This window comes from Nocardioides pini (assembly GCF_026712185.1).
In the GTDB taxonomy this organism is placed as follows: domain Bacteria; phylum Actinomycetota; class Actinomycetes; order Propionibacteriales; family Nocardioidaceae; genus Nocardioides; species Nocardioides pini.
On the sequence record NZ_JAPPUX010000008.1, the window covers coordinates 1 to 55,712 of the forward strand.

Genomic DNA, 55,712 nt, shown 5'->3' on the forward strand with positions numbered 1-55,712 from the left:
GATCTCGGTGTCGTGGCAGCAGATCTGTCTGGGCAAGGCCGCCGCCGGGACCAGCGTCGATGTCCACGTCACCGACCGGGTGATCCAGGTCTGGGACGGCAACCAGCTGCTCAAGACCGTGGCGCGAGAGTCCCGCGGGGAGGTGAGGAAGAAGAAGGCCTCGATCCCGAGGCCGGCACAGGTCTAGATTCCGTTTCAGGGTGTCAAGCAGGTGCCGAACACCTCAGGTCAAGCAGGAACCGGAACTCTTCAGGCCTACCTCAGCCGGGTCCCCGGGCCGGGCGCGCACCGATCTGACAGGTTTGGCGCGGACCGGGAGAATGGCTCCGCACGCCCGCCCCTGCACGACCGGAGTCACATGTCCGCGCCCTCTCCTGCAGCCCTCGACGCATCGACCAGGAGCGACGGCACGGGGCGCCGCCCCTACACGTTCCTGGTGGCCAACGCCGCCCTCATCGGGGCCGTCACGTTCGTCGCGAGCTGGCTGCTCGACCGGCCGGTCGCCGACCCCGAGGGCAGCTTCCTCGGCCCGTCGTGGGTGCGGCTGCCGGTGCTCTGCGCGACGGCGATCGTGCTCGACCTGCTCCCCCGCGCGCTGTGGCAGGGACGGCTCGACCCGGTCCGCACGGTCGCCGCGGTCCGCCACCGCGTCCGTACCCACTGGACCCGAGCACGCCTGCAGCTCGTGGTCGTCGGGATCTCCGGCTTCTACGTGGTCTACGTCGCCTACCGCAACCTCAAGTCGCTGCTGCCGCTGGTGCGCGAGACGAAGTACGACAGCGAGCTCCGCGTGCTGGACCGCCTGCTGCTGCTCGGGCACGACCCCGCGACCCTCACCCAGGACCTCTTCGGCACCGGGTGGTCGGCGCACGTGCTGTCGGCGGTCTACCTCGCCTACATCCCGCTCGTGGCGATCCTCGTGACGGCGTGGGTGGTCTGGTCGCGCAACATCGGCCACGGCTGGTGGTTCGTCACCGCGCAGGGGATCGCGTGGACGCTCGGCACGGTGTCCTACTACCTGCTCCCGACGCTCGGCCCGGGGATCATGTACCCCTGGCTGACCAGCGACCTCGACCCCAACGCCACCTCCGACCTGATGGACTCGCTGGTCTACTCACGCCACGGCTTCCTCTGGGGCGAGGGCGACTACCAGGGCGTCGCCGGCTTCGCCAGCCTGCACACCGCCATCGCCCTGCTGTGGGCCCTCATGGCCCAGGCCACGGTCCGCAGCCAGCTGATCCGCACCGTCTTCTGGGTCAACTTCGCCCTGACCGTCGTCGCCACGCTCTACTTCGGGTGGCACTACATCGCCGACGACCTCGCGGGCGCGGCGATCGCGATCATCGCCTTCAGGGTCGCCGCCCGGGTCACGGGGCACCGGCTCCCCCGCAGCCGCACGCCGGCGGTCGCCTGAGGCGGACGGCGGACGGCGTCAGGCGCCGCCGACGCGCTCGGCCGGAACGCCGCGCGCACCGGAGTCGGTGAGCTCGGCCTCGTGGGCCGCGGCCGCCTCCAGCTCCTGGCGGCGGGTCTCCTCCATCATCGCGCGGGTGGCGTCGTAGATCCCCGGGTCGGACACCAGGTCGGCGGCACCGCCGCGGAGCCGCGCGAGAGCCGCACGGGCGAAGATCTGCTGCTCCGTGGTGGTGCGCTCGGAGCGGTTGTTGCTGACGAAGGTGATCGCCCAGCGCATCAGCGCGGAGACCTGGTTCTTGAAGCCGGTGAGGTAGACGAGGTGGACGCCGAGCCACATCAGCCAGGCGACGACGCCGGTGAGCCGGAGCTTGCCGACCATCGCGACCGCGCGGAAGCGGCTGATGATCGCCATCGAGCCCTTGTCGAAGTACTTGAAGGGCGGCTGCGGCGCCTTGCCCTCGACCCGGTTGCGGATCTCCTTCGCGGCGTACTTGGCGCCCTGGATTGCGACCTGCGCGACACCCGGGAGGTTGTCGAGGGCGATCATGTCGCCGACGACGAACACCTCGGGGTGCCCCGGGAGGGTGAGGTCGGGGTTGACGCCGATGCGGCCGGCGCGGTCGAGCGGGGCGCCGGTCTGCTCGGCGAGCGTCTTGCCGAGCGGGTTGGCCTGCACGCCGGCCGCCCAGATCTTGGCGACGGAGTCGATCCGCTCGACGCGGCCGTCCTTGAACTTCACGTCGAGGCCGCGCTCGTCGACGTCGGTCACCATCGCACCGAGCATCACCTCGACGCCGAGCTTCTCGAGCTCCTTCTTGGCCTTCTCGCCCAGCTTGCTGCCGAAGGGCGGCAGCACCTGGCCGGCGGCGTCGACGAGGACGACGCGGGCGTGGCGGGTGTTGATCGCGCGGAAGTCCTTGCGCAGCGTGTTGTGGGCGAGCTCGGCGATCTGCCCGGCCATCTCGACGCCGGTGGGGCCGGCGCCGACCACGACGAAGGTCAGCAGGTGGTCGACGTCGTCGCCCCGGGTGGCGCCGAGCTCGGCCATCTCGAAGGCGCCGAAGATGCGGCCGCGCAGCTCGAGGGCGTCGTCGATGCTCTTCATGCCGGGAGCGAACTCGGCGAAGTGGTCGTTGCCGAAGTAGGACTGGCTGGCGCCCGCGGCCACCAGCAGGGAGTCGTACGCCGTCACGGTGTCGCGACCCAGGACGCGCGAGGTGACCGTCTTGGCGGCGAGGTCGATCTCGGTGACCTCGCCGAGGATCACCCGGGCGTTGTCCTGCCCGGCGAGCACCTCGCGCGTGGGCGGGGCGATCTCGCCCTCCGACAGGATGCCGGTCGCGACCTGGTAGAGCAGGGGCTGGAAGAGGTGGTGGGTCGTCTTCGCGATGACCGTGACGTCGACGTCCGCGTGCCGGAGCGCCTTGGTGCCGAAGAGGCCGCCGAAGCCCGACCCGATCACGACCACCTTGTGTCGGGAGGACTGAGTCTCGGGCGAGGTCATGGAAGCTCCTGGGGTCGAAGGTGCGTTCGTGCCGTCCACTGCCACGTCGATTCTCCTCCTCGGGCGGGCGCGGGGCGAAACGCCGGGCGCGTCGGCTTGCTCACACCACTACCCAGACTCGCGAAGAACTATGGTGACGGTCGAGGTTTGAACCACCTGCTCCTGGGCAATCATGGCTCCACTGGACTGTCCACCCCCGGCCTCCCTGTTGAAAAGAGTCCCAGTGCCGCTGAGCTCCGAGTTGACGCTGGCGTCCTCGCCGCGCGCCGCGGCCGACGCGCGTCGCTGGGTGGGCGACGTGTGCGAGCGGCTCGAGCGGCCCGACCTCGTGGAGTGCGCCGAGCTGGGCGTCTCCGAGCTGGTGGCCAACGCCATCCTGCACGCGGCGGCCCCCTACAAGGTCCGCGTCCGTGGCACCGCCTCCCACCCGCGCATCGAGGTGGTCGACGGCTCGCCCCGGCCCCCCGTTCCGCCCGTCCCCGCCGAGGGTGACGACCTCGACCTCCTGCTCACCTTCGGCCGCGGGTTGTCGATGGTCGCCCAGTGCGCCGTCGCCTGGGGCGCGACGATCGAGTCCGACGGCAAGATCGTCTGGTTCGAGCCCGCGCCCGAGATGACCGACGCCGGGTCGGTCGAGTGGGTCATCGACCATCATGACCACCACGCGCCCGAGCCGACCAGCGAGGGCGCGGTCGACGTACGCCTGCTCGGGGTCGACGTCCCGCTCTACTCCTCGCTCAAGCGGCAGTACCACGAGCTGCGCCGCGAGCTGCGGCTGCTGTCGCTCTCCCATCAGTCCGACTACCCGCTGGCCGGCGACCTCACGTCGATGTTCGCGAACTTCGAGCGCCAGTTCCCCGACTCCTTCCGCCAGCAGGTCATCGAGGCGGAGGCCCGCGGGCTGCCCCGGGCGGACCTCGCGTTCCCCATGGTCCGCGAGGCCGGCCCGATCTTCGTGACCATGACCGAGATGTTCGACGTCGCCGACGCGTTCTGCCGGGCCGAGCGCCTGCTGTCGATGGCGCGCACGCCGCGGCAGCGGGCCCTGCACAACTGGCTGCTCACCGAGCTCATCCACCAGCTCGACGGGGCGCCCGCCCAGCCGTGGGACGGCAGCCAGAGCCCCTCGTCGTCGTCCACGAGCCGGGTCGGGTGACCCACCCGCCGATCCGGGCCGTCGACATCCTGCTCGTCGCTGCGGGCGGAGCCGTCGGCGCCGTGCTGCGCCACCTCGTCGACGTCGCAGCACCCGACACGCTGTTCCCGTGGCCCACGCTGGCCGTCAACGTCGTCGGAGCCTTCGTGCTCGGCGTGCTGCCCGTCCTCGCCGTCGTACGCCGGTCGCGCCGGGTCGCGGCGGCCCTCGGTCCGGGCGTCCTGGGCGGCTTCACCACGGTGTCGGCCTGGGCCGGGCAGACCCGCGACCTCGCGGCCGGTGGCCACGTCGTCGTCGCCGGCGCCTACCTCGCGCTCACCCTCGCCGCCGGGCTGTCCGCCGCCGCGCTCGGCCAGCACCTGTCCCGCCGCCCCGAGCCGGAAGAAGCGCTCGGATGACCACCCTCCTCGTCGCGATCGGCGCCGCGGTGGGCGCGCCGCTGCGCTACGTCATCGCCCGGCGCGACGGCTACGTCCCGCGCGGGATGCTCGCGGTCAACACCGTCGGCTCCGCGCTGTTCGGACTCTTCGCCGCCCTGTCGCTCGACGAGGCCGCGTGGGCGCTGCTCGGGACGGGCTTCTGCGGGGGCTTCACGTCGTTCTCGACGTTCGCCGTGCAGGCGGTCGAGCGTCCGGCGCGGGCGACCGCGGGCTACGTCGTCGCCACGACCGTGCTCGCGGTCGCGGCCTGCGCCCTCGGCTGGGCGGTCGGCGCCGTCCTGTCCTGACCCGCTAGCCCCAGCCGAGCTCGTGGAGGCGGCGGTCGTCGAGCCCGAAGTGGTGCGCGACCTCGTGGACGACGGTGATGCGCACCTCCTCCTCGAGGTCCTCGACCGTGTCGGCCATGTCGAGCAGCGGGCCGCGGAACAGCAGGATCCGGTCGGGCAGCATGCCGGCGTGGTTGGCCGGTCGCTCGGTGAGCGCCAGCCCGTCGTAGAGCCCCAGCAGGTCGGGGTCGTCCGCGGGCGCCTCCGGCTCGACGAGCACCACGACGTTGTCCACGAGGCGGGCCAGGTCGTCCGGGAGGCCGTCGAGGGCCCGCTCCACCATGGCGTCGAACGCGGCGGGCTCGAGGTCGATCGGCATGGCGCCAGCCTAGGAGCGCCGTCGAAACGGCCGGCGGCTCGTCGTGCCCGGAAATGACCGGAAGGGTGAGCCTGGTGGCTCACCCTTCCGGTCATGCGTTGGCGACCCCGACGGGACTCGAACCCGCGGCCTCCGCCGTGACAGGGCGGCGCGCTAACCAACTGCGCTACGGGGCCAGGATGGTGCTGCTCCTCCGGTCGTGCTGGCGAAGCGGTGGAACTCTAACCCATGCTCTTCGGTGACACCCAATCGGCGTCGACACCCGGCCGGATCGCACCCCCAACCGGATTCGAACCGGCGCTACCGCCGTGAAAGGGCGGGGTCCTGGGCCGCTAGACGATGGGGGCCAGCTCGCCCGGGACGGACCCGATCGAGCAGCGCCCAGCATAGGGGCAGCGGCCATCGGCGTCCCAACCTCCGGTCCATCCCGGGGCCGGCGCGACGCCGTTCACTGACCGACCAGCGAACAAGTTTCCGCAGACGCCCCACGACTTGCCAGACGTTTGACTAATCTTGACTCGTGAGCAACGAGCGGCAGCTGCGTTTCCTCGTGGTCGATGACAACGAGGACATTCGCGACGTCTTCTGCCGCCTGGTCGAGCGGGCCGGTCACGTCGCGTCGACGGCGTACGACGGCCAGGACGCGGTGGAGACCCTGGAGCGCGAGCGCTTCGACGTCATGCTGCTCGACCTGACCATGCCTCGGATGACGGGCGTGGAGGTCGTGCGCTGGCTGCGCGACCGCCCCGAGGTGGCGCCAGCGCTGCGCATCGTCGTCATCTCCGCCTGGGCCGGCGAGAACCGCGCGGTCCTCCAAGAACTCGGCATCACCACAGTCATGCAGAAGCCATTGCGCATCCAGCAGCTGACCGACCTGATCGCCGAGACACTGCGCGACCTGGAGTCCTGACCCCGACCCCTGGAAGCACCACGGGAGACGGATTCCGCGTAGTGACCCTGTACGCCACCCGGCGTGCACACCCCACCCCACCCTGGAGAAACATCATGATGAACCGCATCCGCACCGCCATCGAGCGCAAGCGCACCGTCAACCACATGCCCTACACCTGGCGTCCGGCGCCCCCGCGTCGCTGACGACGGGACCCATCACAGTCCTGTGATGCACATGGACGGTGTCGAGTCGGCCGGTGGCCAGCTCGGCGCGGTCCTCTCGGCACCACGGTCCGCCGCGGCCGCGCTCGGCCCCGGCGGACCGTGGCTCGCCACCAGCCTCGACCAGGCCAAGCAGGTGCTCACCGACCCGGAGGCCTTCGACTTCCCCGGCAACGTGAACCGCACCGGCGACCTGTCCGGCAGCCGCGGGGACACCCGCTCCGGCCACACCCTCTTCGCACCGGTCGGGCCCGAGCACGTGGCTCGCGGGGTCGAGACCTTCCGACGCGAGTGGCTCGCGGCCCTCGCCGAGCACGACCGTTCGCACCCCGGGGAGCCCTACGACGCCATGCGCCTGCTGCGGCGCCCGGTCGCCCGGTCCACCACGACCGCCGTCCTCCCCTCGGCGGACGACGCGACGCGTGACCGTGTGGGCGACCACGTCCTGGCGTGGATCGACGCCCTCGCCCCGGTCATCGCCGCTCACCGCCCTCCGTGGCGGTGGGGTCGCGTCCGACGCGCGGAGGCCGACACGCGCGTCGCGCTCGAGGACGCCTTGGCGGACGCGCTCGCCGCGGAGCCGGACGTCGACCTCTCCCCGCAGCAGGCAGCCACGATGCTCGCCGCCGGCATCCAGGTGCCCATCGCCGCCGGGGCCTTCCTGATCGCGTGGCTCGCGCAGCAGACGCAGGCCGTCGAGCCCACCAGCGCCGCCTGGGAGACGTTGCGCCTGACCCCGCCCACCTGGCTGACCGCGCGCGTCACGACGAGAGAGGTGGACCTCGGAGGAGTGACCGTCCCGCAGGGGAGGGTCGTCTTCGTGAGCCCGCTCCTCCTGGGTCGTCTGTCCGACCTCGTCCCCGGAGACCCCGACGGTCTGGACCGCTTCGACGCCGGCCGGTGGCAGGACGGGGCTCGCCGGCCAGGCGCCTGGCTGCCATTCGGGGCCGGACCTCATGCATGCCCGGGGCGCAACCTCGGAATGGGGATCCTGGTCGCCCTGGCGGGATGGGGTGCGCGACACGAATTGGTCTTGAGCGAGGATGTACGGATCGACCAGAGTCGGGGCATCTCACCCGAACCGTGCCGGTTTACTGCTACTCCGCGATCGGAGCTTATTTCGTGATCGAGCACCCCGCCCTTCAGGACACGTCGGCCCCTGGGCCGGCCTCGTCCGAGGCGGCCGATCTCGCGATCCTGATCATGTCGGGCGTCACGAGCGCGGACGAGGCAATCGACCTCGGCGCGCGCCACCTTCTGAAGTACGACCGTGTTGAGGTCATCGTGTCCGCGCTCACGCGGTTGCGACCCGATGACCCCAGGGGTTGGAAGGGTCTTGGCGGCCGCGCTTGGATCCGTGAATGGACAGCCCCAGAGTCAAGGTTGTCGGTCCTCCCGCCGCCCGATGCGGGTCCCGAAGCGGCCCTCACGATGCCTTGGTTGTCCGGGCTCGCCCGCTCGGGCGACGTGGTTGTGATGACTGACCGGCGATTGCTGCCCCCCGAAGGAGCTCAGGACCGTGACGAGCTCGGACGTGCAGGAGTACGGGGGGTAATCGCGTCGTCGCTCCTGTCGAACGGCGAGATGTTCGGGAGCTTGGCTGCCGCGAGCGGCAGCTCGGGTGCATGGCCCGATCGACTGGTGGCGGACTTCAAGCTCTTGCATGCCGCGATCGTTTCTCGCCTCACCCTCGAGCAGTCGCGCCGCTCGCTGGCCGAGGCGATCGAGGCGGGAGCGGAGGCGCAGCTGGCCTCCCAGCAGCTCTTCGGCGCGGTGGGGCACGAGCTGCGTACGCCGCTCTCCGCGATCCTCGGCTACACCGAGGGCCTCCTCGACGACGCCGAGCACGGGACGGCCGACGACGTCGCGACGGGGATGAAGCGCGACGGCCCGGTGATCGTCCGCTCCTGCGAGCGGCTGCTCTCCATCGTCGACAACCTCCTCGGTGCGGGACGCGCCATGTCGGCCGACGACCAGCGTCAGGAGATCTCCGTGGCCGACGCGGTCGCCGACGTCATGCACTGGCACCGGACCCCCGCGCGCACCGCGGGCGTCGACATGCAGGCGGTGGTCGACCCGTCCCTCGCCGCGTGGGGCCACCCGTCCGCGGTCCGTCAGGTCCTCGCCAACCTCCTGGGCAACGCGATCGCCCACCACCACCCCACCGGCGGCACCGTGCACCTCACCGCCGAGGCGCTGGTGGGTGAGAGCGCGAAGCCGATGGTGCGCGTCGTCGTGCGGGACGACGGCCCCGGCCTCACACCCGACCAGCTCGAGCACGCCTTCGAGCCGTTCGTCCGCTTCGCCGCGCCGACCACCCAGGGCAGCGGGCTCGGGCTGTCGCTGTCGCGCACCATCGCCGAGCGCGAGGGCGGCGCCGTACGCGGTGAGTCGACGCCGGGCGCCGGGTCCTCGTTCTGGCTGGAGGTCCCTGCCTACGTCCCACGGAGCAGCTGAGCCGATTGCCATCCGCCCGTGGGGCTCATGTATTCTCGTCCCCGCTTGGGCAGGTAGCTCAGTTGGTACGAGCGATCGCCTGAAAAGTGATAGGTCGGCGGTTCGACCCCGCCCCTGCCCACAAGCACAGAAGGGCCCCGGTCACGTCCCGACCGGGGCCCTTCTGCGTGACCCGCCGCTGCGGTCTGGTCCGGGCGGGACGGATCGGCGCGCGACACCTACCGTGGAGGGGTGCCGCAGGTCGAGGAAGGCACGTTCAGCAACGGAGTGCCCTACCTGAGGACCGGCCGCGGGCCGGTCCTCCTGGTCGCGGCCGGGCTCACGCCCGAGCACGCCTCCCCGAAGGGGCTCGCCCGACGGGCCTCCCTCACCTGGGCGGAGCCGTTCGCGCACCACTTCACCGTCTACCTCGTCAACCGCCGCCCCGGCCTCCCCGCCGGGACGTCGATGGCCGACCTGGCCGCGGACTACGCGGCGGTCATCGAGGACGACCTCGGTGAGCCGGTGCTCCTGCACGGGACGTCGACCGGCGGGTCGGTCGCGCTCCAGCTCGCAGTGGACCGCCCCACACTCGTACGACGCCTCGTGCTCGCCGCCGCCGCGTGCCGGCTCTCAGCGCAGGGTCGGTCGGTGATGGCGGAGGTGGCCCGGCTGACCGAGGCGGGTGACGTCCGCGCCGCGACCGCTGCGATCATCGCCGCCGGCACGCCTCCCCGGCTGCGGGTCCTGGCCCGCCCGGCCGGATGGGTGATGGGCCAGCTCGCGGCCAAGGACCAGCGCGACATGCTCGTGGTCATCGCGGCCGAGGACTTCTTCGACGTCGAGGCGCGCCTCGACCGGGTGACGGCTCCGACGCTGGTGCTGGGCGGGTCGGCCGACGGGTTCTACACCCGCGACCTCTTCGAACGGACCGCCGCCGGCGTCCCGCAGGGCCGGTCCGTCGTGTGGGACGGCGGGTCGCACGTCGGCGTGGCGGGCGGCAAGGTGCCGGCCGCGGTGGCACTGGGCTACCTGCTGGCCGACTGAGGCCGGAGCGGGGTCCGGCAGGATGTCGGGGTGCTCCCCCGCCTCGAGATCGTCCGCCGGCTGCGCCCGGTCGACCTGGTCGCACCCGGTGCCGTTCACGTCGACACGGACGCGGCAGGCGAGGTCGCGATGCCGGCCGTGGCGCCCTACGTCGCGGCGATCACCACCGGTCTCGACGGACCGGTGGCGCTGCACCTCGGCGGGCGACGCTTCGCGGCCTGCCTGGCCGACGGCTCGGTGTCCCTCGACGTCCCCGGTGCCGGGACGCTGCGGAGCCGGCGGTTCCACCGCGCCGAGGACCCGACCGCGCTCGGGGTGACGCTGACCGGCACCCACGTCACCGCCTGGAGTCGGGAGGCCTCGGGGTGGGTCGCCCGGGCGCGGCACGACCTCCGCGAGACGTTCGACACCCGCGACGAGGAGACTCTCGCAGGGCTGCGCGTCGAGCTCCCCGAGGGCGGCGGCACCGCCGGTCGCTTCGGCCAGCTGGGCCTGCGCGACACCCGCTTCGTCACCGGCGAGGACGGCCGCCCGATCCGCGACGACGGGGCGTTCTGGCTCACGGCGACGTCGGCAGGCCCGGGGTTCTTCGACACCGCCCACACCAGCGTGTGGCGCCTCGACCCCGACGCCCTCGCCCTCACGCACACCGCCGACCTGTTCTTCCGCCGGCCCGACCGGCCGGGGGTCTTCGGTGACCACGCCACCCACCTCGTCCGGACCGACGGCGGCTGGCTGGTGGCGACCAGCACGTGGGGCGACTTCGAGGCCCCGACGACCCGCGCCGGACGGCGTACGCCGGTGGGCTTGCGGGTCACGCTCGCCGAGTCGGGCAGCGACCTCCTGCGAGGCGCGCACGTCCTCGACACCCGTGAGCTCCCGCTGCCCGTGGACGGGCTCGCGTCGATCGCGACGTGGGACCCCCACCTCGTGCGGCGCGACGGTGGGTGGCTGGTCGGCTTCGTCAGCGCCCGCCGCTTCTTCGACTTCCACCCCGCGCTCGCGGCCGGGCCGGCCCTGGACGAGCTGCGCCTGCTCGGCGCGGCGACGGACCGCACGGCGACCGAGGGCACGACGCTGGTCGAGGTCGACGGCCGGGTGACGGTCCTGGCGAGCGACGGGCGCGACTCCCGACGAGGTCAGCGCGCCCGCTTCCCGGCGTACGACCTCACGATGGCCGAGACGGGGACGCTGGACGCGCCCTACCCGACCAACCTGCCGTGGCCGACGCTCGCGCAGGTCGACGACGGGTGGCTGATGGTCACCTTCAACGGGCGGCCCGAGGGCGGCAAGCTCCTCGGCTACGGCACCCACGGGGACCTCGTCGTGATGCGGTCGCGGTGATGCGGCCAGCGCGATCTCGCACGACTATTCTGGAGGTGACGGCGGTCACCACCCCTCGACCGCGCTGACCAGGTCCGCACACCCCGCGGCCGCACCCACCAGAAAAGGACCATGAGCATGTCTGGAGTACCCAGTTCCGGCGTCGACGTCTTCGAGCTCGGTAGCGAGCACGAGCAGGTCGTCTTCTGCAACGACCGCGCGACCGGCCTTAAGGCCATCATCGCCATCCACTCCACTGCCCTGGGCCCGGCCCTGGGCGGGACGCGGTTCTACCCCTACGCCAGCACCGACGACGCGATCGTCGACGTCCTCAACCTCTCGCGCGGCATGTCCTACAAGAACGCGCTCGCCGGCCTCGACCTCGGTGGTGGCAAGGCCGTCATCATCGGCGACCCCGCGGAGCTGAAGACCGAGGCCCTGCTGCGCGCCTACGGCCGCTTCGTGCAGTCGCTCGACGGTCGCTACTTCACCGCGTGCGACGTGGGCACCTTCAGCGAGGACATGGACCACATCGCCCGCGAGTGCGACTTCGTCACCGGCCGCACCGTCGCCCACGGCGGCGCGGGCGACAGCTCCGTGCTCACGGCCTTCGGCACGTTCCAGGGCATGCGGGCCGCCGCCGAGCAGGTGTGGGGCGAGCCCACCCTCGCCGGCCGCACCGTCGGCGTCGCGGGCGTCGGCAAGGTCGGTCGCCACCTGGTCCGCCACCTCATCGAGGACGGCGCCAGCGTCGTCGTCACCGACGTGCACGCGCCGTCGGTCGAGGCCATCCGCGAGCAGTTCCCGCAGGTCACCGCGGTCGCCACGACCGAGGAGCTCGTCGCGAGCGAGATCGACGTCTACGCGCCCTGCGCCATGGGCGGCGCGATCAGCGACGAGGTGCTCGACGTGCTGCGCGCCTCGATCATCTGCGGCGCGGCCAACAACCAGCTCGCGCACCCGGGCATCGAGAAGCAGGTCGAGGAGCGCGGCGTCCTCTACGCCCCCGACTACTGCGTGAACTCCGGCGGCGTCATCCAGGTCGCCGACGAGCTCGAGGGCTTCTCCTTCGAGCGCGCGCACCAGCGTGCGACCGGCATCTTCGAGACCACCCGCAAGGTGTTCGAGCTCGCCAAGAGCGACAGGGTCACCACGGCCGAGGCCGCGGACCGGCTCGCCGAGCGTCGCATGCGCGAGGTCGGTCGCCTGCGCGGCATCCACCTCGGCTGACCAGGCGCCACCTCACGCATCAGCACGCCGACCGGGCGCTTCCCCGCGGACCCACCGCGAGGAAGCGCCCGGTCGCTGCGTTCAAGCGAGACGACGCGCCCGGTCACGTCGCTCATGGGGCACGAGGTGCCCGGTCACCTGCACGGAGGCGCACTCGTACGCCCCACCACCCGGTCGCCCGGGAGCCGTGATCAGGTGCGATCAGTCAGTCTGCGCGACGACGCGGGTCGGCATAGTCCGCCCACTCGTCGTCATCGGTATCGACCTCACTCGTGGAGTGAGTGTCTTCTCCGTGCAGCTCCTTCGCCAGCGCGCCGAAGTCCGTCTCGTGAGTCCGGTACTTCAGGTCGCGGGCAACCTTCGTCTGCTTCGCCTTCGCTCGGCCGCGCCCCATAGGGTCGACCCCCTCGCACACTTGGCCGGGGCTGTCGGAGAGCTGCCCGACGCGCCCGGTCTGATCGGTTACATATCGTGGGGACAACGCTACCTGAGCGGTGGGTGTTCCCGCACACCAAGACCACGGTTTTCGTGCTCGAAGTGCCGAATCTCATCCCCAGCCGGGGTGCTGGCCCTCCAGCAGGACCCGCCCGCCGTCGACGGCGTCGGCGCGCACCTCGCCGGCGACCCAGGCGCGGACGCCGTGGCCGGCCAGCACGGAGATGGCCGTGTCGACCGACTCCGGGGCGGTCAGCGAGACCATGCCGACGCCGCAGTTGAGGGTCGCCTCGAGGTCGGCCTGGGGCACCTCGCCCACCCGGCGTACGACGTCGAAGACCGGATGCGGGGTCCACGTCGAGCGGTCGATGCGCACCGACAGCTCCTCGGGGAGCACCCGCTCGAGGTTGGCGGCGAGCCCGCCGCCGGTCACGTGCGACATGGCGTGCGTCTCGGTGCGCTCGGCGAGATCGAGGCAGGCCTTGGCGTAGATGCGGGTGGGCTCGAGCAGCTCCTCGCCGAGCGTGCGGCCGAAGTCGTCGACCTGCCGCTCGACGGTCCAGCCGGCCTTCTCCAGCAGCACGTGGCGAACGAGGGAGTAGCCGTTGGAGTGCAGGCCGCTGGCCTCCATCGCGATCACCACGTCGCCGGGGCGGACGCGACCGGGGCCGAGGAGCTTGCTGGCCTCCACGACACCGGTGGTGGCGCCGGCGACGTCGTAGTCGTCCGGGTCGAGCAGGCCGGGGTGCTCGGCGGTCTCGCCGCCGATGAGCGCGCAGCCGGCGACGACGCAGGCCTCGGCGATGCCCTTGACGATCGCCGCGATGCGCTCGGGCACGACCCGGCCGCAGGCGATGTAGTCGGTCATGAACAGCGGCTCGGCGCCGCAGACGACGAGGTCGTCGACGACCATGCCCACGAGGTCGAAGCCGATGGTGTCGTGGACGTCCATCAGCTGCGCGATGGCGACCTTGGTCCCGACACCGTCGGTCGAGGTCGCGAGCAGGGGCCGCTCGTAGCGGGTCAGCGCCGAGGCGTCGAAGAGGCCCGCGAAGCCACCGAGGCCGCCGATCATCTCCGGACGCCGGGCCTTCTCCACCCAGCCCTTCATCAGGTCGATCGCCCGGTCGGCCGCCTCGATCGAGACGCCGGCGGCGGCGTAGGCCCCAGAGGCGGTGTCAGTGGGCTGGTCGGTCACACGGAGCTCCTCGGGTGGCGGCGTGCGGATCGGGTGCGGGTCAGGGGTTGTTGAGGACCGGCAGGGCCCGACCCATCGTGGGCGAGTTGAGCGTCGCCTCGAGCAGGTGCTTGCCGAGCAGGCTCTCATCGGGCAGCTCGATCGGGTACTCCCCAGTGAAGCAGGCCTGGCACAGGCGCTCGGCCGGCTGGCCGGTCGCCTCGATCATCCCCTCGAGCGAGATGTAGCCGAGGCTGTCGGCGCCGACGCTGGCGGCGATCTCGTCGACGTCGAGGCCGTTGGCGATGAGCTCGGCGCGGGTGGCGAAGTCGATGCCGTAGAAGCACGGCCACGTCACCGGCGGGCTGGAGATCCGGACGTGCACCTCGAGCGCCCCAGCCTCGCGGAGCATCCGGACCTGCGCACGCTGGGTGTTGCCGCGCACGATCGAGTCGTCGACGACGACCACGCGCTTGCCGCGGATCATGTGCTCGAGGGCGTTGAGCTTGAGCCGGATGCCGAGCTGGCGCAGGGTCTGGCTCGGCTGGATGAACGTGCGGCCGACGTAGGCGTTCTTCACGAAGCCCTGGCCGAACGGGATGCCGGACTCGGCGGCGTAGCCGGACGCGGCCGGCGTGCCGGACTCGGGGACCGGCATGACGAGGTCGGCGTCGACGGGGAACTCGCGGGCCAGCCGGCGGCCCATCTCGACCCGCGCCTCGTGGACGTTGCGGCCGCTGATGGTGGCGTCGGGGCGGGCGAGGTAGACGTACTCGAAGACGCAGCCCTTGCGGTCGGGCTCGGCGAACTTGTGCGAGCGGAGGCCGTTCTCGTCGATGACGATCATCTCGCCGGGCTCGACCTCGCGGACCACGCTCGCGCCGATGGTGGCGAGCGCGGCGTCCTCGCTGGCGACGACCCAGCCGCGGTCGAGGCGGCCGAGGACCAGCGGCCGGATGCCCTGCGGGTCGCGGGCGGCGTAGAGGGTGTCCTCGTTCATCCACACGAAGCAGAACGCCCCCCGCAGCTGCGGGAGGACCTCCAGCGCGCGCTGCTCGAGCGTGGTGTCGGGGTGGTGGGCGAGCAGCGCGGTGACCAGGCTGGTGTCGTTGGTCGCGCCCTCGACGCCCTTGATGTCGAGCTCGCCGGCGGGGCCGGGCAGCTCGCCCACCATCCCGCGCAGCTCGTGGGTGTTGATCAGGTTGCCGTTGTGGCCGAGCGCGATGGACCCGTCGCCGGTGGGACGGAAGGTCGGCTGCGCGTTGTGCCAGGTCGACGCCCCGGTGGTGGAGTAGCGCGAGTGGCCGATCGCGAGGTGGCCCTTCAGCGAGTCGAGCGTCGACTCGTCGAAGACCTGCGAGACCAGGCCCATGTCCTTGTAGACCAGGATCTGCCGCCCGTTGCTGACCGCGATGCCCGCCGACTCCTGGCCGCGGTGCTGCAGGGCGTAGAGCCCGAAGTAGGTCAGCTTGGCGACGTCCTCGCCGGGCGCCCAGACGCCGAAGACGCCGCAGGCGTCCTGCGGGCCCTGGTCCTGGGGGTCGAGTGCCGTGGTGAGACGGCCGTCGCCGCCCGTCCGCCTGCTGCTCTGGTAGGGCACGGCCAGCAGTCTACGGGCGCGCGGCCCGATCGCCGTACTCGCGACCGCCCGCCGATACCCGGGGTCAGACGTCCGGGAGGAACGACCGCATCCGGTGGAGGGCCAGCCGGGCGGCCGCCTTCCCCGCGGCCGGGATGGGTACGCCGTCCAGCATCGGCAACGGTCGGGTCCAGCGCGGGTCGGACGGCAGCGCGCCCTCGGGACCGGCGTACGACGGGGTGAGCGCTCGCTGCACCGCCTCCTCGAGGCCGAGCAGCGGACCGCCGGAGCGCGGCGCCCACGTGTGGCCGGGCCGGCAGACCATGTCGTGGCGCAGCGACTCGATGAGGGCGGTAACGGTGTTGAACGGCGCGGTGGTGGCCAGCGCCGCCCCGAGGCCGACGAGCCCGGTCGGCGCGACGGGCGCCGGCACGCGGACGCGCGAGAGCCCTGCTTCGCCGCCGATGACGTGCAGCAGGTCGGGGTAGGCGACGACGTCGGGGCAACCGAGGTCGACCGCGCCGGTCGGGCCGTCATCGGCCAGGCCGTCGGTGATGGCGCGGAGCACGTCCGACGCGGCCACCGGCTGGACCGAGCTGTCCATCCAGGTGGGCACCGGTTGCACCAGGAAGAGCGTCGCGATCTGGCGGATGATCTCGAACGACGTGGACCCGGCCCCGACGACGACGCCGGCACGCAGCGCGACCGCCCCGTCGGTGGCGTCGAGGAGGATGCGCTCGACCTCGAGCCGCGAGGCGATGTGGTCCGACAGGTCCTCCTCCGGCACCTGCGGCACCAGTCCGGAGAGGTAGACGAGGCGTCGTACGTCGCTGCGGGACACGGCGGCCGCGACGGTCTCGGCCGCCACCCGGTCGCGGTCCTTGAAGTCACTGCGGTCGAGCGAGTGCACGAGGTAGACGACCGCGTCGACACCGTCGACCGCCTCCGCGACGGCCGCCGGATCGGTGACGTCGCAGCGGATCGCGCGGACGCGCTCGTCCCAGCCGAAGTGCTCGGGGCGCGGGGGCGACGACGACGCGGCCACGACGTCGTACGCCTGCTCGAGCAGGTGGGGGACGAGGCGCGAACCGATGTAGCCGGTGGCGCCCAGGACGAGGACCCGCATGCCTAGGCCTCGCCCAGGTGCTTGAGGAGGTTGCGGGAGAACACGGTGCCCATGTGCTTCACGACGCCGGCCATCACCCGCTCGACCGCGGGCCGGGCCAGGCCCGGGAGCGGGAGGGTGCAGGCGATCTGGAGGTCGATGCTCACGTCGGTGCCGCCGCCCTCGTGGTCGGCGAGCTCGTAGGTGCCGTCGACGGCGGTCATCTCGTCCGGCCGGTCGGGGTCGTGGGTGAAGACGATCCGGTCCTGGGGGTGCAGCTCCATCACCTCCGTGAACCTCGGCGCCACGGCGACGCCCAGCACCGGGATGGTGCCCATCTTCCAGGTCCACCGGTCGCCCTCGACGTCGATGCTCGTGACGTAGGGCGTGATCTGCGCGATCAGGTCGGCGTCGACGAGGGCGGCCCACACCTCGCTGCGCGGTGAGCGCAGCACGGCCGTGGAGCGGTCGCGGGCACGGAAGGTCGCCATGGCGCGAGGCTACCGACGGGTCGGTTGGGCCGGCCTCACCCTTGCGGCCCTGGGGGCGGTGGCCAAGCCACCTTCGAGTCGAGCCGAATGTGGCTGGCGCACCGCTCGCCGGCGGTCAGCCGCGGGGCAGCTCGCCGAGGTTGCGGAGGAGCAGGGCCTCGGCCTTGACGACCTTCTCGAACTCGGCGAGGTGGAGGCCCTCGTTGGCGCCGTGGGCGCGGGTGTCGGGGTCCTCGACGCCGGTGACGAGCACGCTGGCCTGCGGGAACGCCTCGAGGAACTCGGCGATGAAGGGGATCGAGCCGCCGACGCCCATGTCGACGGGCTCGGTGCCGTCCCAGGCCTCGGCGAACGCGGCACGCGCGGCGTCGTACGCCGGCCCGCTGGCGTCGATCTGCGTCGCCTCGCCGGTGTCGACGACCGTCGTCGTGAGGGTCGCGCCCCACGGCGTGTGCTTCTCGAGGTGCGCCTGGAGGCACTGGACGGCGTTGGCGGTGGTGTCGCCGGGGGCGATGCGCATGCTGATGCGGCAGCGCGCGGCCGGCACGAGGGTGTTGGAGGCGCCCTCGACCTTGGGCGCGTCGAGGCCGGTGATGCTGATCGACGGCTTGGTCCACAGGCGCTCGACGATCGAGCCGGAGCCGATCCACTCGATGCCCTCGGCGGCGCCCGACTCGGCGCGGAGGCGGGCCTCGGGGTACTCGACGTCGGCGGCGGGGCCGGCGTGCAGGCCCTCGATGGCGACGTTGCCGTCGTCGTCGTTGAGGGACGCGATGACGCGGCTCAGGGTCATGATCGAGTCGGGGACGAGGCCGCCCCACATGCCGCTGTGCACGGCGTGGGTGAGCGTGCGGACCTCGACGTCCATCCGCACCAGGCCACGAAGCGACGTGGTGAGGGCGGGCTCGCCGATGTCCCAGTTGCCGGAGTCGGCGATGACGATGACGTCGGCGGCGAGGCGCTCCTTGTGGGCCTCGAGCAGCTCGACGAGGGTGTCGGAGCCGACCTCCTCCTCACCCTCGATGAACATCACCAGGTTCACCGGCAGGTCGTCGCCGAAGATCCGGACCGCGCCGAGGTGGGCGGCGATGCCGGCCTTGTCGTCGGCGGCGCCGCGGCCGTAGAGCCGGTCCCCCCGCTCGGTCGGCTCCCACGGCGGGGAGTCCCAATCGGCGTGGTCGTTCTCGGGCTGGACGTCGTGGTGGGCGTAGAGCAGCACCGTCGGGGCGCCCTCGGGGCCGGCCTTCTTCGCGATCACGGCGGGCGGTGCGCCGTCGTGGGCGCGCACGATCTCGCACTCGAAGCCCTCCGCCGCGAACAGGTCGCGGGTGGCCTCGGCGCTGCGCTCGACCTCGCCGGCGCGGGCCGGGTCGGCGGACACGGACTGGATGCGGACGAGGTCCTCGAGGTCACGGCGGATGCCGGGCATGACCTCGGCGAGGCGTGCGGAGATGTCGACAGTCATGTCGACACCCTAGGTCCCGTCGATCAGCCGTCGAGAGACGCCCGGGTGCCCTGTCGGCGCTCCAGCATCAGCTGGCGCTCGGTGTCGGCGAAGCCGAGCCGGCGGTAGATGCCGATGGCCTCGCCGTCGTCGTCGGCGACGATCACGAGGGTGCGCGCGCCGAGGTGCTCGAGGGCGTAGCGACCCGCAGCGTGCACGGCCGCCGCCGCCAGTCCCTTGCGCCGGTGGCCCATGTGGGTCTCGACGCTCTGGAAGCGCGCGACGCCGTCCTCGGTGGTGAAGACGGCAGCGGTGCTGACGACCTCGTCGTCGACGAGCACGCCGAAGCGGGTGCCACGACCGGCCTCGATCAGCGCCTGCTCCTGCACGTTGCGGCCGCGGGCGAACCGCAGGTGCGACTCCTCGTCGTCGCGCTCCTCGATCGCGACGCTCAGGCGGGCACGGCTCTCCCAGTCCGACTCCGACTGCAGCGGCCGGACCTCGGCCTCCACCTCGCGGGGCGCCCGGAGCTCGGACGCGGTGAGCACCGACGCCACGTCGACCACCAGCCCAGCCGCCTCGAAGGCGGCGCGCGACTCCGGCGTCAGGTCGGGGTGGTCGATCCCGATGCTCACGTGGCCGGCCTCGGGGAACTCGGTGCGGAAGGCGCCCACCACCTCCCGCTCCCCGCCGGGCACGGGCGGCTCGGCGAGGAGGATGAAGTTGCCCCAGTAGTACGTCGGGTTGGCCGGCGTACGGACCACGAGGTGGGTGCCGCGGTCCTCGACGGTGCTCCCGGACGCGGTCAGCAGGGCGAGGTCGGTGCGGAAGCCGAGCGAGGTCACATCCATGGGCGCAGGCTAGAGGTTGTCGGCGCCCGTGTCGGGGTCGGCCGTGGTGGACGGCGAGGCACCGCGCTCCGGATCGGCGCCGGCGTCCCACCGCCAGTCGCGCACCTCGGGCAGGTCGTCACCGTGCGTGCGCGTCCACGCCCGTGCCCGCCGGCGGGTGTCCCCCATGAGCTGGCGCAGGCCGGCCGCGCGCGACCCGAGGCCGGGGACGCGGTCGATGACGTCCATGACCAGGTGGTAGCGGTCGGTGTCGTTCATCATCACCATGTCGAACGGCGTCGTGGTCGTGCCCTCCTCCTTGTAGCCGCGCACGTGGATGTTGTCGTGGTTGGTGCGGCGGTAGGTCAACCGGTGGATCAGCCACGGGTAGCCGTGGTAGGCGAAGATGACCGGCTTGTCGGTGGTGAACACGGTGTCGAAGTCGCGGTGGCTGAGCCCGTGGGGGTGCTCGGTCTCGTCCTGCAAGCGCATCAGGTCGACGACGTTGACGAAGCGGATCCGCAGGTCGGGGAGGTGCTCGCGCAGCAGCGAGACCGCGGCCAGCGCCTCCAGGGTGGGTACGTCGCCCGCTGCCGCCACGACCACGTCGGGGTCGCCGTCGTCGTTCGAGGCCCAGTCCCAGATGCCGAGGCCGCGGGCGCAGTGGAGGTCGGCCTGCTCGGCGTCGAGCCAGTCGAAGCTCGGCTGCTTGCCGGAGACGACGACGTTGACGTAGTGCTCGCTCTCCAGGCAGTGGGCCATCGTGGACAGCAGCGTGTTGGCGTCCGGCGGCAGGTAGACGCGCACGACCTCGGCCTTCTTGTTGACCACGTGGTCGATGAAGCCGGGGTCCTGGTGGGAGAAGCCGTTGTGGTCCTGGCGCCACACGTGCGAGCTCAGCAGGTAGTTGAGGCTCGCGATCGGCGGACGCCACTCGATCTCGCGGGTGGTCTTGAGCCACTTGGCGTGCTGATTGAGCATCGAGTCGACGAGGTGGATGAAGGCCTCGTAGCAGCTGAACAGCCCGTGCCGCCCGGTGAGCAGGTAGCCCTCGAGCCAGCCCTGGCAGGTGTGCTCGGAGAGGATCTCGACCACCCGGCCGGACCGGGCGAGGTGCTCGTCGACGTCGACGATCTCGCCGGCCCAGACCTTGTCGGTCACCTCGTAGACGGCGTCGAGGCGGTTGGAGGCGGTCTCGTCGGGGCCGAAGATGCGGAAGCTGGTGTCGTTGTCGCGCACGACGCCGACGAGCCACTGGCCGAGCACGCGGGTGGGCTCGTGGATGGACGCGCCCGGGCTCTCCACCTCGACGGCGCTGCCGCGCCAGTCGGGCAGGCGCAGGGGCCGCTTCAGCAGCCCGCCGTTGGCGTGCGGGTTGGCGCTCATCCGGCGGGTGCTCGACGGCGCCTGCCGGCGCACCGCCTCCACCGGCCGGCCGTCGTCGCCGAAGAGCTCGTCGGGGGCGTACGAGCGCAGCCACTCCTCGAGCTGCGCCCGGTGCGCGTCGTTGTCCCGCGTGCCGGCCAGCGGCACCTGGTGGGCCCGCCACGTGCCCTCGACCGGCTTCCCGTCGACCTCCGCCGGACCGGTCCACCCCTTCGGGGTGACGAGCAGGATCATCGGCCACGGTCGTCGCTCGACGTCGCCGTCCTCGCGGGCGGCGCGCCAGGTCTCGCGGATCATGTCGTGGGCCTCGTCGAGCGCCGCGGCCATCTGCCGGTGGACGTCGGCCGGGTCGTCACCCTCCACCGTGATGACGTGGTGGCCGTAGCCGCGCAGCAGGCTCTCGAGCTCCTCGCGCGGGATGCGGGCGGGGATGGTGGGGTTGGCGATCTTCCAGCCGTTGAGGGCCAGGACGGGCAGCACCGCGCCGTCGTGGACCGGGTCGACGAACTTGTTGCCGTGCCAGCTCGCGGCCAGGGGTCCGGTCTCGAACTCGCCGTCACCGACGACCGCGGTCACGACGAGGTCGGGGTTGTCCATCGCGGCGCCGTAGGCGTGCGAGAGGACGTAGCCGAGCTCGCCGCCCTCGTGGATGGAGCCCGGCGTCTCCGGTGCGACGTGGCTCGGGATGCCGCCGGGGAACGAGAACTGCCGGAAGAGCCTCGACATGCCGTCGCGGTCGTCGCCGATCGCGGGGAACACCTCGGAGTAGGTGCCCTCGAGCCAGGCGTTGGCGACCGCCGCCGGGCCGCCGTGGCCGGGACCGCACAGGATGATCGCGTCGACGTCGCGCTCGCGGATCAGCCGGTTGAGGTGGGTCCAGACGAGGTTCAGCCCGGGCGTGGTGCCCCAGTGGCCGAGCAGCCGGGGCTTGATGTCGTCGCGCTCGAGCGGCCGCTCCAGAAGCGGGTTGTCGAGCAGGTAGATCTGCCCGACGGAGAGGTAGTTGGCCGCGCGGAACCAGAGGTCGAGCTCGTGGACCTGGTCGTCGGTGAGGGTCGCCATGCCTCTTCGTACCGGAAACCGGTGGAGGTGCACACCCCCCGTCTCGGGCGGTACGGCCTCAGAGGGGGAGGTACGGCGCGAGGTCGGTGCGCTCGCCGCTCGCGATGACGCGGCCCGTGTCGAGGGCCTCGCCCCACGTCGTACGACCGGTGGCGAGGGCCAGCCAGGTCTCGGCGTCGGTCTCCACGACGGCCGGCGGGGTGCCCCGGGTGTGGCGCACGCCGGGCACGACCTGCACGGCGGCGAAGGGCGGCACCCGGACCTCCACCGACCGTCCGGGCGCGCGCACCTCGAGACGCGCGAGGTAGTGCTTGACCAGCGCCCGGGTGTCGCCGGTGGCCTGGGCCGTCGCGAGCTGCTCGGGGGTGAGGACCTTGAGTCGGGCGGGCACGCACCGAGGCTAGACCGGCACCATGCAGGCAGTTCGCGCCAGGTCGGCGGTCGGTGAGCGTGGGCTGCCGGCCCGCGCGGCCGAACTGCCTTCCTGGTGCTCAGCCAATGGCGTCGAGCACCTCCACGCAGGCCGCCCATGCGGCGCTGTCGGTCTCGATCACCTGGAAGTGGCCGCCGGTGACCTCCACGAGCGTGGCCTCGGCGCCTGCCGCCGTCGCGGCGTCGACGTAGGCCTCGGCCTGGCTGTAGGGGACGGTGTCGTCGTCGCGCGCGTGGACGGCCCAGACCGGGACGTCGAGCGGCACCTGGGTGAGCGGGTCGGCCTGCTCGTACGTCGCCGCGTCGGCATCGCCGAGGAAGGCGAGCGCGGCGTCGTCCCCGAGGTGGTCGGCGACGGCCGCCCGCAGGTCGAGCACCCCGGCCTGGCTGACGACGTGGGTGAGGGGCGGGCCGTCGGACCAGCGGTCGAACCGCAGCCGCGCCCCCGCCCAGGTGGCGAGGTGCCCGCCCGCCGAGTGACCGAGGGTGACGACCGGCCCCGTCACGTCGGCGGCCACGGCGCCGATCGCGGCGTGGACGTCGTCGAGGGTGGCGGGGAAGCCGCCTCCGTTGCCGACCCGGCGGTACTCCACGTTGGCCGCCGTCCAGCCGCGCGCGACCAGGTCCTCGGCGAGGGGGGCGCCGTACTCGGCGCCGTACTGCGCCTTCCAGAAGCCTCCGTGGAGGACGATCACCAGCCCCCGGCTGGCGCCGTCCGGGACGTGGAGGTCCACCCACTGGCTCGGGTCGTCGCCGTAGGTGATCCGCCGGGGGTCGCTCGCTGCGTCGGCCATGGCGCCCACCCTGCCCGACCGGTCGTCCGAGCAGGCGGCGAGGGCCGACGCCACGCCGATGGCGCCGGCAGCCAGCACGGTGCGGCGGGACAGGCTCACGCGTCGGTGTCGTCCTGCCCGGTCGGCTCGTCGGGATAGGGCTGCACCATCTGCACGAGAAGGTACGTCCGTCGCTCCGGGTCGCGCCCCCGCGTGCGGTCGGCCCACGAGTCGACGAGGTCGTCGATCTCCTGGCGCAGCTGGTGGGCCTCGTCGTCGGTGAGCCTGATCGCGTGGTCGGAGGTCGAGAAGACGCCGCGACCCTCCTTCCGGCTCATGGCGAAGGTGCGGTCGACGACCTGGTGCAGCCACGCCAGCTTGGTGGAGCGGAAGACCTCCACCGCCGCCCGTCCGCCGGGCGCCTCGGCGAGCTCGCTGAGGTTGACCGAGAAGCCCGCGGCGGTGCTCGCGCGCCACACGCGGTCGCGCTTGTCGCGGGCCTCCTCGGGGGCCTCCTCGACCAGGCCGTACTTCGCGAGCTGGCGGAGGTGGAAGCTCGCCTGGTTGGCCGGGATGTCCATCTCCCGCGCGATGTCGGCGGCGCGGGAGGGCCCCGAGGCGTGGAGCTCGTCGAGGATCCGGGTGCGCACCGGGTGCGCGATCGCGCGCAGGACCCGAGGGTCGCTGAGCGGCTGCGGTTCGACCATGCGGCCACCCTACCAACTTGCGCACGCACTATTGCGCAACGATACGTGCGCATCATATGGTGCGGACATGCCCGGTTACCGACAGCTCTCACGCAACCGCGACTTCACGGTCCTGTGGATCGGCGACACCGTCAGCGAGCTCGGCACCGCGCTGTCGATGTTCGCGTTCCCGCTCATCGCCTACGCCCTCAGCGGATCGGCGCTCACGTCCGCGCTGGTGGAGGCCGCCTACCTCGGCGGCCTGTGCGCCACCCTGCTGCCGGCCGGCGTGCTCGCGGACCGCGTCGACCGCAAGCTGATCATGCTCGTCTCCAGCGCCTCCGGCTGCGCGGCGTACACCTCGCTCGCGGTCGCGGGGGCGATCGGCGCCCTCACCCTCCCCCACCTCGTCGCGGTCGCGCTGGTCGCGGGCGTCGCGGCCGGGGCGTTCAACCCGGCGCAGCTCTCGGCGATCCGTTCGGTCGTGTCGACCGAGGACCTGCCGACCGCGCTCAGCCAGAACCAGGCACGCCAGCACGTCGCCTCGCTGCTCGGCGGGCCGCTCGGTGGTGCGTTGTACGCCGTCACGCGGTGGCTGCCGTTCGCGGTCGACGCGGTCACCTTCGCGGTCGCGTGCGTGACGGTCAGCCGCGTGCGCACCGACCTGTCGGCACCGCGCCGTCGCCACGAGTCGCTGCGCCGACAGCTGGGCGAGGGCTTCCGGTTCATCTGGCAGCGTCCGTTCTTCCGCACGCTGATGGTGTGGGCCTCGCTGACCAACCTGGTGACCAACGCCATCTTCTTCGTCGTCCTGATGCGCATGGTCTCCGCGGGTGTCCCCGCCGGGCAGATCGGCCTCGTCTCGCTGGCCGCGGGCCTGGGGGGCATCCTCGGCGCCGCGCTCGCGCCGAGCCTGATCCACCGGATGCCGACCGGACACCTGACCGTCCTGATCGGCTGGATGTGCTGCCTGCCCCTCGTGCCGCTGACGGTCTCGTCGAGCGTGTGGACCGCGTGCGCGAGCACCTTCTTCCTGCTGCTGCTCAACCCGGTCGGCAACGCCGGCATCAGCTCCTACCGGATGGCCGTCACCCCGGCCCACCTCCAGGGCCGGATCGGCTCGACCAGCCAGTTCACGTCGATGTCGGTGATGCCGCTGGCCCCGCTGCTCGGGGGCTACCTGCTCGAGCACCAGGGCGGCACGACCGCGATCTCCGTCCTGGTCGTGGCCTCCGCGCTCCTGGCCGTCCTGCTCACCTCCAGCCGCACCATCCGGTCGGTGCCGCGCCCCTCCGAGTGGGTCAGGGCCGACGAGGAGATGGAGGCGCCCGCGCTCGCGGCCTGAGCCGGCTGGAGTCACCGGATATCCGGTGACCGCCCTGCATACAGGTACAGATCCGGGGTGCAAAGCAGGGAACTCGGGTGCGAAACCCTCAGCCGCTGCGCGCGAAGCGGGCACCGACCTCCGCGACCTTCTCGGCCAGCTCGGGCGGCGACTCGACGACGAAGTCGGCACCCGAGGAGGCGAGCACCATCACCGGCCAGTCGAGGTCGTCGACGTTCATCTCGAGCACGCACCCGTCCCCGTCCTCGCTCACGGTCCCCCAGCGGCCCACCTGCGTGGCGAGCTGGTCGGCCGGCATCGCCAGCCGGACGCGTACGGCGTGGCGCTGGGGCATCCGACGGATGCCCTGCTGCACGAAGGCGAGGGCGTCCTCGGCCGGGAGCTCGCGTGGGCGGAAGCGCTGGCCGGTGGGCTGGGGGTCGCTGACCCGGTCGAGGCGGAAGCTGCGCCAGTCGGTGCGGTCGCGGTCCCAGGCCACGAGGTACCACCGTCGGCCGAGGGAGACCAGGCGCAGCGGCTCGACGCGGCGGTGGCTCACCTCGGCCTCGCGGGCGGCGTAGTCGAACCGCAGCAGCTCGCTGTCGCGACAGGCCTGCGCCAGCGTCGTCAGCACGACGGCGTCGACCACGGGCGCCCCCTCCCAGGGCCCGGGGGCGTCGGTCTGGGACGCGACGGCATCCATCTGCCGGCGCAGCCGCGGCGGCATCAGGGACAGCACCTTGGACAGCGCCTGCACCGACCGGTCGTCGGTCCCGGCGACCGCGCCGACGGCGGCCGTACGCAGGCCGACGGCGATCGCGACTGCCTCCTCGTCCTCCAGCAGGAGCGGTGGGAGCGACCCGCCGGCCCGCAGCTGGTAGCCGCCGGCGGCACCACGGACGGCGTCCACCGTGTAGCCGAGGTCGCGCAGCCGGTCGACGTCGCGACGGAGGGTGCGGGGGCTCACCTCGAGCCGCTCCGAGAGCTCCGGACCCGGCCAGTAGCGGTGGGTCTGGAGCAGGGACAGCAACCGCAGCATCCGCTCGCTCGTGCTCATGGATCCAGATTAGGTGACAATGCGGACAGGAACTGACCGCTAGGCTCCCTAGCGTCGGGGACGTGACCTACCACCGCCAAGAAGCAACCGGACCGGCGATCGTGACGCGTGGCCTGACCCGCCACTTCACCTCGCGCAAGCAGACCGTCGAGGCCGTGCAGGGCCTCGACCTCGAGATCGGGCAGGGCGAGCTCGTGGCCTTCCTCGGCCCCAACGGCGCGGGGAAGTCGACCACCCTGCGCATGCTGACCACCCTCATCGCCCCCACCTCGGGCTCGGCGAGCGTCGCCGGCCACGACGTGGTCACGAGTCAGCGCGACGTACGCCGTGCGATCGGGTTCGTCGGCCAGGGCAACGGCGCCGGGCACCGCCAGCTCGGCCGCGACGAGCTCATCAGCCAGGGGCGGGCCCACGGCCTGGCCCGCGCCGACGCGCGGCGCCGGGCCGCCGAGCTCATCGAGGACCTCGACCTCGCCGCGGTCGCCGACCGCAAGGTGTCCTCCCTCTCCGGCGGCCAGCGTCGCCGGCTCGACATCGCGATGGGGCTCGTCCACCTCCCCCGGGTGCTCTTCCTCGACGAGCCCTCGACCGGGCTGGACCCGCAGAACCGCGCGAACCTCCAGGAGCTGATCCGGAGGCTCCACGCCGAGAGCGGCAGCACCGTGGTGCTGACCACGCACTACCTCGAGGAGGCCGACGCCCTCGCCGGTCGCGTGGTCGTCGTCGACCACGGCCGGGTGATCGCCGACGACACCGCGACCCGGCTCAAGAGCGGGCTGGGCGACCTGGTCCGGCTCGGCTTCGGCTCACCCGGCGACTCCGCCCGGGCCGCTGCCCGGCTGGAGCGGGTGCCCGAGGCCCGCGTCGAGGTCGACGGGCAGTCCGTCGACCTGCGCGTCAAGGACGGCTCCGCGATGGTCGGTGAGCTGCTCGCCGACCTGGCCGCCGACGGCGTACCCCCGACGCGGGTGGAGGTCGCGCGCCCCACCCTCGACGACGTCTTCCTCGACCTCACCGGTCGCAGCCTGCGCGAGACCCAGCAGTCCCCCACCACCGACGCGGACGCCCCGTCCGCCCCGACCGAGAGCGAGGTCGCAGCATGAGCACCTTCGTCACCGACACCCTGAACGTGATGAACCGCGAGCTCAAGCCCGTGTGGCGCGAGCCGATGGCCGTGGTCTTCGCGATGATCCAGCCCCTGGTCTTCCTGTGCCTCTTCGCGCCGCTGCTTCCCGAGATGGCCGACGGGTCCGCGCTGCAGTGGTTCGTGCCGGGCATCGTCGCGATGACGGCGCTGATGGGCGCGTCGTTCACCGGGGCCAACCTGATGGAGGAGATGCAGTCCGGCTCGCACGAGCGGCAGCTGGTGTCCCCGCTCGGCCGACCGGCGCTGCTGGTCGGGCGCGCCCTCAAGGAGGTCGTGCCGATGCTGATGCAGGTCGCGATCATCGTCGCCGTCGTCACGCCGTTCGCCTTCGACCTGCACCTCGGCGGGGTGCTCGCGGCCGCGGTCATCCTCTCCGTCTTCAGCATCGGCGTGGGCGCGCTGTCGTTCGCGCTGGCGCTGGCGTCGAAGGGCGAGGACTGGATGTTCTGGACGGTCCAGCAGACGCTGCTGTTCCCGACCCTCCTCACCGCGGGCGTGCTGCTGCCGGTGGACGACGCGCCCCGGTGGCTCGAGGTCGTCTCGATGCTCAACCCGATGACGTACGTCGTCGACGCGGTCCGCGCGCTCTTCGCCGGCACCTTCCCGGTCGACGTCGTCCTGCAGGGCGTGCTCGGTGCCGGCGTCGTCGCGGCCCTCGGGCTCTGGGTCGGGGTGCGGGCGATGCGCCGCTCGAGCTGACGGCCGCTCCAGCGATCCCCGGTCAGCCGGGGATCGCTGTCGACTCAGGAGCCGAAAACCGCGGGGAGGGTCGCGCGCCAGGCCGCCTTGGCCTCGGCCACGGGCAGGTCGAAGGCGCCCTCGACGGAGATGGTGTCGCCGCCGGTGCGGCCGAGGGGCGTGAGGGGTACGCCGTGGCGCTGGGCGAGGTCGACCAGGGCGTCGGCCCGCTCGTCGGTCACCGTCACGAGGACCCGGGCGGTGGACTCCGAGAAGAGCGCCACGAAGGCGTCGTCGGCGATCGGGGCGAGCGAGACCGCGACTCCGATGTCCCGGGCGAACGCGGACTCGGCGAGCGCCTGGGCCAGGCCTCCGTCGGAGAGGTCGTGGGCGCTGGTGACGACGCCGTCGCGGGCGGCGTCCTGAAGCAGCGCGGCGAGCGCCTGCTCGGCCGCGAGGTCGAGCGCCGGCGGCAGGCCGCCGAGGTGGCCGTGCACGACGTGGGCCCACTCCGAGCCGGAGAGCTCGTCGCGGGTCTCGCCGAGCAGGAACACCCGCTCGTCCGCGGCGGTGAAGCCGGTCGGCGTACGCCGGGTGACGTCGTCGATGACGCCGAGGACCGCCACGACCGGGGTCGGCAGGATCGCCGTCTCGCCGGTCTGGTTGTAGAGGCTGACGTTGCCGCCGGTGACCGGGACGCCGAGCTCCAGGCACGCGTCCTTGAGGCCGCGGCACGCCTCGGCGAACTGCCACATCACGTCCGGGTCCTCCGGCGAGCCGAAGTTCAGGCAGTCGGAGACCGCCAGCGGACGGGCACCACCGGTGGCGACGTTGCGGTAGGACTCGGCCAGCGCGAGCTGGGCGCCGGCGTAGGGGTCGAGCTTGGCGAAGCGGCCGTTGCAGTCGGTGGACACCGAGACCCCGAGGTTGGTGTCGGCGTCGACGCGCACCATGCCGGAGTCGGCGGGCTGGGCGAGGACGGTGTTGCCCTGCACGTAGCGGTCGTACTGGTCGGTGATCCAGGACTTGTCGCAGAGGTTCGGCGACGCGACGAGCTGCAGCAGCGTCGAGCGCAGCTCCTCACCGCTCGACGGGCGCGCGAGCGCCTCGGCGCCGTCGGCCTGGAGCGCGTCCTGCCAGTCGGGCCGGGCGAAGGGGCGCTGGTAGGTCGGACCGTCGTGCGCGACCGACCGCGGGGGTACGTCGACCACGCGCTCGCCGTGCCAGTCGATGTGCAGGCGGCCGGTGTCGGTCACCTCGCCGACGACGACGGCCTCGACGTCCCACTTCTCGCAGATCGCCATGAAGGCGTCGACGTCGGCGGGCTCGACGACGGCCATCATCCGCTCCTGCGACTCGCTCATGAGGATCTCCTCGGGAGCCAGCGTGGAGTCGCGCAGCGGCACGCGGTCGAGCTCGACGTGCATGCCGCCGTCGCCCGCCGAGGCGAGCTCGGACGTGGCGCACGAGAGCCCGGCACCACCGAGGTCCTGGATGCCGGCGATGACGCCGGCGGCGAAGAGCTCGAGCGTGCACTCGATGAGCAGCTTCTCCATGAACGGGTCGCCGACCTGGACGCTGGGCCGCTTGGCCGGGCCGGTCTCGTCGAAGGTCTCGCTGGCGAGCACGGAGACGCCGCCGATGCCGTCGCCGCCGGTGCGGGCGCCGTACAGCACGACCTGGTTGCCGGCGCCGGACGCCTTGGCGAGGTGCAGGTCCTCGTGGCGGAGCACGCCCACGCAGAGGGCGTTGACGAGCGGGTTGCCGATGTAGGTCTCGTCGAAGACGGCCTCGCCGCCGATGTTGGGCAGGCCGAGGCAGTTGCCGTAGCCGCCGACGCCGGCGACGATCCCGGGCAGCACCCGCGCGGTGTCGGTGGCGTCGAGCGGGCCGAAGCGGAGCGGGTCCATCACCGCGACCGGCCGGGCGCCCATCGCGAGGATGTCGCGGACGATGCCGCCGACACCGGTGGCGGCGCCCTGGTAGGGCTCGACGAACGACGGGTGGTTGTGGCTCTCGACCTTGAACGTCACGGCGTAGCCCTGACCGATGTCGAGGACGCCGGCGTTCTCCCCGATGCCGGCCAACATCTTGCCGACCGGCGTCTCCTGCGGGATCTCGCCGAACTGCTTGAGGTGCACCTTCGTGGACTTGTAGGAGCAGTGCTCGCTCCACATCACGCTGTACATCGCGAGCTCGGAGCTCGTCGGACGACGGCCGAGGATCTCGCGGATCCGGGCGTACTCTTCGGCCTTGAGGCCGAGCTCGGCCCACGGCTGCTCGCGCTCGGCGTCGGTGGCCGCCAGGGCCACCGTGTCGAGGGTGCTGGTCGCACCGGAGGTCGTGAGACCGGCGTCGGTGGCGGGGCGGGACTGCGGGGCGGCGCTCGTGTCGGGCACGGCGTCAATCTACCGGCGACGCGGACCGGGTCGGCCGCCGGTCCACCGGGCCGCGACCGGCCCCCGAGGTCAGGTCAGCAGACCGTCGGCGATCACCTCGAGCATCGGACGCACGGTCGCCAGCTCGAGGTCGGAGGTGTCGGCGACGGTGGCGACGCCGCCGACGAGGCGCGCGACCTGGAGGGGCGTGACGTCGTCGCGTACGGCGCCCTCCGCCCGCAGCTCGTCGAGGACCCGCCCGCTCGCCGCCTGGAGCACCTCGCACTTGCTCCGGATCGGCGAGCTCTCGTCGCCCATGGCGCCGGTGATCTTGGCCGGGCCGCCCTTGTGCACGCTGATCAGCCGGACGTACTCCTCGAACCAGTTGAGGAGGCGGTCTCGGGGGGCTCCCTCGTGGGTGAGCGCCTTGTCGGCGGTGTCCTGCACGTGGTCGACCCAGGCCTGCATGACCGCGTCGATGAGGTCGTCCCGGGTCGGGAAGTGCCGGTAGAGCGTGCCCGGTCCGACGCCGGCCTGCTTGGCGATCAGGTCCAGGGGCGCGTCGTAGCCCTGCTCGCGGAACACCTGACGGGCCACCTCGACGATGCGGTCACGGTTGCGCTGGGCGTCGGCACGCACGGGAAATTCCCTTCGGATCTTGCTAAACGGAGACAGTCTCCGTATTGTCGTGGAGGAAGCGGAGTCACCCTCCGGATCTACTGTACCTCGGTTCCACGGAGCCAGAACAGGACTGCACCTCATGTCATCCACCACCTCCCTGCTCCCGCAGGGATCCCGGCACGAGCTCCCGACCGAGCTGCCGCCGCAGGCCGGCCGCGCCGCCGCCGGCATCGCGATCGTCCTGGTCGCCCAGCTGATGATCGTGCTCGACGCCACGGTCGTGAACGTCGCGCTCCCGCGCATCGATGCCGACCTCGCCTTCGGTCCCGCGTCCCTGTCGTGGGTCCTCAACGCCTACACGCTCGCCTTCGGCGGGCTCCTGCTCCTCGGCGGACGCCTCGGCGACGTCCTCGGCCGCCGCCGCACCTTCGAGGTCGGGCTCGCCGTCTTCACCGTCGCCTCCGCGCTCGGCGGGCTCGCCCAGACTCCGGGCCAGCTCGTGGCGACGCGCGCGCTCCAGGGCGTCGGCGCCGCCCTCGCCGCACCGAGCGTGCTGGCCCTGCTGACCACGAGCGCCCCCGACGACGCGGCCCGCAACCGCGCCCTCGCGCTCTTCGGAGCCGTCTCCTCGGGCGGCGCCTCCATCGGCCTCGTCCTGGGCGGCCTGCTCACCGACGTCGGCTCGTGGCGGTGGACGCTCTTCATCAACGTGCCCCTCGGGATCGTCGTGCTGCTGCTCGTGGGCCGCTTCGTCGACGAGACCGCACGTCGTCCCGGACGCTTCGACCTCGTCGGTGCCGCGAGCGCGACGGTCGGCGCCGTGTCCCTCGTGTGGGCCCTCATCGGTGCCCCCGAGCACGGCTGGGGCTCGGCGCGCACCGTGGCCGGCTTCGTCCTCGGTGCCGCACTGCTCCTGCTGCTGGCCCGCACCGAGGCCCGGCACCCGCACCCGATGGTGCAGCCGCACCTGGTCCGCAACCGTCGCCGCGTGGGCGCCCTCGTCGCGATGGCACTGGTCGTCGGCGCGAACCTGTCGATGTTCTTCCTGGTCGTCCAGTACGCGCAGACCGTGCTCGGCTTCGGGCCGCTGATGTCGGGCGTGGCGTTCCTGCCCTTCAGCCTCGGCATCTTCGCGATGTCGCGGGTGACCCCGTGGCTCATCGGCACGGTGGGACCGCGCGCGATGGTGCTGACCGGCACGGGTGCGCTCGCGCTCGGCTACGCCTGGCTCAGCGCCGCGGGGACGGACGGCACCTACCTCGGCACCGTCTTCGGTCCGATGGTGATCGCCGGTCTCGCCACCGGCCTCGTGTTCATGCCGATCACGGTCACCGTCCTCGCCGGCGTCGAGCCCGAGCACGCCGGCGCGGCGTCCGGTCTCCTGCAGACCACCCAGCAGCTCGGCAGCGCCGTCGGCGTGGCCGTCATCGTCTCGGTGTACGCGGCCGGGGCGGTGCCGGGCCAGCTGGTGCCCGGGCTGCAGGCGGCCTTCCTCACCTCGGCCGGCTTCGCCGCGCTGGCGCTCGTCGTGACGGCGGCCCTGCTCCGGGCGCCCGCGCCGCAGGTCGTCGAGCTCGTCGACCGCGAGCAAGAGGCCGTGGCCGAGGCGGCCTGACCGCTCGGGTGGAGCCCCGTCGGGTCGGCCGCGCGCCTACCGGCGGGGCTCCTCCGTGCGACCGCCAGGGGTCGGTTCGTGGACGTCCTCAAGCTCCTCGCGGTCGTCGTCGCGCCGCGACTCCTTGCCGCCAGCCCGCGCCCGCGCCTCGCGGGCAGCCTCCCGCTCGGCCTTGCGCGCGGCGCGCTCGGCGCGCTTCTCCTCCAGCGCCGCCCGCTTGGCCTCGCGCACCTGTTCCTTCTCCCTCGCGGCACGAGCAGCCGCCTCCTCCGAGGCGGTCCGCTCCAGCCGCGGCGTCTGCATCCGGGCGGGTCCGCCACGACCGCTCGCCATCCCGCGTGACGTCGTCCCGGCCCGCGCGGCCATGCCGCCGGCCATCCCGCCGATGGGTGGCGCGCCGGTGACCGGACGCCTCGCCCCGCCGTCGCGCCGACCGAGGAGCGCGCCGGCCGCGGCGGCGGACAGCGACGTCAGCCCGGCCGCGGACAGACCTGTCAGGTCGGGGACCTGGACCGCGGCGGCCGGCGCGGGCGGCGGCAGCGCGGACACACCGGGCACGCCGCTTTGGGCGGCACCCGGCACCGCGGTCGACGGCGGCGCGACCGTGCCGACCCCCGACTCCTCCCCGCTCGGCCCTCCGAACCCCGCGAAGCCGCCGCCGGTCAACGCCAGCAGCTCGGTGCGCACGGTGACCAGCTCGGCGCGGGCCGACCGGAGCCGGGCGCTCTCCTGGTCGAGCGCGACCGTGAGCCGGTGACGGATGTCGTCGGTCTCCGCCTGGCCGCGGGTCACCTTGCCGCGCTCGTCGTCCTCGGACGGTGTGAAGACCAGGTGCCGCGACTCCCCGACCAGCTCGTGCGGCACGGCGGCGACCGTCGTCCAGGCGCGGTCGAGCTCCTTCTGCGACGACGTCATCACGCCGGCGGACGCGCGAAGGCAGTCGGCGATCCGGTCGGCCAGGGTGGTGAAGCGGTCGAGATGGGCGAGCACCTGCCGGCGGTGCTGCTCGTAGCTCTCGGCGGACGCCGCGTCCCACCCCTCGGTGGCACGCCGCGCGGCGTCGACGAGCTCGTCCCCGCGACGCGACACCAGGGCGCTCACCTCGGTCCACCGCTGGGCGGCGGCCTCGAGCGGCCGGACGTCGGCGCGCAGCTCCCACGGGTTGGCCGGCACGGTCAGCGGCCCCCGGGCCCGGGCATCGTGCCGATCGGCCCCTCGCCCAGCAGGTGGGTGGCCCGCTCGAGCTCGGACGCCACCGCGTCGTCGGCGCGCAGGGCGTCGCGGGCGGCGTCGACGAGCCCGGCGACACCCAGCTCGAGGGCGCCGGCGAGCGTGGCCAGGACCTCGTCGGCGTCGGCCAGCGCATCGGCGTACGACGCCGCGAGGTTGGCGGTGCCGGCGGCGTCGCCGAGCGCCGCGCAGGCCCCGGCCAGCTCGTCGACCGCCTCGGCCCAGTCGTGCCGCATCGCGTCGATGACGCGCTCGGACGTGCCCGCCAGCTCCACCAGCCGGGCCGGCTCGACCTGCATCAGGGATCGCTTGCCGCGTGCGCTCACCTCAGCGGGATACCCGCCCCCGTGCCCGCCAAACACGGCAGCGGCCGGCCTGTGGACAGAGGATCGGGAGGACCGGTTTCACCGATGCCCGGACGGGGAAGGTCGATCCTCGAGCACCCAGCCCTCTCGGACCCCTCAGGAGCCGCGATGAACGCCGTGATGACCGTCGACCTCTCCGAGCTCGACGCCTGGTCCGCCCAGGTCCAGCGCGCGAGCGACGACCTGGCCGGCATCGCCCGCAACGGCGGCCACGCGCTCGTCCAGACCGACTTCGGTCCCATCCTCGAGACCATGATGGGCGCCTACAACGCCCTGCTGCCCTCGGTGCACCAGTCGCTCGAGGACAACGGCACCGGGATGCGCGACCACGCCGAGGCCCTGCGGGCCACCGCCCGCGACTTCACGCTGACCGAGGACGGCGTCGTACGCCGCCACCACGCCGCCGGCGTCGACGGCCGCGACGGGTCGAGTGGCTTCTGGGACGTCGCCGACACCACCATCCGGCGCGCGGGCCCCACCGAGGGCAGCCTCCCGCGGATCAGCTTCGGCTTCCCGTACGACACCGTGTGCGACCTGGTGCGGATGCTCACCGGCTTCGACATCCGCGCCGAGCTCGCCGACAGGATCGGCGGCGACGTCGTGGGCGCGTCCACCCAGGGGTCGTCGTTCGGTGCCCTCGGCCAGTCGCTGCACGGGGTCGCGGCCAACCTCGAGAGCGGCAGCCGGACCATCACCCAGAGCTGGCAGGGCGGTGCCTCCGACGCGGCCATCAGGCAGATCGGCTCCTGGGTCGGCTCGCTCGACGCCCAGGCCGGTCAGCTCGTCCGGATGGGCCAGACCGTCGTGCAGGTCTGCCGCGACGCGTGGCAGACCGCTCAGGCGGTCGTGCAGTGCGTGAAGGCCGCGGTGCAGACCGTCTCGGCGGCGCTCGCGACGATGAGCATCCCCGGCGTCGGCTGGGCCCGCGTCGTGCAGGCCGTCCTCCAGGCCTTCCAGACGGTGATGAAGGCCTACAAGGCGCTGATGACGCTCATCAACATCCTCCAGCAGGTGAAGTCGCTCATCGGGACCGTCCAGGGCTTCTTCGACGGTGACCGGGCACCGGTCTCCACGCCCGGCGTCGCCGTCTCGACCGGTACGCCGGGCAGCGTGACGCGGGACCCGGGCACGATCGCCACCCCGACGGTCGGCCGGCGCCCGACGCCGGTCGCGCCCGCTCCGGCGTAGCCTCCGATCATGGACGAACCACCCCACGCCGTTCTCCTCGTCCCCCGCTGCGCTCCTCCCTCCGACAACGCCGCGGGGACCCCGGAATGAGCGATCCCCGCAGCCAGAGCGAGATCCTGGCCGCGATCACCACCGCACGCGAGGACCTGACCTCGAGCCTGACCGACCTCCGGGCGAGCGTCGAGGAGCTCACCGCGCGCCCCCTGCTCACCGACGATGAGAGGCAGGCGCTCGAGGAGCAGGCCGCGTCGGGCGAGCTCGGCGACGACATGCGGACGCTCGTGGCCAGGATCCGCGGCGGCGAGGACACCTGGGAGCAGGTCTTCTCCGGCGAGTCGCCCAACGGCGTGCTGCTGAAGGGCCACCTCACCCGCCTGGTCGACGAGCACCAGGAGGACATCGCCCTCGCCTTCGAGGAGCTCGTCGAGGAGGAAGAGGCCCGGGGCAACTTCGTCCTCGACGACGTGCCCGGCGAGTGACGCCACGAACTACAGGTCTGTAGTTCGGCCGAACGTCTGTTACGCGTGTGACTCCTGTGGTTCGCTGGGTCCGCCTCGCCCTTCCCCGCTGTCTACGCCGGAGTTTCCCCATGCGCCGCGCCCGCCAGACCCGACCTCGAACCCTCGTCCGGACCGTGACGGCAGCCCTCGCGCTGGTGCTCGCCGCCCCGCTCGTCGGGTCGGCGACCGCGACCGCCGACGAGCCCGCGACCCAGGCCCGCACGCTCGCCTCGCAGCGCCAGGTCGCCCTCGCGACCCCGGGCGACTTCACCGGCTACGGCTTCGACCAGTGCGTCGCGCCGACCCAGTCGGCGATGGACGCGTGGTGGAAGAAGTCGCCGTTCACGGCCGTCGGCATCTACATCTCCGGCGACTCGCGCGCCTGCCGCACCCAGCCCAACCTCAGCTCCACCTGGGTCGCCACCCAGGTCGCCCGCGGGTGGCGCCTGCTGCCCATCGCGCTCGGCCCCCAGGCCTCCTGCCAGCCGCGCTTCCCGCGCTACAAGGACGACTTCAAGATCTCCCCCAGCCCGATCAACGGCTACGCCACCGCGGCCGCCCAGGGAGCGGCCGAGGCCGACAAGAACGCCGCCGACGCGATGGCGTACGGCATCGGCGCGGGCAGCACGATCTGGTACGACCTCGAGGGCTTCAACCTCGGCGACACCCACTGCCGCGAGTCCGCCCTGGTCTTCACCTCGGCGTGGGTCACCCGGATCAAGGCCCTCGGCTACACCGCCGGCTTCTACTCCAGCGCGAGCTCGGGCATCAAGATGCTCGACGACGCCCGCACCCAGCGCCCGGGCCAGTTCGCCCTGCCCGACCGCATCTGGATCGCGCGCTGGGACGGCAAGGCCGACACCTCCACCACCTACATCCCGGAGGACGGCTGGCGGCCCGGCGGGCGGATGAAGCAGTACCTCGGCGGCCACAACGAGACGTGGGGCGGCGTCACGATCAACATCGACAGCAACTACCTCGACCTCGGCGCCGGCTCCCAGCCCCGTCCGGAGGGCCGCTGCCCCGGCACCCGGCTCGGCTACTGGAAGTACCCCGCCCTCTCCCCGTCCTCCGCGAGGTCGACGCGGGTCAAGGTGCTGCAGTGCCTGCTCACCGAGCAGGGCACGTACTCGGGACCGGTCAACGGCTCGTACGACGCGGCCACCATCGCCGGTGCCCGCGCCTGGCAGGCCGCCCGCAAGTTCACCCCGAGCGACACCTTCGCGAAGCGGCACTGGACCGCGCTGCTCGCCGCGGGTGCCCGTACGACGGTCAAGCGCGGGTCGGTCGACGAGTCGGTGCACCGGCTCCAGCGGGCGCTCAACGCCGCCGGCGCGGGGCGCTTCAAGGCGACGGGCGTCTTCGACGCCAAGACCGAAGCGGCCGTGCGGACCTACCAGTCACGCCTGAGGATCGGGGTCTCCGGCGTCGCGACGCGCCAGACCTGGAACAAGCTGCAGCAGGGGCGCTGACCTGGATCGCTCCGTCGGTCTCCCCGCTCAGGCGGGGAAGCCGACACCTGTCGGGGTATACAACCCCCTCGAAGTGGCGGTCTCACCGCTCAGGCGGGGAAACCGCGCGCAAGGTAGAGCGCGAAAACCGCGCCTGAGGATCAGGCGGGAGGGCCGACGACGAGCGCGACGCCCGTCAGGCCGGCGACGGCGACCAGGCCGACGAGGGCACCCTGGGCCGGACGGCGGACCAGCCAGGCGGTGAGCCGCTCGAGGAGGCCGTGCGGCGCGTCGGCACGCAGGCGCCAGGCGCCGCCCAGCAGCCCCACGCGCTCGGCGTACCGCTCGAAGGGGACGGTCGCGAACGGCGGCACCGCCGCACCGAGGCCCAGCGCCAGCCGGCTGACGGGCCACTTCTGGTCGACGAAGAGAAGAGCCGTCACCAGGCAGTAGGCGATGAAGACGACGCCGTGGACCATGCCGAACACCTGCACGCCGAGCTCGGTGGTCTCGGTGACGTACTTGAGGAACATGCCGGTCAGCAGCAGCGCCCAGGTGACGGCCTCGGCGCGGGCGACGAGGCGGTAGAGGCGGGTGGGGCTCATGCGGGTGCTCATGCGAAGGCCTTCTCGGCGAGGGAGGTGAAGAAGCCGAGCCCGTCGGTGCCGGGACCGGTGAGGTCCTCGACCGCGTGCTCGGGGTGCGGCATCAGGCCGACCACGTTGCCGCGCTCGTTGGAGATGCCGGCGATGTCGCGCAGCGAGCCGTTGGGGTTGTCGCCGAGGTAGCGGGCGACCACCCGGCCCTCGCCCTCGAGCATGTCGAGCGTGGCCTCGTCGGCGACGAAGCCGCCCTCGCCGTTCTTGAGCACGATCGTGACCTCGGCACCCTCGGCGTAGGCCGAGGTCCACGGGGTGTCGACGCGCTCGATGCGCAGCCGCTGGTCGCGGCAGACGAACTTGCGGTGGTCGTTGCGGATCAGGGCGCCGGGCAGCAGGTGCGACTCGCAGAGGATCTGGAAGCCGTTGCAGATGCCGAGCACCGGCAGGCCCTTGCCGGCCGCCTCGACGACCGACGTCATCACCGGCGCGAAGCGCGAGATCGCCCCGCAGCGGAGGTAGTCGCCGTAGGAGAAGCCGCCGGGCAGCACGACCGCGTCGACGCCCTTGAGGTCGTCGTCGCCGTGCCACAGCGCGACCGCCTCGTTGCCACCGATGGTGACGGCACGGCGCGCGTCGACGTCGTCGAGCGAGCCGGGGAAGGTGACGACACCGACCTTCATGCGCGGCCGGCCTCGTGCGCGACCTCGGCCACGGAGTGCTCCTCGACGTGGACCTCGAAGTCCTCGATCACCGGGTTGGACAGCAGCGTGCGGGCGACGTCCTCGACCTCGGCGAGCACCGCGTCGGTGATCTCGCCGTCGACCTGGAGCTCGAACCGCTTGCCCTGCCGGACGTCGGTGACGAGGTCGAACCCGAGCCGGGGCAGCGCACCGAGCACCGCCTTGCCCTGGGGGTCGAGGATCTCGGGCTTGGGCATGACGTCGACGACGACTCGGGCCACGGGGATGCTCCTGGGTGACAGGGTGGGACGGGCGGTGCCGATTCTAGTGAGCCGCCGGGCGAGCGCTCCCGGTGGGCATGACGGTGGACGGAGCGGGTACGCGAGGGGTGGCCGCACGGCACGCGACAGGAGCACCAGATGGCACGGATCGGCATCTCCGGCTGGCGGTACGCCGGCTGGCGTGGCCACTTCTACCCGCCCGGGCTGCCGCAGCGCCTCGAGCTGTCCTACGTCGGCGAGCGGCTGAGCAGCGTCGAGGTCAACGGCTCCTTCTACTCCCTGCAGCGGCCCTCGAGCTGGCGCGCGTGGGCCTCCCAGGTGCCCGAGGACTTCCTGTTCGCGGTGAAGGGCCCGCGCTTCGTCACGCACATGAAGAAGCTCAACGACGTCGAGGCACCGCTCGCCACCTTCCTCGCCTCGGGCGTGCTGTCGCTGGGTGAGCGGCTCGGCCCGGTCCTGTGGCAGCTCCCGCCCAACCTGGGCTTCCACCCCGACCGCCTCGCCGCGTTCTTCGACCTCCTGCCGCGCACGACCGCCGCCGCGTCGTCGTACGCCGCCGCCCACCACGACCCCGACAAGCTCAAGGAGCCCGCCGACACCTCCACCCCGGCGGACCGCCCGCTGCGCCACGTGCTCGAGGTGCGGCACACCTCCTTCCGCACGGCCGAGTTCTGCGAGCTGCTGCGCGCGCACGACATCGGGATGGTGGTGGCCGACTCCGCCGGCACGTGGCCGATGTTCGACGAGGTGACCAGCGGTGTCGCCTACGTCCGGCTGCACGGCGACACCGAGCTCTACGCCAGCGGCTACTCCGACGCCGCCCTCGACCGCTGGGCCGAGAAGGTGCGCGCCTGGGAGGCCGACGGCCTCAACGTCTTCGTCTACTTCGACAACGACGCCAAGGTGCACGCACCCTTCGACGCCCTCGCGCTCCAGGAGCGGCTGGGGATCAGCCGGGCGTCCCCGTGACCTGTTGGGCACGAGCACCCATGCAGGCAGTTCACGCTGGAGAGCACCGACGCTGAGGGTGAGGACGACGACGACAGACGCGAACTGCCTTCACCGTGCACGACAGGCAGTACGTCACTCGCGCCGGCGGGCGGCGACGATCACCAGGCCGACCCCCAGGCCGGCGACGAGGGGTCCGGGGATCGCCCAGATGCTCTGGTCGGTCATCGGGCTGCCCTCGAGGTAGCCGAGACCCTGCAGGGTCCAGACCGCGCCGGTGAGCACCATCAGCACGCCGAGCGCGATGCCGAGCGCACGCATCAGGCGAGCTCGCGCTTGAGGATCTTGCCGGTCGCCGTCATCGGCAGGGCGTCGACGAACTGCACGATGCGGGGGTACTTGTAGCCCGCCATCTGCTCCTTGCCCCACGCGACGAGCTCGTCCTCGGTCACCGTGGCGCCGTCCTTGCGGATGACGACGGCCTTGATCTCCTCGCCGTGGCTCTCGTTCGGCACGCCGATGACGGCGGCGAGCGAGACGTCGGGGTGGGTGAGGAGGACCTCCTCGATCTCGCGGGGGTACACGTTGTAGCCGCCGCGGATGATCATGTCCTTGGACCGGTCGACGATGTAGTACCAGCCGTCGGCGTCCTTGCGACCGAGGTCGCCGGAGCGGAACCAGCCGTCCACGATCGCCTCGGCGGTCGCGTCGGGACGGCCGTAGTAGCCCTTCATGATGTTGGGGCCCTTGATCGCGATCTCGCCGATCACGTCCTCCGCGTCCTCGACGTCCTCGCGCACCCCGGGCTCCGGGTTGATCAGCTTCATCTCCACGCCCGGGATCGGCTTGCCGATCGAGCCCACCCGCACGGGCTCGCCCCACACGGAGAAGCTCGCGACCGGGGAGGTCTCCGAGAGCCCGTAGCCCTCGAGGATCGTCACGCCGAAGCGGCGCTCGAACTCGTGGTGCACCTCGACCGGCAGGGCCGAGCCGCCCGCGACCGCGACCCGCACCCGGTCGGCGACCTTCTTCACGTCGACGCCGGAGTCGTCGAGCGCTCCGAGCAGGCCCCAGTACATCGTCGGGACGCCGGCGAAGAAGGTGACGCCCTCCCGCTCCATCAGCGTCAGGGCCGGGCCGGCCTCGAAGCGCGGCAGCAGCACGACGGTGCCGCCGAAGGCGAAGCCGGCGTTCATGATCACCGTCTGCCCGAACGAGTGGAACAGCGGCAGCACGCACAGCAGCGTGTCGGGGTTGTCGGAGTCGGCCCCGAAGAGCGCGTCGCTGGCGAGGGCGTTGCTGATCATGTTGCGATGCATCAGCTCGGCACCCTTGGGCTGCCCGGTGGTGCCCGAGGTGTAGAGGATGACAGCGGTGTCGTCGCCGTCGACCTCGCGCGTCTCGAACACCGGCGACTGTCCCTTGAGCGCCTGGCCGAGCGTCTCGGCGCCCTCGATCGGCGACTCGGCGGCCGGGTCGGCCGTGATCAGGAAGAAGTGCTCGCACGAGTCGGTCTGCTCGAAGCCCGCGTGCCCCTCGGCGCCGATCGGCAGCTCGGGGGTGCCCTGGAAGCAGAAGTACGCCTTCGCGTCCGAGTCGTCGAGGTGGTAGGCGACCTCGCGCCCCTTGAGCAGGACGTTGAGCGGCACCACGGTCGCCCCGGCCTTGAGGATGCCGTAGTAGACGATCGGGAAGTACGGCAGGTTGGGGCAGCTGAGCGCCACCTTGTCGCCCGGCTCGATGCCGCGCGAGACCAGCAGGTTGGCGACCTGGTTGGCGGCGGCGTTCACCTGGGCGTAGGTCAGGCGGGTGTCGCCCAGCACCACGGCCGTACGGTCCGGGTGGGCCTCGGCGGAGCCTTCGAGGAGCGAGGAGAGGTTCGGCATGGCGCCAACCTACTCACGCCTCCCGATGACGTCAGCCCTCGGAGCGTTGCGCGATGCGGTGGCCGGCGGTCTTCAGGTCGGCGGCGATCGCGCGCCCGGCCAGCAGCCCCGAGCTCCTTGCGGCGACGGCGTACATCCCGGCGCCTGACACCTCCCCCTCGGCCACGACTCGGCAGCCCTCGCGGGTGCCGGTGAAGCGGAGCCGCAGTGTGGCCTCCACGCCCCGCCAGGTGCCGCGCTCGGCCCACGACCGGAACGGCGCGAACTCGACGACCTCCAGGCGGGGGCGTACGCCGACCACGGTCAGCTCGGTCCACGTCTGGCCCAGGTGGGGCTCCTCGTCCTCGGGCACGTCGACCGAGAGCAGGCTCGACTGCCACTCCGGGCGACGCCGCGGGTCGACGAGGTAGGCGAACGCCTCCTCGGCCGGGTGCGGCAGCTCCACGGTCGCCGTGAAGCGGCGCGAGGTCAGAACGTCTCCCCGGTCAGCAGCTCGTAGGCCTCGACGTAGCGCGCGCGGGTGCGGTCGACGACGGCCTCGGGCAGCGGTGGCGGCGCCTCGCCGGACGTGCGGTCCCAGCCGGACTCCCCGGTGAGCCAGTCGCGCACGATCTGCTTGTCGTACGACGCCTGGGCGCGGCCGGGCTGCCACTCGTCGGCCGGCCAGAAGCGGGAGCTGTCGGGGGTGAGGACCTCGTCGGCGAGGATCGTGGTGCCGTCGGGTCGCCGGCCGAACTCGAGCTTGGTGTCGGCCAGGATGATGCCGCGCTCGCGGGCGACGAGGTGCGCCTTGCCGTAGACCTCCATCGTCAGCATCCGCAGCTCGGCCGCGGCGTCGTCACCGACGGCCTCGACGACCGCCTCGTAGTCGACGTTCTCGTCGTGGTCGCCGAGCTCGGCCTTGGTGGCGGGGGTGAAGATCGGCTCGGGCAGCCGGCTGCCGTCCTGGAGGCCCGCCGGGAGCGGGATGCCGCAGACCTCGCCGCTGCGCTGGTAGTCGAGCAGGCCCGAGCCGGTGAGGTAGCCGCGGGCGACGCACTCGACCGGGAACATGTCGAGCCGCTCGCAGACCACCGCGCGCCCGGCGACGGAGGCCGGCACGTCGGTGGAGACCACGTGGTTGCCGACCAGCCCGGCGAGCTGGTCGAACCACCACAGCGACATCCGGGTCAGGATCTCGCCCTTGTCGGGGATGGTGGTGTCGAGGACGAAGTCGTAGGCGGAGATGCGGTCGCTGGCGACCATCAGCAGCCGGCCCTCGTGCTGCCCCGAGTCGATCCGGTAGAGGTCGCGGACCTTGCCGGAGTGGAGGTGCGTGGTGCCCTCGATCGGAGGGGCTGCGGGGATGTTCAGCTCGGCTGCCACGCGCCGAGCCTAGCCGTCACCGGCGGTGCAGCCACCAGCTCATCCGGCGCGTCATCCAGGGCAGGAAGACGTAGGTCATGAGTGGCGTCATCACCGACGTCACCAGCACCACGCGCGGCACCAGCGGCCAGCCGCCGATGGTGCGGGAGGCGATGAAGTTCGCGAGCAGGCTCAGCGGCAGGAAGACCATGAAGATGACGACCATCTGCTTCCAGCGGGGCGGCGCGACCGGGGCGGCGCTCAGCGCCTCGACCGAGGCCGGCTCGTCGAACCACCCCTCGATGCCCGTACGTCGCTCGCGCCGCCGCTCCTCCACGCTGCCGTGGGCCGCCTCGAGCCACCACTCGCGCTGCGGGGAGGCCTCCCAGGTGGCGAGGGAGTCGTTGTCGGCGAAGCGGTAGAGCATGTGCCACTCCGACGAGTCCGCGCTCGGCCGCACCCAGCCCGAGCCGAGGAAGCCGTCGAACCGCTCCGCCAGCGACGTGCCCGCCTGCACCCACGCCAACATCTCGGTCGTGCGGGAGGGGTCGACGTGACGGGTGACGGACACGGTCACGGGGGCGCTCATGGTGCCCAGTGTCGGGCGCGGACGCCGCCGGGGCGAAGCCGGCAGCGACGAGATCCCCGCCACGCGGCGCCCGGCCTGAGGCACCTCGGGTGGCGACCGCCCACCTCAGGCGGGCGGAGATAAGGCGTCTGCCCGATGTGGGGCGGGGGGCCTTAGCCGCAGCGTGGAGGCATCCACCAGCACCGTCAGGAGCCCGCCATGAACAGCACCGCCATCGACACCACCGCCCGCATCGCCTCCTTCCACCGCGCCGACGTCGCCCGCGCGGTCGCCGCGACCCGCGGCGCACATCGTACGCGCCAGCCCGCCGAGCCGGTCGTCACCGAGGTCCCGTCGCCGCGCCGCAGCGGGTGGAGCCGCTGGTTCCCCGCACCCCGCCCGGCCCACTGATGCCGGTCGCACGTGCCGACCGTCCGCCCGTGGTCAAGGGCCTCGTCGCCTGCGACCATCGGCACATGGGCGGGAGGCTCGTCGGCCGCGAGGCCGAGCTCGACCGGATCGCCGGCGCCGTCGTGAGCGCCCGCGCCGGCACCAGCCGCTGCCTGCTCGTCACCGGCGAGGCCGGCATCGGCAAGAGCCGCCTCGTCGCCGAGGCAGTGGCGGACCTCGACGACGCGCTCGTGCTCACCGGCCACGCCGCCGACATGACGACGGGCGAGATCCCGTTCGGCGTCGTCGCCGACACGCTCCGCGACCTCGTGCGCGCCGCCGGCGTCGACGTGCTGGCGCAGGCCGAGCGCGAGGCGCTCGCACCGCTGCTCCCCGGCGCCGCCCCGCGCCAGCCGGTCGAGCGCGTGCAGCTGCTCTCGGCGTTCCTCGACCTGCTCGAGCGACTGGCCCGCGTCCGGCTCGTCGTGTGGGTGGTCGAGGACCTGCACTGGGCCGACTCCGCGACGCGGGACCTCGTCGGCCTCGCGGCGCGGACCCTGCCGGCCGGGCTGCTGATCGTGGCCACGGTGCGCACCGACGACCCCGAGCGCACGCCGGGCGCCGAGGCCGCGCTGACGTCGTACGTCGCCGGGCTGGCGCGGGCCCCCGGGTGCGAGGTGCTGGCGCTGTCGCGGCTGAGCCCGGACGCGGTCCAGCGCCAGCTGCGAGACCTGCTCGGCGCGCGCCCGCCGGCGGAGGTCGCCAGTCGCGTGGAGCGGCTCAGCGACGGCATCCCGTTCGTGGTGGAGGAGCTGGTGGCCGCCGCCGGGAGGCCCGAGCTCACCACGGCTGCAGCTGTCGCGGCCGGGCGGCTGGGCGGCCTCTCCCCCGAGACCCGCCGGCTGGTGGAGGCCGCGGCGGTGGGCGACGGCCACCTGCGGATCAGCCTGCTCGAGCAGGTCCTCGACGTCACCCCCGACGAGCTCGACGCCGCGCTGGTCGAGGCGCTCCGCGCGGGCATCCTCACGACCGACCACGAGCGCGACGCGGTGGGCTTCCGGCACGCGCTGCTGCGCGAGGCGACCAGCCGCGAGACCGGGCCGGGTGCTCGACGATCGTGGCACCGCCGGTGGGCCGAGGTGCTGGAGGACAACCCGGGCGTGCTGGCCGGGGACCCGGCGCTCCTCGCGATCGCCGAGCACTGGCACCAGGCCCGCGACGTACGACGCGCCCTGGCCGCGACCGTCGCCGCGCTGCCGGCGGCAGGACGGATCTGCCGGGCGGACGAGGAGCTGGCGTTGTGGGCGCGGCTCCTGCGCGGGTACGCCGCCGTGGACGACGCGGCCGGGGTGACGGGCCTGAGCATCCGGGAGGCCTACGCCCGATCGGCGCTCACCGCAGGCGTTGCCTCCTTCGCCGCGGAGCGGGAGTGGGTCGAGGCCGTGCCCACCGAGCTGCTCACCGAGCCGGTCCGCAGGTTCCACGCGCTGCGCAACGTCTTCCACGGCAAGGGCGAGGCCAACGCGTACGCCGACGACGAGCTGCTGGCCATCTCATCGGCGGTCGACGAGGAGGAGAACGACCTGCTCGCCGTGATGGTGCGGGCGTTCACCGGCAGCAACCTGACGCAGCACACCGAGCGCGGCGACGAGCTCATCGCTCGCGCCTGGACCGACGCCCGCCGGCTCGGCGACACCCGGGTCGCCTTCATGGTGGCCGCGGTCGAGTCCTACCGCGCCCAGGTGCTCGGCGATCCGGAGGGCGCGGCGGCACGGCTTCGCGAGGTGCTCGAGGAGATCGGCGACACCACGTGGGTGGGGGTCTTCCACCTGTGGGGCAACCTCGCCTGGTGCGAGGTGGTGTGTGGCAACCACGAGCGCGCGGACGCGGCGGTGACCGAGGCGCTGTCGCGGATCCCCCGCCCGCACCTGACGATCAACGTCTGGGAGCACCTGGTCGAGAACGCCACCGCCACCTGGATGCTGACCGGCCAGTGGGCCCGTGCGCGCGACCTCTTCGAGGCGTCCGGACCCTGGTGGGAGGACGACGTCCGCACTAGCAACGCGCGGCACGACCTGCTCACGCTCCAGCAGCGCGGGACTGCCGACCTCGAGCGGTGGAACGCCCACCTCGACTCCCCCGCGCCCGGCGGTGCCGCCAGTTGCATGGTCCGGGAGCTCCTCGGCGCGGGCGCCGCCGCGCGGGGGGACCTCCGTGCGATGCGCACCGCCATCCGCCCGCTGTGGACCGGTGACCGACTCACGCTCGACGACGACCAGCTGTGGTTCACCGCCGTCCTCGCCGCGCGGGCCGAGGCCGACGCCTCCCTGGCGGGTGCCCGAGACGACGAGGCCGAGGCTGGGGAGCACCTGTCGGAGGTCGAGGCGGCTGCGCAGCGGTTCCGCCGTTTCGGCCGGCTCGGCGAGGTCTGGCCGCTCGACCTCGCCGCCCAGCTCGACCGGTTCCACGGCCGCGACGCGGGGCCGGCGCTGCGGGAGGCACTCGCGGGGTGGGAGCGGATCGGCCACGTGCCCGACGTGGCGATCACCCACCTGTCGCTGGCCGAGCAGGAGGCCACCCACGGCGACCGCGACGCCGCTCGGCGCCACCTCGCGGCCGGTCGCGAGATCGCGGAGCGGCTCGAGGCTGTTCCCCTGCTGGCGCGCGCGGACGCGCTGGCGGAGAGGTACGCGCTGGCCCCACGCGAGCGGCGTACGGACGGTGTGCTGACCGAGCGCGAGGTCGAGGTGCTGCGACTGGTCGCCGACGGGATGACCAACGGGCAGATCGGGGTGAAGCTCTTCATGTCGCCCAAGACGGCGAGCGTCCACGTCTCGCACATCCTCGCCAAGCTCGACGCGGCCAACCGCACGGAGGCCGCGGCGACGGCGCGACGCCGGGGGCTGCTCGGCTGAGCCGACGGACGCACGGGCGCCAGCTCTGGCGAAGCATTGTCTAGTGACTTAGTCTACTAAGACTCAGACATCGTCCCAGGGAGGGAACGTGCCCCGAGCTCCACGCCCCGACTTCCTCGTGATCGGCGCCCCCAAGGCCGGCACGACCGCACTACACGCCGCACTGGCCCAGCATCCGGACGTGTTCGTCTCGGACCCGAAGGAACCGAAGTTCTGGCTGTGCGACGGTGCACCGCCGCCGGCCTGGCGCGGGCCGGGCGACCAGCACTCGCAGCAGGAGTGGATCTGGCGCGCCGACCGCTACTTCCCGCTCTTCGCCCCGGCGGCGCAGCACCAGGCCCGCGGCGAGAGCACGCCGTTCTACCTGTGGAGCCGCGGCGCACACCGCCGCATCGCCGAGGACCTGCCCGACGTGCGGCTGGTCGCCGTGGTGCGCGACCCGGTGGACCGCGCCTACAGCAACTGGATGCACCTCTGGTCCGACGGGCTCGAGCCGGAGGCCGACTTCGTGGCGGCGTTCGGTCGCGAGGACGAGCGGGTGCGTGCCGGCTGGGCGCCCTTCTGGCGCTACCGCGAGCTGGGGAGGTACGGCGAGCAGCTGGCGCACCTGCACCGCTACGTCGACCCCGAGCGCATCCTCGTCATCCGCTACCGCGACCTCGTCGACGCGCCCGGCGCGACGGTCGACCGGGTGAGCCGGTTCCTCGGGATCCGGGAGGGCCTGGTCGACTCGATCCCACGCGACAACTCGCGCAGCTTCGTCCCTCCCGGCTGGCGGCCGAAGGTCTTCGGACCCGTCGTGCGCACCGGCGCGCGGCTCGGGCAGTTCGCCCCGCCGCAGGTGTGGCGGGCGATCCACCCGTTGTCGCTCGGCCTGCTGGGCGACCACCCCGACGCGCACCGACCCCGCCTCGACGCAGCCAGCCGGCAGCGGCTGATCGAGGGCTACACGGACGACATCGACCTCCTCGGCGAGCTCACCGGGCAGGACTTCGGCGACTGGCTCAACCCGGAGAGCCGGGGGTCGTTCGCCCAGCGCACCGCCACCGTGACCCGCCTCGGCGAGCGGGACGCCGGCGCGGACGCAGCGACGGCCGGCCGCGCGAACGGGACGGCCCGCGAGGTCAGCGCACGCAGGTGACGAGGTCGTGCGCGCCGTCGGGACGCGCAGCCTCGACGTAGTAGCGCACCCGGCCGTCGGGCAACGGCACGGCGGCGGCGTAGCGGAAGGCGCCGTCGGAGTGGGGCGACGCGATCGGCGGCTGCGCGCTGCGGGTCAGGGCGGCGCCGTCCCACGTGGCCACCCCGGTGGTCTCGAACCAGTTGGACTCGGCGTCCGGCCGGCCGTCGTACAGCACCGTGCCGTCGGGCAGCACCGCGCTGACCCGCGCGCCGCGGGCGTCCCACTGGCCCTCCCGGCCGGCGAGCACCTCGCCGTGGTCATCCCACGCCAGGCCGTCGGCGCTGGTGAGCCGGCGGGTGGTCATCCGGTCCTCGTGGCCGGGCTCGTCCAGGGGGTGGCAGCACAGCCACATCTCGTAGCCCTGCTCGCCCACGGTGATCACCGGGTCCTTGACGCCCGTGTCGCGGTCGCCCTCGTGCACGCGGCGTCGTACGCCGTCGGGCAGCCCCTCGACCGTGTCGGCGGTGAGGCTGTCCACCCACCAGTGCTTGGAGCCGGGGGTCGCGCAGGACAGGTAGAGCCGCCACCCGCCCTCGCGGAGCGGCACCAGCACGGGCCGCTCGAAGGACTCGGCGCCGAACGCCTCGCGCGCCACCTCGGTGACCGGCTCGAAGGTGAGGCCGTCGTCGGAGCGCGCGACGACCACCGAGACGCCCCGACCGTCGGTCAGCGGCCGACGCACCCGCCAGGTCAGCCAGAACACCCCGTCGACCAGCACGGCGCTCGCGGCCCCGGCCCAGTTGCCCGCTCCCGGGCCCGGGGCCGGCACCACGACCTGGACGTCGTCGTAGGTCGGTGGTGCTGATGTCGCGGTCGTCATGCACCCACGATAGTCGACAAGATCACTAGAGTTCGACGGCGCGACGGGACCGTCAGCCGGTGACCTGGAACGACGAGGCGCCGCTCGGCGCCGCGTCGCGGACGGCGACGTCGCGCACCCGAGCGGACGGCGGCCCGTGCCGGCACCACTCCACGAGCGCGTCGACGGCGTCGTCCTCCCCCTCGGCGTGCACCAGCACGGTGCCGTCGACCTCGTTGCGCACCCAGCCCGTGACGCCGAGCTGCTGGGCCCGCTCCTGGGTGTGCCACCGGAACGCCACGCCCTGCACCTGACCGGTCACCCGCAACTGGATCGCCTTCATGCCCCCATCCTGCCCCTCCCGCCGGGCGGTCCTCGGCGCTGGCGCCGGGTGAGAGGCTGGCCCGGATGACGCAGGACGAGCAGGCCGCGCGCACGAGCCGCGACGAGACGGCGTACGAGCCCGACCCCCGTCGGTGGCGCGTGCTGGCCGTGTCACTGGTCGTGGGCTTCATGTCGCTGCTCGACGTCACGATCGTCAACGTCGCCGTGCCGTCCATCCGCGCCGGGCTCGACACCTCGGCCGCGACCATCCAGTGGGTGGTGTCGGGCTACGCGCTGGCCTTCGGCATGACCCTCGTCGCCGGCGGCCGCCTCGGCGACGCGCACGGCCGGCGCCGGATGATGACGATCGGGCTGATCGGCTTCGTCCTCTCCAGCGCCGCCGTCGGGCTCGCACCCAACGCGGCCGCCATCGTGCTCGCCCGCCTCGTGCAGGGCGCGAGCGCCGGCCTGCTCACCCCGCAGAACTCCGGTCTCATCCAGCAGCTCTTCCGCGGCGCCGAGCGCGGCCGGGCCTTCGGCATGTTCGGCTTCACCGTGGCCGTGGCGTCGGCGACCGGGCCCCTCATCGGCGGCCTGCTGATCGGCCTGCTCGGCGAGGAGAACGGCTGGCGGTCCCTCTTCCTCATCAACGTGCCGATCGGCCTCGTGGCGCTCGTGCTGATCCGCCGGCTCGTGCCGGACAACACCGTCGGCGCCGGCCCCGAGGGGGCACCGAAGGACTCCCGCATCGACCTCGTCGGCGCGGTCCTGCTGGGCCTGGCCGTGCTGGCGGTGTTGTTCCCGCTGATCAGCCTCGAGGGCGGCGCCGGCCTGCCGCTGGTCGTGCTGATCGCCTTCCCGCCACTGGCGTGGGCGTTCGTGCGGTGGGAGGCGCGGACCGTCCGGATGGACCGGCCGCCGCTGCTCGACGTGTCGCTGCTGCGCGGCCTGCCCGGCTACGCCAACGGCCTGCTCGTCGGGACGCTCTACTTCACCGGCTTCACCGGCATCTTCCTGGTGCTGTCGGTCCACCTGCAGGAGGGCGAGGGCTTCTCACCGCTGCAGGCCGCCCTGCTGATGACGCCGTTCGCCGTCGGCGCCGCCACCACCTCACCGCTCGCCGGCCGGCTCGTGGGCCAGCTCGGGCGGCGGGTGACCCTGGTCGCGCTCGGGGTGATGATGACCGGCACGGCGCTCGCGGCGTGGCTGGTGACCTCGCCCTTCGACACCCTGTGGTGGACCCTCGCGCCCGCGATGTTCCTCGCCGGCGTCGGCGGCGGTGGCGTCATCTCCCCGAACTTCACGCTCTCCCTCGCCGAGGTGCCGCCCGCGATGGGTGGCGCGGCGGGTGGTGCGCTGCAGACCGGCCAGCGGATCGGGTCGGCCCTCGGCGCGGCCCTGCTGATGACCGTCTACCAGGCCGCCGCCTCCGTGACCTCGGCGCCGGTCGCGGCCCGGGCGGCCCTGCTGGCCGCGCTCGCGGTGCTCTCGCTCGCGTTCGCCGCCGCCGTCCGCTCCTGGCGGCTCGGCGACTGACGAGCACGGTCCGTCAGCGATCCCCGGGGCAGCCGCCGGCCCCGAACGGTGGCAACTTGTCTGGGAAGTCCGACACTTGTAGGCCGGTACAACCCCCACCATGTGGCGGACTCCCCGCTCGAGCGGGGACTCCAACCACGAGGCACGATGATGTCAGAGGATCGCGCCCGGGGAGTACGCCGCCGCGGCGGGGTGGGCCGCCGCGAGCGCCTCGACCAGGGCGACGACCGCGCGGGTCTGGGCGACGGCCGCGCCGGTGAACTCGATCGGGTCGGCGACGAGGGCGTCGATCTGCTCGCGGGTGAGTCCGAGCCGCTCGTCGGCGGCCAGCTTGGCGAAGACGTCGTTGTCGGCCTGACCGGCGCGCATCGCGAGCGCGGTGCCGACGGCGGCCTCCTTGATCGCCTCGTGCGCCGCCTCGCGGCCGACGCCGTTGCGGACCGCCGCCATCAGCACCTTCGTCGTGGTGAGGAACGGCAGGTAGCGGTCGAGCTCGCGCTGGATGACCGCGGGGAACGCGCCGAACTCGTCGAGCACCGTCAGGAAGGTCTGGAACAGCCCGTCGGTGGCGAAGAACGCGTCGGGCAGGGCGACGCGGCGCACGACCGAGCAGGAGACGTCGCCCTCGTTCCACTGGTCGCCGGCGAGCTCGCTGACCATCGACAGGTGGCCGCGGACGATGACGGCGAGGCCGTTGACGCGCTCGCAGGAGCGCGTGTTCATCTTGTGCGGCATGGCCGACGAGCCGACCTGGCCCTCCTTGAAGCCCTCCGTCACGAGCTCGTGGCCGGCCATCAGCCGCACGGTCGTGGCGAGGTTGGACGGGCCGCTGACGAGCTGCACGAGCGCGGAGACGACCTCGAAGTCCAGCGAGCGCGGGTAGACCTGGCCGACGCTGGTGAGGACCTCGTCGAAGCCGAGGTGGCGCGCGACCCGCTGCTCGAGCTCCTCGAGCCGGGAGGCGTCGCCGTCGAGCAGGTCGAGCATGTCCTGGGCGGTGCCCATCGGCCCCTTGATGCCCCGCAGCGGGTAGCGGGCGAGGAGCTCCTCGATGCGCTGGACCGCGATCAGCATCTCGTCGGCGACGGTCGCGAAGCGCTTGCCGAGGGTGGTGGCCTGGGCGGCGACGTTGTGCGAGCGGCCGGCCATGACGGTGGCCTCGTGCTCGGCGGCGAGCCGGCCGAGGCGGACGAGGGCGGCGACGGCGCGGTCGCGCACCACCTCGAGCGAGCGGCGTACCTGCAGCTGCTCGACGTTCTCGGTCAGGTCGCGCGAGGTCATCCCCTTGTGGATGTGCTCGTGGCCGGCGAGGGCGGAGAACTCCTCGATCCGCGCCTTCACGTCGTGGCGGGTGACCCGCTCACGTGCGGCGATCGAGTCGAGGTCGACCTTGTCGACCACCGACTCGTAGGCCTCCACGACGCCCTCGGGCACGTCGATGCCGAGGTCACGCTGGGCCTTCAGCACCGCGACCCAGAGCTGCCGCTCGAGGACGATCTTGTGCTCGGGCGACCAGATCTCGGCGAGATCGGCGCCGGCGTAGCGGGTGGCCAGGACGTTCGGGACGCTCACGTCCCGATTCTCCCATCCGCGAGGGCCCAGCCGTCCCACGGTGCCCACCAGCGGTCGTCGCGCTGGAGGAGGTCGGCGACCTCGGCCGCGGCGTCGAGCGTCGCGAGCAGCTCGTCCGCGGTGATCCGGTTGCCGGTCATGCTCGGCGCCAGGTGCTCCACGTCCTTCCACCGCCAGTCGCCGTCGGGCGCGATGACGATGTCGAGCTGGAGGTCGTTGACCTCGACCCCGTCGGCGGTGCGGTGGACCGGGGTCTCGAAGTTGACGTACCAGTGCAGGAAGGCGCCGTCGGCGTCGAAGAACTTCCACACCGAGTACCAGTCGTGGGTCCGGCGGAGCTTCAGCACGCTCGTGCCGGTCCAGGCCTCGAGGTGGCCCCAGGGGTGCGGCACCGGGTGCTCCGGGAAGGCCATCGGCGTGCCGTCGGGCATCACCGTCGCCAGCACCAGGCCGTCGTCGCCGACGACGCGCTCGTCCCACGACGCCCACTCGGCACCGTGGAGGACCTCGCGGACCCGCACGTCGGACCCGGCCGCGAACGGCTCAGCCACGAGACGCGGCTCCCTCGACCACGCCGAGCGGCTCGGCGGCGATGTCGCGGCGCCACTGGGCGCCCGGGAAGCCGATGGTCGCGATGCCCTCGTACGCCTTGGCGCGGGCGTCGGCGACGTCGGTGCCGGTCGCCCGGACGGCGAGCACCCGACCGCCCGCGGTCACCAGGCCGGCGTCGGTCCGTGCGGTGCCGGCGTGGATGACGTCGACGTCGTCCTCGACGGCCAGCGTCTCGGTGCCGACGATGACGTCGCCCGTGCTCGAGCCCTCGGGGTAGCCGGCGCTGGCCATCACCACCGAGACCGACGCGCCGTCGGCGAAGGTCGGCGCGGGGACGGCCGAGAGGTCGCCGTCGGACGCCGCGCGCAGCAGGGTGCCGAGCGGGGAGGTCAGCAGCGCGAGCACCGGCTGCACGTCGGGGTCACCGAAGCGGCAGTTGAACTCGATGACCTTCGGGCCGGCCGCGGTCAGCGCGAGCCCGACGTAGAGGCAGCCGACGAACGGCGCGCCGCGCCGCCGCATCTCGGCCAGCGTCGGGGCGACCACCTCGGCCATCACGGTGTCGACGATGCCGTCGGGCAGCCAGCTCAACGGGGCGTAGGAGCCCATGCCCCCGGTGTTCGGTCCGCGACCGCCGTCGAAGATGCGCTTGAAGTCCTGCGCCGGGAGCAGGGGGCGCCCGACGGTGCCGTCGCAGACGACGAAGATCGAGAACTCGGGCCCGTCGAGGAACTCCTCGACGACGACCCGTCCGCACCCGGCCGCGTGGGCGAGGGCCTCGGCGCGGTCGGTGGTGACGACGACGCCCTTGCCCGCTGCGAGCGCGTCGTCCTTGACGACGTAGGGCGCACCGAAGGCGTCGAGCGCCACGGCGACCTCGTCGGGCGTCGTGCAGGTGCGGGACCCGGCCGTCGGCACACCGGCCGCGGCCATGACCTCCTTCGAGAAGGCCTTCGACCCCTCGAGCCGGGCCGCGTCACGGGACGGGCCGAACACCGCGACGCCCGCCGCGCGCACCGCGTCCGCGACGCCGGCGACGAGCGGGGCCTCCGGCCCGACGACCACGAGGTCGGCGCCGATCGAGGTGGCGAGGGCGGCGACCGCCTGGCCGTCCATCGGGTCGACGGGGTGGAGCGTGGCGACCTCCCCGATGCCGGGGTTGCCGGGGGCGGCGTGCACCTCGGTCACCGCCGGGTCGGCGGCCAGCGCGAGCGCGAGGGCGTGCTCGCGGCCGCCGGTCCCGACGACCAGGGTCCTCACCCGTGCACCACCACGGTCTGCTCGCGACCCGGCCCGACGCCGACGCCCCAGATCTTCGCGCCCGACATCTCCTCGAGCGCCTGGACGTAGATCTGGGCGTTCTTCGGCAGCTCGTCGAAGGAGCGGCAGCCCGAGATGTCGCTCTTCCAGCCGTCGAAGTACTCGTAGACCGGCGTCGCGTGGTGGAACTCGGTCTGCGTCATCGGCATCTCGTCGACCCGCTGCCCGTCGACCTCGTAGGCCACGCAGACTGGGATGCGGTCCCACGCGCCGAGGATGTCGAGCTTGGTGAGGAAGAGCTCGGTGAGGCCGTTGACCCGGCTGGCGTAGCGCGCGACCACGGCGTCGTACCAGCCGCAGCGCCGGGTGCGACCGGTGGAGACGCCGATCTCGCCGCCGAGGGTCTGCAGCTGGACGCCGTCCTCGTCGAACAGCTCGGTCGGGAACGGACCGGAGCCCACGCGCGTCGTGTAGGCCTTGATCACGCCGATGACCCGGTCGATGCGGGTGGGCCCGATGCCGGCGCCGACGCAGACGCCGCCGGCCACCGGGTTGGAGGACGTGACGAACGGGTACGTGCCGTGGTCGACGTCGAGCATCGTGGCCTGGGCGCCTTCGAAGAGCACCGTCTGGCCGGCGTCGAGCGCCTGGTTGAGCAGCAGCGAGGTGTCGCACACCATCGGCCGGAGCCGGTCGGTGTAGGACAGCAGCTCCTCCACGACGGCGTCGACCTCGATGGCACGCCGGTTGTAGACCTTGGTCAGCAGGTGGTTGCGCACGTCGAGCGCGGCGTCGATCTTCTCGCGCAGGATCTTCTCGTCGAAGAGGTCGGCGACCCGGACGCCGACGCGGTTGATCTTGTCGGCGTAGGCCGGGCCGATGCCGCGGCCGGTGGTGCCGATCTGGTTCTTGCCGAGGAAGCGCTCGGTGACCTTGTCGATCGTCGCGTGGTAGCTCGCGATGACGTGGGCGTTGGCGCTCACCTTCAGGTCGGCCACCTCCACCCCGCGGGCGACCAGCCCGTCGAGCTCACGGAACAGCGCCTCGGGCGAGACCACGACGCCGTTGGCGATCACCGACGTGGCGCCGGGGGTGAGGATGCCGCTCGGCAGCAGGTGGGTGGCGTACTTCTCGCCGTTGACCACGATGGTGTGGCCGGCGTTGTGGCCGCCGCTGGTGCGGACGACGAAGTCGATGGGGTCGGTGGTGGCGAGCAGGTCGGTGGCCTTGCCCTTGCCCTCGTCGCCCCACTGGGCGCCGAGCACGACGATCGCGGGCATCTCAGCCCTCCTCTGTCTTCACGGCAGAAATGACAAAACCCCGGCACAAGGCACCGGGGCTCTTGCGGCGCCACGTTACCGCACGGGGGTCGGCTAGGGTCCGCACGTGCGCTCCTTGCTGGTCATCACCAACTCCGACGCCGGCACCTCCGACGAGGAGCGGCTGGCCGAGGCCCTCGTCGTCCTCAGGGAGAAGGCGTCGGTCGAGGTCGCCAAGACGTCCAACCCGGGCGAGCTCGACGGCGTGCTCCACCGCGCCGGTGGCCGTACGGTCGTGGTGGCCGGTGGTGACGGCAGCCTGCACGCGGTCGTGACGGCGCTGCACAAG

Annotated in this window: 55 protein-coding genes, 3 tRNA genes and 1 pseudogene (1 of these 59 running past the window's edge); 25 read left to right on the forward strand and 34 right to left on the reverse strand. The window is 72.7% G+C overall.

What is annotated here, in order from left to right:
• Together NYO98_RS21080 and NYO98_RS21085 are read left to right on the forward strand one after the other, a co-directional pair.
• Window positions 1-187 (forward strand): annotated as a pseudogene (locus NYO98_RS21080) (hypothetical protein); the annotation flags it as partial.
• A gap of 171 nt (window positions 188-358) precedes the next feature.
• Window positions 359-1,414 carry a phosphatase PAP2 family protein gene (locus NYO98_RS21085; RefSeq protein ID WP_268113855.1) on the forward strand — a complete coding sequence of 352 codons (1,056 nt, stop codon included), beginning with the start codon at window positions 359-361 and terminating at the stop codon, window positions 1,412-1,414.
• An 18-nt stretch (window positions 1,415-1,432) separates the two neighbouring features.
• Here the strand turns inward: NYO98_RS21085 and NYO98_RS21090 are convergent, their stop codons facing one another.
• Window positions 1,433-2,920 carry an NAD(P)/FAD-dependent oxidoreductase gene (locus NYO98_RS21090; protein WP_268113856.1) on the reverse strand — a complete coding sequence of 496 codons (1,488 nt, stop codon included), beginning with the start codon at window positions 2,918-2,920 and terminating at the stop codon, window positions 1,433-1,435.
• Between the two features lie 223 nt (window positions 2,921-3,143).
• Between NYO98_RS21090 and NYO98_RS21095 the strand changes: the two genes are divergently transcribed.
• Genes NYO98_RS21095 through NYO98_RS21105 form a run of 3 tightly spaced genes read left to right on the forward strand, consistent with a single transcriptional unit; the run spans window position 3,144 to window position 4,803 of the window.
• Window positions 3,144-4,076, forward strand: a complete 933-nt coding sequence (locus tag NYO98_RS21095; RefSeq protein WP_268113857.1) for an ATP-binding protein — start codon at window positions 3,144-3,146, stop codon at window positions 4,074-4,076.
• A complete protein-coding gene (locus tag NYO98_RS21100) occupies window positions 4,073-4,474 on the forward strand; it encodes a fluoride efflux transporter FluC (RefSeq protein ID WP_268113858.1) in 402 nt (133 codons plus the stop codon). Before NYO98_RS21095 ends, NYO98_RS21100 begins: the two co-directional genes overlap by 4 nt.
• A complete protein-coding gene (locus NYO98_RS21105) occupies window positions 4,471-4,803 on the forward strand; it encodes a fluoride efflux transporter FluC (RefSeq protein ID WP_268113859.1) in 333 nt (110 codons plus the stop codon). Before NYO98_RS21100 ends, NYO98_RS21105 begins: the two co-directional genes overlap by 4 nt.
• 4 nt (window positions 4,804-4,807) lie before the next feature.
• On the opposite strand, the gene NYO98_RS21110 is transcribed toward NYO98_RS21105, so the two are convergent.
• The 3 genes from NYO98_RS21110 to NYO98_RS21120 all read right to left on the reverse strand — a co-directional run bounded on the left by NYO98_RS21110 (window position 4,808) and on the right by NYO98_RS21120 (window position 5,508).
• Window positions 4,808-5,161 (reverse strand): metallopeptidase family protein, encoded by a 354-nt coding sequence (locus NYO98_RS21110; protein ID WP_268113860.1) that lies wholly within the window; start codon window positions 5,159-5,161, stop codon window positions 4,808-4,810.
• A 99-nt stretch (window positions 5,162-5,260) separates the two neighbouring features.
• Window positions 5,261-5,337: transfer RNA gene (locus NYO98_RS21115), tRNA-Asp, on the reverse strand.
• Between the two features lie 98 nt (window positions 5,338-5,435).
• Window positions 5,436-5,508: transfer RNA gene (locus tag NYO98_RS21120), tRNA-Glu, on the reverse strand.
• Between the two features lie 173 nt (window positions 5,509-5,681).
• Between NYO98_RS21120 and NYO98_RS21125 the strand changes: the two genes are divergently transcribed.
• From NYO98_RS21125 to NYO98_RS21155, 7 genes are all read left to right on the forward strand, one after another.
• A complete protein-coding gene (locus tag NYO98_RS21125; RefSeq protein WP_268113861.1) occupies window positions 5,682-6,071 on the forward strand; it encodes a response regulator in 390 nt (129 codons plus the stop codon).
• A gap of 210 nt (window positions 6,072-6,281) precedes the next feature.
• On the forward strand, window positions 6,282-7,400 hold the full coding sequence (locus tag NYO98_RS21130) for a cytochrome P450 (RefSeq protein WP_268113862.1): 1,119 nt from the start codon (window positions 6,282-6,284) through the stop codon (window positions 7,398-7,400).
• A gap of 515 nt (window positions 7,401-7,915) precedes the next feature.
• A complete protein-coding gene (locus tag NYO98_RS21135; protein WP_268113863.1) occupies window positions 7,916-8,731 on the forward strand; it encodes a sensor histidine kinase in 816 nt (271 codons plus the stop codon).
• Between the two features lie 47 nt (window positions 8,732-8,778).
• Window positions 8,779-8,852 (forward strand) — tRNA-Phe (locus NYO98_RS21140).
• 110 nt (window positions 8,853-8,962) lie between these two features.
• Window positions 8,963-9,757, forward strand: coding sequence for an alpha/beta fold hydrolase (locus tag NYO98_RS21145; RefSeq protein WP_268113864.1), 795 nt, complete (start codon window positions 8,963-8,965; stop codon window positions 9,755-9,757).
• Between the two features lie 30 nt (window positions 9,758-9,787).
• Complete coding sequence (locus NYO98_RS21150; RefSeq protein ID WP_268113865.1) at window positions 9,788-11,101, forward strand: hypothetical protein; 1,314 nt, start codon at window positions 9,788-9,790, stop codon at window positions 11,099-11,101.
• A 111-nt stretch (window positions 11,102-11,212) separates the two neighbouring features.
• Window positions 11,213-12,310: a Glu/Leu/Phe/Val family dehydrogenase gene (locus NYO98_RS21155; RefSeq protein WP_268113866.1), complete on the forward strand. Its 1,098-nt coding sequence runs from the start codon at window positions 11,213-11,215 to the stop codon at window positions 12,308-12,310.
• Between the two features lie 205 nt (window positions 12,311-12,515).
• On the opposite strand, the gene NYO98_RS21160 is transcribed toward NYO98_RS21155, so the two are convergent.
• The 11 genes from NYO98_RS21160 to NYO98_RS21210 form a co-directional block, all read right to left on the reverse strand.
• The gene (locus tag NYO98_RS21160; protein WP_268113867.1) at window positions 12,516-12,704 is read right to left on the reverse strand and encodes a DUF3073 domain-containing protein; all 189 of its coding nucleotides are present in this window, start codon (window positions 12,702-12,704) and stop codon (window positions 12,516-12,518) included.
• 153 nt (window positions 12,705-12,857) lie between these two features.
• Entirely contained in the window at window positions 12,858-13,943 is a 1,086-nt protein-coding gene (purM, locus tag NYO98_RS21165; RefSeq protein ID WP_268113869.1) for a phosphoribosylformylglycinamidine cyclo-ligase, read from the reverse strand.
• A gap of 40 nt (window positions 13,944-13,983) precedes the next feature.
• Window positions 13,984-15,522: an amidophosphoribosyltransferase gene (purF, locus tag NYO98_RS21170; protein WP_268113870.1), complete on the reverse strand. Its 1,539-nt coding sequence runs from the start codon at window positions 15,520-15,522 to the stop codon at window positions 13,984-13,986.
• Window positions 15,523-15,586: 64 nt separating this feature from the next.
• The gene (locus NYO98_RS21175) at window positions 15,587-16,627 is read right to left on the reverse strand and encodes an NAD(P)H-binding protein (RefSeq protein WP_268113871.1); all 1,041 of its coding nucleotides are present in this window, start codon (window positions 16,625-16,627) and stop codon (window positions 15,587-15,589) included.
• A gap of 2 nt (window positions 16,628-16,629) precedes the next feature.
• Window positions 16,630-17,097, reverse strand: coding sequence for an SRPBCC domain-containing protein (locus NYO98_RS21180; protein ID WP_268113873.1), 468 nt, complete (start codon window positions 17,095-17,097; stop codon window positions 16,630-16,632).
• A 115-nt stretch (window positions 17,098-17,212) separates the two neighbouring features.
• Entirely contained in the window at window positions 17,213-18,562 is a 1,350-nt protein-coding gene (locus tag NYO98_RS21185) for a dipeptidase (RefSeq protein ID WP_268113875.1), read from the reverse strand.
• A gap of 23 nt (window positions 18,563-18,585) precedes the next feature.
• Window positions 18,586-19,392 (reverse strand): GNAT family N-acetyltransferase, encoded by an 807-nt coding sequence (locus tag NYO98_RS21190; protein WP_268113876.1) that lies wholly within the window; start codon window positions 19,390-19,392, stop codon window positions 18,586-18,588.
• A gap of 9 nt (window positions 19,393-19,401) precedes the next feature.
• Window positions 19,402-21,819: a phosphoketolase family protein gene (locus tag NYO98_RS21195; protein ID WP_268113878.1), complete on the reverse strand. Its 2,418-nt coding sequence runs from the start codon at window positions 21,817-21,819 to the stop codon at window positions 19,402-19,404.
• Between the two features lie 58 nt (window positions 21,820-21,877).
• Entirely contained in the window at window positions 21,878-22,210 is a 333-nt protein-coding gene (locus NYO98_RS21200; RefSeq protein WP_268113880.1) for a sterol carrier family protein, read from the reverse strand.
• 100 nt (window positions 22,211-22,310) lie between these two features.
• Complete coding sequence (locus NYO98_RS21205) at window positions 22,311-23,144, reverse strand: alpha/beta hydrolase (RefSeq protein WP_268113881.1); 834 nt, start codon at window positions 23,142-23,144, stop codon at window positions 22,311-22,313.
• A complete protein-coding gene (locus NYO98_RS21210; protein ID WP_268113882.1) occupies window positions 23,141-23,731 on the reverse strand; it encodes a winged helix-turn-helix domain-containing protein in 591 nt (196 codons plus the stop codon). Before NYO98_RS21210 ends, NYO98_RS21205 begins: the two co-directional genes overlap by 4 nt.
• A gap of 67 nt (window positions 23,732-23,798) precedes the next feature.
• Between NYO98_RS21210 and NYO98_RS21215 the strand changes: the two genes are divergently transcribed.
• Entirely contained in the window at window positions 23,799-25,055 is a 1,257-nt protein-coding gene (locus tag NYO98_RS21215) for an MFS transporter (protein ID WP_268113883.1), read from the forward strand.
• 88 nt (window positions 25,056-25,143) lie between these two features.
• Here the strand turns inward: NYO98_RS21215 and NYO98_RS21220 are convergent, their stop codons facing one another.
• On the reverse strand, window positions 25,144-26,091 hold the full coding sequence (locus NYO98_RS21220) for a helix-turn-helix transcriptional regulator (RefSeq protein WP_268113885.1): 948 nt from the start codon (window positions 26,089-26,091) through the stop codon (window positions 25,144-25,146).
• 62 nt (window positions 26,092-26,153) lie between these two features.
• Here NYO98_RS21220 and NYO98_RS21225 point away from each other — a divergent pair, with 62 nt between their 5' ends.
• The gene (locus tag NYO98_RS21225; protein WP_268113887.1) at window positions 26,154-27,194 is read left to right on the forward strand and encodes an ATP-binding cassette domain-containing protein; all 1,041 of its coding nucleotides are present in this window, start codon (window positions 26,154-26,156) and stop codon (window positions 27,192-27,194) included.
• Window positions 27,191-27,937 carry an ABC transporter permease gene (locus NYO98_RS21230; RefSeq protein ID WP_268113888.1) on the forward strand — a complete coding sequence of 249 codons (747 nt, stop codon included), beginning with the start codon at window positions 27,191-27,193 and terminating at the stop codon, window positions 27,935-27,937. Before NYO98_RS21225 ends, NYO98_RS21230 begins: the two co-directional genes overlap by 4 nt.
• A 44-nt stretch (window positions 27,938-27,981) precedes the next feature.
• Here NYO98_RS21230 and purL read toward each other — a convergent pair whose 3' ends face one another.
• Together purL and NYO98_RS21240 are read right to left on the reverse strand one after the other, a co-directional pair.
• Window positions 27,982-30,228, reverse strand: coding sequence for a phosphoribosylformylglycinamidine synthase subunit PurL (purL, locus tag NYO98_RS21235; protein ID WP_268113943.1), 2,247 nt, complete (start codon window positions 30,226-30,228; stop codon window positions 27,982-27,984).
• Between the two features lie 156 nt (window positions 30,229-30,384).
• On the reverse strand, window positions 30,385-30,933 hold the full coding sequence (locus tag NYO98_RS21240; protein ID WP_268113890.1) for a TetR/AcrR family transcriptional regulator: 549 nt from the start codon (window positions 30,931-30,933) through the stop codon (window positions 30,385-30,387).
• 121 nt (window positions 30,934-31,054) lie between these two features.
• On the opposite strand from NYO98_RS21240, the gene NYO98_RS21245 reads away from it, so the two are divergent.
• On the forward strand, window positions 31,055-32,530 hold the full coding sequence (locus NYO98_RS21245) for an MFS transporter (protein ID WP_268113891.1): 1,476 nt from the start codon (window positions 31,055-31,057) through the stop codon (window positions 32,528-32,530).
• 36 nt (window positions 32,531-32,566) lie between these two features.
• Here the strand turns inward: NYO98_RS21245 and NYO98_RS21250 are convergent, their stop codons facing one another.
• Both NYO98_RS21250 and NYO98_RS21255 read right to left on the reverse strand, forming a co-directional pair.
• Entirely contained in the window at window positions 32,567-33,703 is a 1,137-nt protein-coding gene (locus tag NYO98_RS21250) for a hypothetical protein (protein WP_268113892.1), read from the reverse strand.
• Window positions 33,704-33,705: 2 nt separating this feature from the next.
• Window positions 33,706-34,086: a hypothetical protein gene (locus NYO98_RS21255; protein WP_268113893.1), complete on the reverse strand. Its 381-nt coding sequence runs from the start codon at window positions 34,084-34,086 to the stop codon at window positions 33,706-33,708.
• A gap of 147 nt (window positions 34,087-34,233) precedes the next feature.
• Here NYO98_RS21255 and NYO98_RS21260 point away from each other — a divergent pair, with 147 nt between their 5' ends.
• The 3 genes from NYO98_RS21260 to NYO98_RS21270 all read left to right on the forward strand — a co-directional run bounded on the left by NYO98_RS21260 (window position 34,234) and on the right by NYO98_RS21270 (window position 37,285).
• The gene (locus NYO98_RS21260) at window positions 34,234-35,313 is read left to right on the forward strand and encodes a type VII secretion target (RefSeq protein WP_268113895.1); all 1,080 of its coding nucleotides are present in this window, start codon (window positions 34,234-34,236) and stop codon (window positions 35,311-35,313) included.
• 86 nt (window positions 35,314-35,399) lie between these two features.
• Window positions 35,400-35,792, forward strand: a complete 393-nt coding sequence (locus NYO98_RS21265) for a hypothetical protein (protein ID WP_268113897.1) — start codon at window positions 35,400-35,402, stop codon at window positions 35,790-35,792.
• A gap of 155 nt (window positions 35,793-35,947) precedes the next feature.
• Window positions 35,948-37,285, forward strand: a complete 1,338-nt coding sequence (locus tag NYO98_RS21270) for a glycoside hydrolase domain-containing protein (RefSeq protein ID WP_268113898.1) — start codon at window positions 35,948-35,950, stop codon at window positions 37,283-37,285.
• A gap of 140 nt (window positions 37,286-37,425) precedes the next feature.
• On the opposite strand, the gene NYO98_RS21275 is transcribed toward NYO98_RS21270, so the two are convergent.
• The 3 genes from NYO98_RS21275 to purS are packed head-to-tail and all read right to left on the reverse strand — an operon-like array spanning window position 37,426 to window position 38,827.
• Complete coding sequence (locus NYO98_RS21275) at window positions 37,426-37,881, reverse strand: DUF3817 domain-containing protein (protein ID WP_268113900.1); 456 nt, start codon at window positions 37,879-37,881, stop codon at window positions 37,426-37,428.
• Entirely contained in the window at window positions 37,878-38,546 is a 669-nt protein-coding gene (gene purQ, locus NYO98_RS21280) for a phosphoribosylformylglycinamidine synthase subunit PurQ (RefSeq protein WP_268113901.1), read from the reverse strand. Before purQ ends, NYO98_RS21275 begins: the two co-directional genes overlap by 4 nt.
• Window positions 38,543-38,827 (reverse strand): phosphoribosylformylglycinamidine synthase subunit PurS, encoded by a 285-nt coding sequence (gene purS, locus NYO98_RS21285; RefSeq protein WP_268113903.1) that lies wholly within the window; start codon window positions 38,825-38,827, stop codon window positions 38,543-38,545. The genes purQ and purS overlap by 4 nt, the downstream gene beginning before the upstream one ends.
• A gap of 138 nt (window positions 38,828-38,965) precedes the next feature.
• Between purS and NYO98_RS21290 the strand changes: the two genes are divergently transcribed.
• Window positions 38,966-39,796: a DUF72 domain-containing protein gene (locus tag NYO98_RS21290; protein ID WP_268113904.1), complete on the forward strand. Its 831-nt coding sequence runs from the start codon at window positions 38,966-38,968 to the stop codon at window positions 39,794-39,796.
• A 114-nt stretch (window positions 39,797-39,910) separates the two neighbouring features.
• On the opposite strand, the gene NYO98_RS21295 is transcribed toward NYO98_RS21290, so the two are convergent.
• The 5 genes from NYO98_RS21295 to NYO98_RS21315 are packed head-to-tail and all read right to left on the reverse strand — an operon-like array spanning window position 39,911 to window position 43,594.
• Window positions 39,911-40,096, reverse strand: a complete 186-nt coding sequence (locus NYO98_RS21295; protein ID WP_268113905.1) for a hypothetical protein — start codon at window positions 40,094-40,096, stop codon at window positions 39,911-39,913.
• Window positions 40,096-41,661 (reverse strand): long-chain-fatty-acid--CoA ligase, encoded by a 1,566-nt coding sequence (locus NYO98_RS21300; protein WP_268113906.1) that lies wholly within the window; start codon window positions 41,659-41,661, stop codon window positions 40,096-40,098. Before NYO98_RS21300 ends, NYO98_RS21295 begins: the two co-directional genes overlap by 1 nt.
• A 31-nt stretch (window positions 41,662-41,692) precedes the next feature.
• A complete protein-coding gene (locus NYO98_RS21305) occupies window positions 41,693-42,241 on the reverse strand; it encodes an SRPBCC family protein (RefSeq protein ID WP_268113944.1) in 549 nt (182 codons plus the stop codon).
• The gene (locus NYO98_RS21310) at window positions 42,130-43,026 is read right to left on the reverse strand and encodes a phosphoribosylaminoimidazolesuccinocarboxamide synthase (protein WP_268113907.1); all 897 of its coding nucleotides are present in this window, start codon (window positions 43,024-43,026) and stop codon (window positions 42,130-42,132) included. The genes NYO98_RS21305 and NYO98_RS21310 overlap by 112 nt, the downstream gene beginning before the upstream one ends.
• 16 nt (window positions 43,027-43,042) lie before the next feature.
• Window positions 43,043-43,594 carry an antibiotic biosynthesis monooxygenase gene (locus tag NYO98_RS21315; protein ID WP_268113908.1) on the reverse strand — a complete coding sequence of 184 codons (552 nt, stop codon included), beginning with the start codon at window positions 43,592-43,594 and terminating at the stop codon, window positions 43,043-43,045.
• A gap of 198 nt (window positions 43,595-43,792) precedes the next feature.
• Between NYO98_RS21315 and NYO98_RS21320 the strand changes: the two genes are divergently transcribed.
• From NYO98_RS21320 to NYO98_RS21330, 3 genes are all read left to right on the forward strand, one after another.
• Complete coding sequence (locus tag NYO98_RS21320; protein ID WP_268113909.1) at window positions 43,793-43,984, forward strand: hypothetical protein; 192 nt, start codon at window positions 43,793-43,795, stop codon at window positions 43,982-43,984.
• Between the two features lie 65 nt (window positions 43,985-44,049).
• A complete protein-coding gene (locus NYO98_RS21325) occupies window positions 44,050-46,878 on the forward strand; it encodes an ATP-binding protein (RefSeq protein WP_268113910.1) in 2,829 nt (942 codons plus the stop codon).
• An 88-nt stretch (window positions 46,879-46,966) separates the two neighbouring features.
• Window positions 46,967-48,019 (forward strand): sulfotransferase family protein, encoded by a 1,053-nt coding sequence (locus NYO98_RS21330; protein ID WP_268113911.1) that lies wholly within the window; start codon window positions 46,967-46,969, stop codon window positions 48,017-48,019.
• Here the strand turns inward: NYO98_RS21330 and NYO98_RS21335 are convergent.
• Window positions 48,003-48,881: a hypothetical protein gene (locus tag NYO98_RS21335; RefSeq protein ID WP_268113912.1), complete on the reverse strand. Its 879-nt coding sequence runs from the start codon at window positions 48,879-48,881 to the stop codon at window positions 48,003-48,005. The two genes, NYO98_RS21330 and NYO98_RS21335, sit on opposite strands and share 17 nt — an antisense overlap.
• 52 nt (window positions 48,882-48,933) lie before the next feature.
• Entirely contained in the window at window positions 48,934-49,203 is a 270-nt protein-coding gene (locus NYO98_RS21340) for an acylphosphatase (RefSeq protein ID WP_268113913.1), read from the reverse strand.
• 65 nt (window positions 49,204-49,268) lie between these two features.
• Here NYO98_RS21340 and NYO98_RS21345 point away from each other — a divergent pair, with 65 nt between their 5' ends.
• Window positions 49,269-50,720, forward strand: a complete 1,452-nt coding sequence (locus NYO98_RS21345; RefSeq protein WP_268113914.1) for an MFS transporter — start codon at window positions 49,269-49,271, stop codon at window positions 50,718-50,720.
• Between the two features lie 153 nt (window positions 50,721-50,873).
• Here the strand turns inward: NYO98_RS21345 and purB are convergent, their stop codons facing one another.
• Genes purB through NYO98_RS21365 form a run of 4 tightly spaced genes read right to left on the reverse strand, consistent with a single transcriptional unit; the run spans window position 50,874 to window position 55,384 of the window.
• Entirely contained in the window at window positions 50,874-52,292 is a 1,419-nt protein-coding gene (gene purB / locus NYO98_RS21350) for an adenylosuccinate lyase (protein ID WP_268113915.1), read from the reverse strand.
• Entirely contained in the window at window positions 52,289-52,843 is a 555-nt protein-coding gene (locus NYO98_RS21355) for a DUF402 domain-containing protein (protein ID WP_268113916.1), read from the reverse strand. The genes purB and NYO98_RS21355 overlap by 4 nt, the downstream gene beginning before the upstream one ends.
• Window positions 52,836-54,104, reverse strand: coding sequence for a phosphoribosylamine--glycine ligase (purD, locus tag NYO98_RS21360; protein WP_268113917.1), 1,269 nt, complete (start codon window positions 54,102-54,104; stop codon window positions 52,836-52,838). The genes NYO98_RS21355 and purD overlap by 8 nt, the downstream gene beginning before the upstream one ends.
• Window positions 54,101-55,384, reverse strand: a complete 1,284-nt coding sequence (locus NYO98_RS21365; protein ID WP_268113918.1) for an adenylosuccinate synthase — start codon at window positions 55,382-55,384, stop codon at window positions 54,101-54,103. Before NYO98_RS21365 ends, purD begins: the two co-directional genes overlap by 4 nt.
• A 106-nt stretch (window positions 55,385-55,490) precedes the next feature.
• On the opposite strand from NYO98_RS21365, the gene NYO98_RS21370 reads away from it, so the two are divergent.
• A protein-coding gene (locus NYO98_RS21370) for a diacylglycerol/lipid kinase family protein (protein ID WP_268113919.1) crosses the window boundary here: on the forward strand, window positions 55,491-55,712 show its start. It continues 693 nt past the right edge of the window; only the first 222 of its 915 coding nucleotides appear in the window; its start codon is at window positions 55,491-55,493; its stop codon lies beyond the right edge, outside the window.

Coding starts and splice junctions, on each gene's coding strand:
- NYO98_RS21085 (WP_268113855.1), top strand. CDS start 359: ATGTCCGCGCCCTCTCCTGCAGCCCTCGACGCATCGACCAGGAGCGAC.
- NYO98_RS21090 (WP_268113856.1), bottom strand. CDS start 2,920: ATGACCTCGCCCGAGACTCAGTCCTCCCGACACAAGGTGGTCGTGATC.
- NYO98_RS21105 (WP_268113859.1), top strand. CDS start 4,471: ATGACCACCCTCCTCGTCGCGATCGGCGCCGCGGTGGGCGCGCCGCTG.
- NYO98_RS21110 (WP_268113860.1), bottom strand. CDS start 5,161: ATGCCGATCGACCTCGAGCCCGCCGCGTTCGACGCCATGGTGGAGCGG.
- NYO98_RS21130 (WP_268113862.1), top strand. CDS start 6,282: ATGCACATGGACGGTGTCGAGTCGGCCGGTGGCCAGCTCGGCGCGGTC.
- NYO98_RS21155 (WP_268113866.1), top strand. CDS start 11,213: ATGAGCATGTCTGGAGTACCCAGTTCCGGCGTCGACGTCTTCGAGCTC.
- NYO98_RS21160 (WP_268113867.1), bottom strand. CDS start 12,704: ATGGGGCGCGGCCGAGCGAAGGCGAAGCAGACGAAGGTTGCCCGCGAC.
- NYO98_RS21175 (WP_268113871.1), bottom strand. CDS start 16,627: ATGCGGGTCCTCGTCCTGGGCGCCACCGGCTACATCGGTTCGCGCCTC.
- NYO98_RS21180 (WP_268113873.1), bottom strand. CDS start 17,097: ATGGCGACCTTCCGTGCCCGCGACCGCTCCACGGCCGTGCTGCGCTCA.
- NYO98_RS21185 (WP_268113875.1), bottom strand. CDS start 18,562: ATGACTGTCGACATCTCCGCACGCCTCGCCGAGGTCATGCCCGGCATC.
- NYO98_RS21190 (WP_268113876.1), bottom strand. CDS start 19,392: ATGGATGTGACCTCGCTCGGCTTCCGCACCGACCTCGCCCTGCTGACC.
- NYO98_RS21195 (WP_268113878.1), bottom strand. CDS start 21,819: ATGGCGACCCTCACCGACGACCAGGTCCACGAGCTCGACCTCTGGTTC.
- NYO98_RS21210 (WP_268113882.1), bottom strand. CDS start 23,731: ATGGTCGAACCGCAGCCGCTCAGCGACCCTCGGGTCCTGCGCGCGATC.
- NYO98_RS21215 (WP_268113883.1), top strand. CDS start 23,799: ATGCCCGGTTACCGACAGCTCTCACGCAACCGCGACTTCACGGTCCTG.
- NYO98_RS21220 (WP_268113885.1), bottom strand. CDS start 26,091: ATGAGCACGAGCGAGCGGATGCTGCGGTTGCTGTCCCTGCTCCAGACC.
- NYO98_RS21230 (WP_268113888.1), top strand. CDS start 27,191: ATGAGCACCTTCGTCACCGACACCCTGAACGTGATGAACCGCGAGCTC.
- NYO98_RS21245 (WP_268113891.1), top strand. CDS start 31,055: ATGTCATCCACCACCTCCCTGCTCCCGCAGGGATCCCGGCACGAGCTC.
- NYO98_RS21260 (WP_268113895.1), top strand. CDS start 34,234: ATGAACGCCGTGATGACCGTCGACCTCTCCGAGCTCGACGCCTGGTCC.
- NYO98_RS21265 (WP_268113897.1), top strand. CDS start 35,400: ATGAGCGATCCCCGCAGCCAGAGCGAGATCCTGGCCGCGATCACCACC.
- NYO98_RS21275 (WP_268113900.1), bottom strand. CDS start 37,881: ATGAGCACCCGCATGAGCCCCACCCGCCTCTACCGCCTCGTCGCCCGC.
- purQ (WP_268113901.1), bottom strand. CDS start 38,546: ATGAAGGTCGGTGTCGTCACCTTCCCCGGCTCGCTCGACGACGTCGAC.
- NYO98_RS21290 (WP_268113904.1), top strand. CDS start 38,966: ATGGCACGGATCGGCATCTCCGGCTGGCGGTACGCCGGCTGGCGTGGC.
- NYO98_RS21295 (WP_268113905.1), bottom strand. CDS start 40,096: ATGCGTGCGCTCGGCATCGCGCTCGGCGTGCTGATGGTGCTCACCGGC.
- NYO98_RS21300 (WP_268113906.1), bottom strand. CDS start 41,661: ATGCCGAACCTCTCCTCGCTCCTCGAAGGCTCCGCCGAGGCCCACCCG.
- NYO98_RS21315 (WP_268113908.1), bottom strand. CDS start 43,594: ATGAGCGCCCCCGTGACCGTGTCCGTCACCCGTCACGTCGACCCCTCC.
- NYO98_RS21320 (WP_268113909.1), top strand. CDS start 43,793: ATGAACAGCACCGCCATCGACACCACCGCCCGCATCGCCTCCTTCCAC.
- NYO98_RS21325 (WP_268113910.1), top strand. CDS start 44,050: ATGGGCGGGAGGCTCGTCGGCCGCGAGGCCGAGCTCGACCGGATCGCC.
- NYO98_RS21335 (WP_268113912.1), bottom strand. CDS start 48,881: ATGACGACCGCGACATCAGCACCACCGACCTACGACGACGTCCAGGTC.
- NYO98_RS21340 (WP_268113913.1), bottom strand. CDS start 49,203: ATGAAGGCGATCCAGTTGCGGGTGACCGGTCAGGTGCAGGGCGTGGCG.
- NYO98_RS21345 (WP_268113914.1), top strand. CDS start 49,269: ATGACGCAGGACGAGCAGGCCGCGCGCACGAGCCGCGACGAGACGGCG.
- NYO98_RS21365 (WP_268113918.1), bottom strand. CDS start 55,384: ATGCCCGCGATCGTCGTGCTCGGCGCCCAGTGGGGCGACGAGGGCAAG.